At 66.3% G+C, this 55,646-nt stretch carries 56 protein-coding genes (1 of these 56 running past the window's edge); 28 read left to right on the forward strand and 28 right to left on the reverse strand.

What is annotated here, in order from left to right:
• The 7 genes from AC3A35_RS09505 to AC3A35_RS09535 all read right to left on the reverse strand — a co-directional run.
• The coding region (locus AC3A35_RS09505) for a TRAP transporter large permease subunit (RefSeq protein ID WP_487435810.1) at positions 1–515 on the reverse strand (515 nt) is incomplete at its 3' end.
• Positions 512–1,036, reverse strand: a complete 525-nt coding sequence (locus tag AC3A35_RS09510; RefSeq protein ID WP_487435811.1) for a TRAP transporter small permease — start codon at positions 1,034–1,036, stop codon at positions 512–514. The genes AC3A35_RS09510 and AC3A35_RS09505, both read right to left, overlap by 4 nt.
• Before the next feature lie 75 nt (positions 1,037–1,111).
• Positions 1,112–2,131 (reverse strand): TRAP transporter substrate-binding protein, encoded by a 1,020-nt coding sequence (locus AC3A35_RS09515; protein ID WP_487435812.1) that lies wholly within the window; start codon positions 2,129–2,131, stop codon positions 1,112–1,114.
• A 53-nt stretch (positions 2,132–2,184) separates the two neighbouring features.
• A complete protein-coding gene (maiA, locus tag AC3A35_RS09520) occupies positions 2,185–2,835 on the reverse strand; it encodes a maleylacetoacetate isomerase (protein WP_487435813.1) in 651 nt (216 codons plus the stop codon).
• Positions 2,836–2,847: 12 nt separating this feature from the next.
• A complete protein-coding gene (locus AC3A35_RS09525) occupies positions 2,848–4,041 on the reverse strand; it encodes a 3-hydroxybenzoate 6-monooxygenase (protein ID WP_487435814.1) in 1,194 nt (397 codons plus the stop codon).
• A gap of 143 nt (positions 4,042–4,184) precedes the next feature.
• The gene (locus AC3A35_RS09530) at positions 4,185–4,892 is read right to left on the reverse strand and encodes a fumarylacetoacetate hydrolase family protein (RefSeq protein ID WP_487435815.1); all 708 of its coding nucleotides are present in this window, start codon (positions 4,890–4,892) and stop codon (positions 4,185–4,187) included.
• A 55-nt stretch (positions 4,893–4,947) separates the two neighbouring features.
• Positions 4,948–5,988, reverse strand: coding sequence for a cupin domain-containing protein (locus AC3A35_RS09535; protein WP_487435816.1), 1,041 nt, complete (start codon positions 5,986–5,988; stop codon positions 4,948–4,950).
• A gap of 173 nt (positions 5,989–6,161) precedes the next feature.
• On the opposite strand from AC3A35_RS09535, the gene AC3A35_RS09540 reads away from it, so the two are divergent.
• From AC3A35_RS09540 to AC3A35_RS09555, 4 genes are all read left to right on the forward strand, one after another.
• Complete coding sequence (locus tag AC3A35_RS09540; RefSeq protein ID WP_487435817.1) at positions 6,162–7,082, forward strand: LysR family transcriptional regulator; 921 nt, start codon at positions 6,162–6,164, stop codon at positions 7,080–7,082.
• Positions 7,083–7,136: 54 nt separating this feature from the next.
• Positions 7,137–7,775, forward strand: coding sequence for a glutathione S-transferase (locus tag AC3A35_RS09545; RefSeq protein ID WP_487435818.1), 639 nt, complete (start codon positions 7,137–7,139; stop codon positions 7,773–7,775).
• Positions 7,776–7,908: 133 nt separating this feature from the next.
• Positions 7,909–8,868, forward strand: coding sequence for a DUF808 domain-containing protein (locus AC3A35_RS09550; RefSeq protein WP_487435819.1), 960 nt, complete (start codon positions 7,909–7,911; stop codon positions 8,866–8,868).
• A 307-nt stretch (positions 8,869–9,175) separates the two neighbouring features.
• Positions 9,176–10,357, forward strand: coding sequence for an HPP family protein (locus tag AC3A35_RS09555; protein ID WP_487435820.1), 1,182 nt, complete (start codon positions 9,176–9,178; stop codon positions 10,355–10,357).
• A 19-nt stretch (positions 10,358–10,376) separates the two neighbouring features.
• Here AC3A35_RS09555 and AC3A35_RS09560 read toward each other — a convergent pair whose 3' ends face one another.
• Positions 10,377–10,853: an RrF2 family transcriptional regulator gene (locus AC3A35_RS09560; protein ID WP_487435821.1), complete on the reverse strand. Its 477-nt coding sequence runs from the start codon at positions 10,851–10,853 to the stop codon at positions 10,377–10,379.
• Between the two features lie 130 nt (positions 10,854–10,983).
• Here AC3A35_RS09560 and ccoG point away from each other — a divergent pair, with 130 nt between their 5' ends.
• The 6 genes from ccoG to speE all read left to right on the forward strand — a co-directional run bounded on the left by ccoG (position 10,984) and on the right by speE (position 15,846).
• Positions 10,984–12,390, forward strand: a complete 1,407-nt coding sequence (gene ccoG / locus AC3A35_RS09565; RefSeq protein ID WP_487435822.1) for a cytochrome c oxidase accessory protein CcoG — start codon at positions 10,984–10,986, stop codon at positions 12,388–12,390.
• A 78-nt stretch (positions 12,391–12,468) separates the two neighbouring features.
• Complete coding sequence (locus tag AC3A35_RS09570) at positions 12,469–13,107, forward strand: DUF2238 domain-containing protein (protein WP_487435823.1); 639 nt, start codon at positions 12,469–12,471, stop codon at positions 13,105–13,107.
• 22 nt (positions 13,108–13,129) lie between these two features.
• On the forward strand, positions 13,130–13,753 hold the full coding sequence (locus AC3A35_RS09575; protein WP_487435824.1) for an acyl carrier protein phosphodiesterase: 624 nt from the start codon (positions 13,130–13,132) through the stop codon (positions 13,751–13,753).
• Between the two features lie 58 nt (positions 13,754–13,811).
• Positions 13,812–14,192, forward strand: coding sequence for an antitoxin Xre/MbcA/ParS toxin-binding domain-containing protein (locus AC3A35_RS09580; protein WP_487435825.1), 381 nt, complete (start codon positions 13,812–13,814; stop codon positions 14,190–14,192).
• On the forward strand, positions 14,152–14,865 hold the full coding sequence (locus AC3A35_RS09585; protein WP_487435826.1) for an RES family NAD+ phosphorylase: 714 nt from the start codon (positions 14,152–14,154) through the stop codon (positions 14,863–14,865). Before AC3A35_RS09580 ends, AC3A35_RS09585 begins: the two co-directional genes overlap by 41 nt.
• A gap of 96 nt (positions 14,866–14,961) precedes the next feature.
• Positions 14,962–15,846, forward strand: a complete 885-nt coding sequence (gene speE / locus AC3A35_RS09590; protein WP_487435827.1) for a polyamine aminopropyltransferase — start codon at positions 14,962–14,964, stop codon at positions 15,844–15,846.
• A gap of 8 nt (positions 15,847–15,854) precedes the next feature.
• Here the strand turns inward: speE and AC3A35_RS09595 are convergent, their stop codons facing one another.
• Entirely contained in the window at positions 15,855–16,973 is a 1,119-nt protein-coding gene (locus tag AC3A35_RS09595; protein ID WP_487435828.1) for an NAD(P)/FAD-dependent oxidoreductase, read from the reverse strand.
• Positions 16,974–17,312: 339 nt separating this feature from the next.
• Here AC3A35_RS09595 and AC3A35_RS09600 point away from each other — a divergent pair, with 339 nt between their 5' ends.
• The 6 genes from AC3A35_RS09600 (at position 17,313) to AC3A35_RS09625 (ending at position 26,435) form a co-directional block, all read left to right on the forward strand.
• The gene (locus tag AC3A35_RS09600) at positions 17,313–18,260 is read left to right on the forward strand and encodes a TAXI family TRAP transporter solute-binding subunit (RefSeq protein WP_487435829.1); all 948 of its coding nucleotides are present in this window, start codon (positions 17,313–17,315) and stop codon (positions 18,258–18,260) included.
• 103 nt (positions 18,261–18,363) lie between these two features.
• Positions 18,364–20,400 (forward strand): TRAP transporter permease, encoded by a 2,037-nt coding sequence (locus tag AC3A35_RS09605; RefSeq protein ID WP_487435830.1) that lies wholly within the window; start codon positions 18,364–18,366, stop codon positions 20,398–20,400.
• On the forward strand, positions 20,400–20,780 hold the full coding sequence (locus AC3A35_RS09610; RefSeq protein WP_487435831.1) for a DUF1850 domain-containing protein: 381 nt from the start codon (positions 20,400–20,402) through the stop codon (positions 20,778–20,780). The genes AC3A35_RS09605 and AC3A35_RS09610 overlap by 1 nt, the downstream gene beginning before the upstream one ends.
• 3 nt (positions 20,781–20,783) lie before the next feature.
• Complete coding sequence (locus tag AC3A35_RS09615; RefSeq protein WP_487435832.1) at positions 20,784–22,604, forward strand: sensor histidine kinase; 1,821 nt, start codon at positions 20,784–20,786, stop codon at positions 22,602–22,604.
• Positions 22,601–23,938, forward strand: a complete 1,338-nt coding sequence (locus tag AC3A35_RS09620; RefSeq protein WP_487435833.1) for a sigma-54-dependent transcriptional regulator — start codon at positions 22,601–22,603, stop codon at positions 23,936–23,938. The genes AC3A35_RS09615 and AC3A35_RS09620 overlap by 4 nt, the downstream gene beginning before the upstream one ends.
• Positions 23,939–24,188: 250 nt before the next feature.
• A complete protein-coding gene (locus AC3A35_RS09625) occupies positions 24,189–26,435 on the forward strand; it encodes a TonB-dependent receptor plug domain-containing protein (protein WP_487435834.1) in 2,247 nt (748 codons plus the stop codon).
• 37 nt (positions 26,436–26,472) lie between these two features.
• On the opposite strand, the gene AC3A35_RS09630 is transcribed toward AC3A35_RS09625, so the two are convergent.
• Positions 26,473–28,170, reverse strand: coding sequence for a hypothetical protein (locus tag AC3A35_RS09630; protein WP_487435835.1), 1,698 nt, complete (start codon positions 28,168–28,170; stop codon positions 26,473–26,475).
• A gap of 221 nt (positions 28,171–28,391) precedes the next feature.
• Here AC3A35_RS09630 and AC3A35_RS09635 point away from each other — a divergent pair, with 221 nt between their 5' ends.
• Positions 28,392–29,201, forward strand: a complete 810-nt coding sequence (locus AC3A35_RS09635) for a peptidoglycan-binding protein (protein ID WP_487435836.1) — start codon at positions 28,392–28,394, stop codon at positions 29,199–29,201.
• A 165-nt stretch (positions 29,202–29,366) separates the two neighbouring features.
• On the forward strand, positions 29,367–31,643 hold the full coding sequence (locus AC3A35_RS09640; protein ID WP_487435837.1) for a TonB-dependent receptor plug domain-containing protein: 2,277 nt from the start codon (positions 29,367–29,369) through the stop codon (positions 31,641–31,643).
• Positions 31,644–31,699: 56 nt separating this feature from the next.
• Here AC3A35_RS09640 and AC3A35_RS09645 read toward each other — a convergent pair whose 3' ends face one another.
• The gene (locus tag AC3A35_RS09645; RefSeq protein WP_487435838.1) at positions 31,700–33,304 is read right to left on the reverse strand and encodes an NAD(P)/FAD-dependent oxidoreductase; all 1,605 of its coding nucleotides are present in this window, start codon (positions 33,302–33,304) and stop codon (positions 31,700–31,702) included.
• A gap of 365 nt (positions 33,305–33,669) precedes the next feature.
• Between AC3A35_RS09645 and AC3A35_RS09650 the strand changes: the two genes are divergently transcribed.
• The 4 genes from AC3A35_RS09650 to AC3A35_RS09665 all read left to right on the forward strand — a co-directional run bounded on the left by AC3A35_RS09650 (position 33,670) and on the right by AC3A35_RS09665 (position 36,975).
• On the forward strand, positions 33,670–34,515 hold the full coding sequence (locus AC3A35_RS09650) for a 23S rRNA (adenine(2030)-N(6))-methyltransferase RlmJ (protein ID WP_487435839.1): 846 nt from the start codon (positions 33,670–33,672) through the stop codon (positions 34,513–34,515).
• On the forward strand, positions 34,512–34,865 hold the full coding sequence (locus tag AC3A35_RS09655) for a nucleotide pyrophosphohydrolase (protein ID WP_487435840.1): 354 nt from the start codon (positions 34,512–34,514) through the stop codon (positions 34,863–34,865). The genes AC3A35_RS09650 and AC3A35_RS09655 overlap by 4 nt, the downstream gene beginning before the upstream one ends.
• Before the next feature lie 146 nt (positions 34,866–35,011).
• Entirely contained in the window at positions 35,012–36,595 is a 1,584-nt protein-coding gene (locus AC3A35_RS09660) for an inorganic phosphate transporter (RefSeq protein ID WP_487435841.1), read from the forward strand.
• A gap of 50 nt (positions 36,596–36,645) precedes the next feature.
• A complete protein-coding gene (locus tag AC3A35_RS09665) occupies positions 36,646–36,975 on the forward strand; it encodes a DUF3301 domain-containing protein (protein WP_487435842.1) in 330 nt (109 codons plus the stop codon).
• A gap of 3 nt (positions 36,976–36,978) precedes the next feature.
• Here AC3A35_RS09665 and folE read toward each other — a convergent pair whose 3' ends face one another.
• The 3 genes from folE to fabI form a co-directional block, all read right to left on the reverse strand.
• Positions 36,979–37,614 (reverse strand): GTP cyclohydrolase I FolE, encoded by a 636-nt coding sequence (gene folE, locus AC3A35_RS09670; protein ID WP_487435843.1) that lies wholly within the window; start codon positions 37,612–37,614, stop codon positions 36,979–36,981.
• A gap of 66 nt (positions 37,615–37,680) precedes the next feature.
• On the reverse strand, positions 37,681–38,277 hold the full coding sequence (locus tag AC3A35_RS09675; RefSeq protein ID WP_487435844.1) for a hypothetical protein: 597 nt from the start codon (positions 38,275–38,277) through the stop codon (positions 37,681–37,683).
• Between the two features lie 14 nt (positions 38,278–38,291).
• Entirely contained in the window at positions 38,292–39,071 is a 780-nt protein-coding gene (fabI, locus tag AC3A35_RS09680; protein WP_487435845.1) for an enoyl-ACP reductase FabI, read from the reverse strand.
• A 206-nt stretch (positions 39,072–39,277) separates the two neighbouring features.
• Here fabI and AC3A35_RS09685 point away from each other — a divergent pair, with 206 nt between their 5' ends.
• The 3 genes from AC3A35_RS09685 (at position 39,278) to AC3A35_RS09695 (ending at position 41,222) form a co-directional block, all read left to right on the forward strand.
• A complete protein-coding gene (locus AC3A35_RS09685) occupies positions 39,278–39,778 on the forward strand; it encodes an HAD domain-containing protein (protein ID WP_487435846.1) in 501 nt (166 codons plus the stop codon).
• A gap of 100 nt (positions 39,779–39,878) precedes the next feature.
• Positions 39,879–40,658, forward strand: a complete 780-nt coding sequence (locus AC3A35_RS09690) for a hypothetical protein (protein WP_487435847.1) — start codon at positions 39,879–39,881, stop codon at positions 40,656–40,658.
• Between the two features lie 15 nt (positions 40,659–40,673).
• Positions 40,674–41,222 carry a YaeQ family protein gene (locus AC3A35_RS09695; protein WP_487435848.1) on the forward strand — a complete coding sequence of 183 codons (549 nt, stop codon included), beginning with the start codon at positions 40,674–40,676 and terminating at the stop codon, positions 41,220–41,222.
• Between the two features lie 19 nt (positions 41,223–41,241).
• On the opposite strand, the gene AC3A35_RS09700 is transcribed toward AC3A35_RS09695, so the two are convergent.
• From AC3A35_RS09700 to cspE, 4 genes are all read right to left on the reverse strand, one after another.
• A complete protein-coding gene (locus tag AC3A35_RS09700; RefSeq protein ID WP_487435849.1) occupies positions 41,242–42,162 on the reverse strand; it encodes an alpha/beta fold hydrolase in 921 nt (306 codons plus the stop codon).
• Between the two features lie 317 nt (positions 42,163–42,479).
• On the reverse strand, positions 42,480–43,484 hold the full coding sequence (locus tag AC3A35_RS09705) for a serine/threonine protein kinase (protein ID WP_487435850.1): 1,005 nt from the start codon (positions 43,482–43,484) through the stop codon (positions 42,480–42,482).
• Positions 43,485–45,554 carry a DEAD/DEAH box helicase gene (locus AC3A35_RS09710; protein WP_487435851.1) on the reverse strand — a complete coding sequence of 690 codons (2,070 nt, stop codon included), beginning with the start codon at positions 45,552–45,554 and terminating at the stop codon, positions 43,485–43,487. It abuts the gene before it with no gap.
• 143 nt (positions 45,555–45,697) lie between these two features.
• The gene (cspE, locus tag AC3A35_RS09715) at positions 45,698–45,907 is read right to left on the reverse strand and encodes a transcription antiterminator/RNA stability regulator CspE (RefSeq protein ID WP_108948709.1); all 210 of its coding nucleotides are present in this window, start codon (positions 45,905–45,907) and stop codon (positions 45,698–45,700) included.
• A 314-nt stretch (positions 45,908–46,221) separates the two neighbouring features.
• Here cspE and ylqF point away from each other — a divergent pair, with 314 nt between their 5' ends.
• Positions 46,222–47,151, forward strand: a complete 930-nt coding sequence (gene ylqF, locus AC3A35_RS09720; protein ID WP_487436208.1) for a ribosome biogenesis GTPase YlqF — start codon at positions 46,222–46,224, stop codon at positions 47,149–47,151.
• 7 nt (positions 47,152–47,158) lie between these two features.
• Here ylqF and AC3A35_RS09725 read toward each other — a convergent pair whose 3' ends face one another.
• From AC3A35_RS09725 to AC3A35_RS09735, 3 genes are all read right to left on the reverse strand, one after another.
• Positions 47,159–47,380, reverse strand: a complete 222-nt coding sequence (locus tag AC3A35_RS09725; RefSeq protein ID WP_487435852.1) for a hypothetical protein — start codon at positions 47,378–47,380, stop codon at positions 47,159–47,161.
• A gap of 3 nt (positions 47,381–47,383) precedes the next feature.
• The gene (locus tag AC3A35_RS09730; RefSeq protein WP_487435853.1) at positions 47,384–48,040 is read right to left on the reverse strand and encodes a YitT family protein; all 657 of its coding nucleotides are present in this window, start codon (positions 48,038–48,040) and stop codon (positions 47,384–47,386) included.
• 100 nt (positions 48,041–48,140) lie between these two features.
• A complete protein-coding gene (locus tag AC3A35_RS09735) occupies positions 48,141–48,437 on the reverse strand; it encodes a DUF6156 family protein (protein ID WP_487435854.1) in 297 nt (98 codons plus the stop codon).
• A 124-nt stretch (positions 48,438–48,561) separates the two neighbouring features.
• Between AC3A35_RS09735 and AC3A35_RS09740 the strand changes: the two genes are divergently transcribed.
• A complete protein-coding gene (locus tag AC3A35_RS09740; RefSeq protein ID WP_487435855.1) occupies positions 48,562–48,762 on the forward strand; it encodes a SlyX family protein in 201 nt (66 codons plus the stop codon).
• Between the two features lie 54 nt (positions 48,763–48,816).
• Here AC3A35_RS09740 and AC3A35_RS09745 read toward each other — a convergent pair whose 3' ends face one another.
• From AC3A35_RS09745 to AC3A35_RS09765, 5 genes are all read right to left on the reverse strand, one after another.
• On the reverse strand, positions 48,817–50,793 hold the full coding sequence (locus AC3A35_RS09745; protein ID WP_487435856.1) for a peptidase U32 family protein: 1,977 nt from the start codon (positions 50,791–50,793) through the stop codon (positions 48,817–48,819).
• Positions 50,794–50,852: 59 nt separating this feature from the next.
• The gene (locus tag AC3A35_RS09750; RefSeq protein ID WP_487435857.1) at positions 50,853–51,224 is read right to left on the reverse strand and encodes a VanZ family protein; all 372 of its coding nucleotides are present in this window, start codon (positions 51,222–51,224) and stop codon (positions 50,853–50,855) included.
• Between the two features lie 102 nt (positions 51,225–51,326).
• Positions 51,327–52,613, reverse strand: a complete 1,287-nt coding sequence (locus AC3A35_RS09755) for a hypothetical protein (RefSeq protein ID WP_487435858.1) — start codon at positions 52,611–52,613, stop codon at positions 51,327–51,329.
• The gene (locus AC3A35_RS09760; protein ID WP_487435859.1) at positions 52,610–52,831 is read right to left on the reverse strand and encodes a DUF2249 domain-containing protein; all 222 of its coding nucleotides are present in this window, start codon (positions 52,829–52,831) and stop codon (positions 52,610–52,612) included. The genes AC3A35_RS09755 and AC3A35_RS09760 overlap by 4 nt, the downstream gene beginning before the upstream one ends.
• The gene (locus AC3A35_RS09765; RefSeq protein ID WP_487435860.1) at positions 52,828–53,295 is read right to left on the reverse strand and encodes a hemerythrin domain-containing protein; all 468 of its coding nucleotides are present in this window, start codon (positions 53,293–53,295) and stop codon (positions 52,828–52,830) included. Before AC3A35_RS09765 ends, AC3A35_RS09760 begins: the two co-directional genes overlap by 4 nt.
• A 151-nt stretch (positions 53,296–53,446) precedes the next feature.
• Here AC3A35_RS09765 and AC3A35_RS09770 point away from each other — a divergent pair, with 151 nt between their 5' ends.
• A complete protein-coding gene (locus AC3A35_RS09770) occupies positions 53,447–54,664 on the forward strand; it encodes an MFS transporter (RefSeq protein WP_487435861.1) in 1,218 nt (405 codons plus the stop codon).
• A gap of 7 nt (positions 54,665–54,671) precedes the next feature.
• On the opposite strand, the gene AC3A35_RS09775 is transcribed toward AC3A35_RS09770, so the two are convergent.
• Both AC3A35_RS09775 and AC3A35_RS09780 read right to left on the reverse strand, forming a co-directional pair.
• A complete protein-coding gene (locus AC3A35_RS09775; protein ID WP_487435862.1) occupies positions 54,672–55,484 on the reverse strand; it encodes a UDP-2,3-diacylglucosamine diphosphatase in 813 nt (270 codons plus the stop codon).
• Between the two features lie 93 nt (positions 55,485–55,577).
• Positions 55,578–55,646: the 3' end of a BaiN/RdsA family NAD(P)/FAD-dependent oxidoreductase gene (locus AC3A35_RS09780; protein WP_487435863.1), read on the reverse strand. 1,140 nt of this gene lie beyond the right edge of the window; 69 of the gene's 1,209 nt are visible here — the last part of the coding sequence; the start codon falls outside the window, past its right edge — the gene reads right to left on this strand; it ends in the stop codon at positions 55,578–55,580.

The following is a 55,646-nucleotide window of genomic DNA, read 5'->3' on the forward strand; positions in this document are numbered from 1 at the left end:
TTCTGCTCGGCCAGGATGGCGTAGATCACCAGCGGCACCGAGGGCGGGATCAGGATCCCCAGGGTGCCGCCGGCGGCCAGTGACCCGGTGGCGAGGCCGGGCTTGTACTGGTGGCGCTTCAATTCCGGCAGCACCACATGGCTCATCGTCGCCGCGGTGGCGAGCGAGGAGCCGCAGATCGCCCCGAACCCGGCGCACGAGGCCACCCCCGCCATCGCCATGCCGCCACGCCAGTGACCGATGAAGGCATTGCCGGCCTTGAACAGGGCCTTGGACAAGCCGCCATGGGTGGCGAACTGGCCCATCAGCAGGAAGAGCGGCACCACCGACAGGTCGTACAGCGAGAAGCGGCCATAGGGCGCGTTCTTCAGGTAGGCCATCAGCGGGTCCCAGCCCGAAATCCAGATGTAGCCGATGGAGCCGGTGAGGAACATGGCCACGCCGATCTGCACCCGCAGCGCGAGCATGGCCATCATGATGCCGCCCATCAGGAGGCCGATCGTGGTTCCGCTCATGCCGACACCTTCCCGCTCAGTTCGTCAAAGACCGTCAGCAGGGCCGTCATGCCCAGCAGCACAAAGGACGGCGCGACCGGGATGTAGCCCCACCACACCGGCAGCGCGATCACCATCGAGGTCTCGCCGTACTCGCGCATCTCGAGCATGCCGTCCCAGATCCGCCACGCGAGCAGAAAGGACGCGCCCGCGAGCAGCAGCGAGGCGATCGCGTCGAGCACGCGCTTGAGCGCGGGCGGTGCCCACAGGGTGAAGAAGTCGACGAACACGTGGCCGCGTTTGAGCTGGCAATAGGGCAGGCACATCGCGATCCCCATCGCCGACAGCATCTGCACCAGCTCGTAGTCGCCCGGCACCGGCAGGTTGAACAGCGCGCGGCCGATCACGCTGGTCACCGACATCAGCGCTTCGGCGAGGAAAAACACGCCGCCGAGGATGGCCAGCACGCTGCAGGCCCGTTCTATGCTGCGCCCGAAGTGTCCCTCTGCGGGGACGTAGGGGCGCTCGATTGCTTCCGCCATTTCGATTTTCTCTCTGTCTTGATGGAACAACGCCCCACCCCATAAGGGGGCAGGGCGCTGCCGGGGCAGGACCGCTCAGGGTGCTGCGGAGTACTTCTTGACCAGGGCGACGGCGTCGTCGTAGCGCTTCTGGCCGTCCGCGGTGTCCTTGATCCACTCTTCGGTGACCGGCCTGGCTGCGGCTTCCCAGCGCGCCATCTCGTCGGCCGGGATCGAGTAGATGGTGTTGCCGTTCTTCACCGTGGCCTCGCGCCCGACCGCGTCGGCGGCGACGTGCTGGGCGGCGACCCAGGCCGAGAATTCACGACCGCTGTTGTTGTCGATGACCTTCTTCAGCTCGGCCGGCAGGCTGTCGTACTTCTTCTGGTTCATCACGTAGATCATGGTCGCGGTGGTCATCGCGCGGGCGCTGCCAGATTCCGCGTGGAATTTGGTCAGCTCCTGGGTCTTGGTCGCGGGCACCACTTCCCACGGAATCAGCGCACCGTCGATGACGCCCTTGGACAGGCTCTCGGCCATCTGCGGCACCGGCATGCCGACCGCGGTGGCGCCGAGCGTGGTCAACAGCTTGTTGCCCAGGCGCGACGGGGCGCGCACCTTCATGCCCTTGATGTCTTCCAGCGTCCTGACCTGCTTGTCGCGGAAGTGGAGCACGTTCGGGCCATTGACCCAGGTGGCGAGCGGCTTGATGCCGGTGAATTCCTTGCTTGCGTGGGCCTGGACGTAATCCCACATCGCCCGTGCCGAGGCTTCGTGGGTGGTGGTCACGAAGGGCAGTTCGAACACTTCGGAAGCCGGGAAGCGGCCCGGGGTGTAGCCGGGCAGGGTCCACACCACGTCGGCGACGCCGTCACGCACCTGGTTGAGCAGTTGCGGCGGGGTGCCGCCCAGCTGCATCGCCGGGTAGATCTGGCACTTCAGCTTACCCTGCGATTCGGCGGTGATCTTGTCGCACCAGGGCACGATCACCTTGGCGTGCATCGGGGCGACCGGGGGCAGGAAGTGGGCGACCTTGATCACCACTTCCTGCGCGAAGGCGGCGGACGGAAGCAGCAGGGCGGCGGTCAGGGCGAGGGTGATTTTACGGATGTTCATGAGTGTCTCCTCTCGTGGATGGGGGTGTTTCTTCTAGGATTCGGGCTGCGGATTCAGCGCGCGGCGCCGGGAGCGTCGGGCTGGACCCCGGGCGCGGCACGGCGGAAGGCGTCGAGTTCGGCACAGGCACGGTCGATCGCGACGATGTTGGGCCAGCGCGCGAGGTCGATGTTGAAACGGCGTGCGCTCTCGACCTGCGGGATCAGATACACCTCGGCCAGACCGGGCGCGTTGCCGAAGCAGAAGGCGCCGCGCCGGGTGTCGGCGGCTAGCAGTGCCTCGAGGGCGTCGAAGCCGGCCTCGATCCAGGTCGCGCACCAGGCCAGCACCGCGTCCTCGTCCTGCCCCAGTTGCTTCCTGAGGTATTCGAGGATGCGGCGGTTGTTGATCGGATGGATGTCGCAGCCGACGATGGCCGCCATTGCCCGCACCCGGGCGCGGTCGTCGGGGTCGGACGGCAGCAGCGGCGGAGCGGGGTGGCGCTCCTCGAGCCACTCGATGATCGCCGGCGACTGGATCAGGGTCAGGTCGCCGTCGACCAGCGCCGGCACCAGCTGCTGCGGATTGAGCGCCTTGAAGGCCGCACCGAGGTGCTCCTCGGTGCGCAGGTCGACCGCGACGTAGTCGTAGTCGATGCCCTTCAGGTTGAGCGCGATCCGTAGCCGGTGCGAGGTGCCGCTGCGAAAGAAGTTGTAGAGCTGCATCGTCGGCGCGCCTCAGCCGCGGGCGAGGCAGTTGTCGACGTTCCAGCCGTACAGCCATTCCATCGCGTCGTAGAAGCGCTCGGCGCTGCGGCCCTTCCACAGCTCGTTGCGCACCAGGCGCTCGACGCCCTTGGCGTGGTAGATGCGGCCCATCTCGCGCGAGGACAGCACGATGCGCGCGGTGCGGGCGACGCGCGAGCGCTGGTAGAGGTCGAATGCCCTGGCGAAGTCGTTGTTGTTCACGCGCAGCGCTTCGCCCAGCGTGACCGCGTCTTCCAGCGCCATGCAGGCGCCCTGGGCCATGTACTGGGTGGTCGGGTGGGCGGCGTCGCCGAGCAGGGTGACGCGGCCGAAACTCCACTGCCCGATGGGTTCGCGATCGGCCGTGGCCCAGCGCTTCCAGCTCTTGGGCAGGTCGATCAGCTGGCGCGCCTTGGGGCAGATGCCCTGGAAGTAGCTCTGCACCTCTTCCGGGCTGCCCTCGGTGACGCCCCATTCCTCCTTGTTGCGGCTGTGGAAGGTCACCACCACGTTGTACTGCTCGCCGCCGCGCAGCGGGTAGTGCACCAGGTGGCAGTTGGGGCCGACCCAGATGCTGGCGGCGTTCCACTGCAGGTCTTCGGGGAAGTCCTTCTTGTCGATCACGGCGCGGTACACCACATGTCCGGTGACGCGCGGCGGGTCATTGACGAATTGCTGGCGCACCACCGACTTCACCCCGTCGGCGCCGATCAGCGCGAGGCCGCGGTGGGCGTTGCCGTGCTGGTCGTAGACGGTGACCCCGGCTTCGTCCTGCTCGATGCGCTCGACCCGGGTCGAGGTCAGGAACTCGACGCGGCCGGTCTCCTGCGCGCCTTCGAGCAGCGACAGGTGCACGTCCACGCGGTGGATCACCGCATAGGGGTTGCCGAAGCGCTTGATGAAGGCCTCGCCGGTCGGGATCTTGCCGACCTGGTATTCGTCGAGCGCGTCGTGCATCACCATGTCGTCGGTGTACACCGCGCGGGCGCGCGCCTTGTCGCCGACCCCGAGGGCGTCGAAGGCGTGAAAGGCGTTGGGGCCGAGCTGGATGCCGGCGCCGATCTCGCCGATCTCGGGCGCCTGTTCGAGCACCTTGACGGCGAATCCCTGGCGTACCATCGCCAGTGCTGCGGCGAGGCCGCCGATGCCGCCGCCGGCGACGATGATGGGAAGGTTCTGGGTCATGTCTGTCTCCTCGTATTGAGTGTGTTCTGGTGTGCCAGGGGCAAATCAGCGGGCAAAAAGCTGCCCGTCGCACCGGCGCGGGGCAGGTGCGCTGCAATCGTGGTCAGGGTATGCCCGCGCTCCCGTGGGGGCGGGGCGGCTGCTTACTCGGGCTGGCCGATGGTCAGGGCGATGTCACCCACGCCATCCACATGGCCGGTGATGCGGTCGCCCGGCTTCACCGCGCCGACGCCCTCGGGGGTGCCGGTGTAGATCAGGTCGCCGGGCAGGAGGTGGTAGAACTTCGACAGGTCGGCGATGATCTCGCGCACGTTCCAGATCAGCATCGACAGGTCGGAGGTCTGTTTGGTCTCGCCATTGACCTGGAGCTTGATCGCGCCCTGGTCGAGCACCTCCGATCCGGCGGGCACGATCTCGGTGCACACTGCGGACTTCTCGAAGTTCTTGCCCAGATCCCACGGCCGGCCCTGCTCGCGGGCAACCAGTTGCAGGTCGCGGCGGGTCATGTCGAGGCCGGCGGCGTAGCCGTAGATCAGTTCATGGGCGTCGGCTTCGGCGACGCGGAAACCGGGTTTGCCGATCGCGACCACCAGCTCCATCTCGAAGTGGTAATTGGAGGTGCCGGTCGGATAGGGCACGGTGGCACCGGATTCGACCAGGGTGGAGGCGTCCTTGAGGAAGTAGAACGGGCTCATCGTCGATTTGTCGACCGGGCGGCCCATCTCCACCGCGTGGGCGTGGTAGTTGCGGCCGACGCAGAAGATGCGCCGCACCGGCAGGCGCGCGGCGCTGCCGCGCACCGGCAGCGAATAGGTCGGGGCCGGGTTCCACAGATAGTTGGCTTGGGTCATTTCGTATCTCTCTGAAAGTGGGGGTGTGTTTGTCGTTGTCGCGGACGAGCCGGGTTCAGGCGCGCACTTCATAGACGCCGAGCTTCTTGTGCAGCGGGCTTTCGTCGGCGATGAAGACGAAGGCCGGCTCGCTCGCCGAGCCGTTCTTCAGCGTGACCGGGGTGTAGCCCGGGGCGCAGCAGGTGTCGGCCGCGCCGAGCCTGAACGCGGTGCCGTCGATGTCGACCTCGGCGCGACCTTCGATCAGGTGGAACACCATCGCCGGCGAGCGCACCGGCAGGCGCAGGGCTTCGCCCGGGCGCAGCATCAGGGCCGAGTAGCCGAGAATGTTCTGGCAGTCGGCACCGGTCTCCGGATTGACATAGGCGACCTGCACCGCTTCGGTCTGCGGCTGCGCTTCGGCCAGCGCCACCAGGGCGGCACGGGCTTCGGCCCACGGGTAACGCAGCATCGGGTAGTGGCGATCGCCGCCGCGGGCGAACATCGGCGAGGGCACCACCCCGCCGCGGGCATAGCTGCGCTCACCCCGGGTCGCGGTGACCTCCTGCTCCCTGCCTTCGGTGTGATAGGACGTCTCGGTGTAATACACCAGCGGCAGGTCGAGCACGTCGAGCCACACCACCGGCGCGCTGCCGTCGTGGCCGTGCTCGTGCCACAGCCCGGTCGGGGTCAGGATCAGGTCGCCGCGGCTCATCGGGCATTTCTCCCCGTCGACCGTGGTGTAGGCGCCTTCGCCTTCGACGATCATGCGCACCGCGTTGGGGGTGTGCTTGTGCGCCGGCGCCCATTCGCCCGGCAGCAGCAACTGCATGCCGAGGTAGATCGACGAGCTGGCCTGCATCTTTTCCAGACCGTGGCCGGGGTTGGCGAGCACCAGCACGCGGCGCTCGGCCTTCTCGATCGGGGTCAGTTCGCCCGCCTGCAGCAGCAGCGGGCGCACGGTTTCATATGCCCAGAAGGTGGGTCGGGTGCGCAGCGCCGGCTTGCCCGGCGGCAGCACCGCGCGCAGGCTGGGCCACAGCGGCACCAGGTTGTGGGCGGTGAGGGCCGCGCGATACTCCGCGGGCAGGTCTTCCATGCGACCGAGTTCCAGCATGTCTCGTACTCCTCCGTCATCGAACCGCCGCCTTCGGGAAAGTCCGGAAAATTTGATCCGGATCAGAGCGGTGGTTCTCGTGTTGTGATGGGACCACTGTATCGAGACCTCGACATTCGGTCCATGCAATGCTATCAATCCATTGCATTCAATATTCGAATAGAGGTGCCGGCATGAATACGCTGGATGTCCGTCTGCTGGCGGTGTTCGACGAGATCTACAAGACCCGCAGCGTGACCCGCGCGGCCGACGGGCTCGGGTTGGGGCAGCCGGCGGTGAGCATTGCGCTGGCGAAGCTGCGCGAGCATTTTGTCGATCCGCTGTTCGTGCGCACCTCGCAGGGCATGGAGCCGACTCCGCTCGCCGAGGGTCTGCTCCATCCGGTGCGCGAGGCGCTCGATGCGCTCGAGCGGGTGAGCGGACATCGCAACGTGTTCGATCCTGCGGCGTCCGATCGCACCTTCCGCATCTGCATGACCGACATCAGTCAGCTGGTGCTGCTGCCCGGCCTGTGGGAGCGGCTGCGGGTGGCGGCGCCGGGTATCCGTATCGAGATCGCGCCACTGTCGGCCGATACCGGGCGCATGCTGGAGGCGGGCGACGCCGATCTGGCGCTGGGCTTCATGCCGCAGCTCGAGGCCGGCTTCTACCAGCAGGCGCTGTTCCGCCAGAGCTATGTGTGCATGCTCAGTGCGGGGCATCCGCGGATCGGCGAGTCGATCACGCTGGCCCAGTTCGAGGCCGAGGACCATGCGGTGGTCAGTTCGTCGGGCACCGGCCACCTGATCGTGGATCGCGAGATCGCCCGCCAGGGCATCGCCCGGCGGATCGCATTGCGCATTCCGAACTTCCTCGGCGTGGCCTTCGTGATCGAGCACACCGACCTGCTGGTGACCATTCCTCGCCGGCTGGGCGAAGTGCTCGAGGGGCGGGGACATTTCCGTGTGCTGCCGGTGCCGTTTACCTTGCCTGCCTACGCGGTCAAGCAGCACTGGCACGAGCGCTATCACCACGATCCGGGCAATCGCTGGCTGCGCAGCGTGATCTCCGAGCTGCTGTCGGATGCCGGCGGCGCGTCGGCGGAGCTGCCGTGATCGATGCGAAGACGATACACTTCCGGGGTCACGGATGAACCCGGGAGAGAGGCTGTGCAGTTGATCGGAATGCTCGATTCGCCCTATGTACGCCGCGTTGCGGTGTCGCTCCAGCTGCTCGGCCTGCCGTTCGAGCATCGACCGCTGTCGGTGTTCCGCCACTTCGACGCCTTCCGCGCGATCAACCCGGTGGTGAAGGCGCCGTCGCTGGTGTGCGACGACGGCACGGTGTTGATGGATTCGACGCTGATCCTCGACTATGCCGAATGCCTGGCCGCGAGCAGCAGGTCGTTGATGCCGCATGCGCCCGGCGAGCGTATGCGGGCCCTGCACATGATCGGGCTTGCGCTGGCGGCATGCGAGAAGAGCGTGCAGCTGGTGTATGAAAAGGAGCTGCGCCCGGCCGACAAGCGCCACATGCCCTGGGTCGACCGGGTGGCCGGACAGTTGACGGCCGCTTTCGAGGCGCTGGAGGCTGCGCTAGGTGCGCGGTCGCTGCAGGTCGACAATGCGACGATCGATCAGGCCGGCATCACCACCGCGGTCGCGTGGTACTTTGCCCGCGCGATGGTGCCCGAGAACGTCGATGTCGCGGCCTTCCCGGCCTTGAACCGATTGTCGGAGCGGGCGGAGCAGCTTGCCGCGTTCCGGGCGGCGCCGCATGGACCGGGCAGCTGCCGGTTCGCCGCCTGACCTTGCCCGTTGCGAACGACCGCGGTGCGACCCGTTTTCCTTCCGCGTGAGTGTCCGGCGCCTGCGCCGCGGCTTCGCGCTTCACCGATACTCCGCTGCCGCCTCCGGCAGCCCTGACCCGAACGGATACCCAATGGCTGGAGCCAGTCTGCTTGCCCTGCTCGATGACATCGCGACCATCCTCGATGATGTCGCAGTGATGACCAAGGTCGCCGCCAAGAAGACCGCTGGGGTGCTCGGCGATGATCTTGCCCTGAACGCACAGCAGGTGTCGGGCGTGCGTGCGGAGCGCGAGCTGCCGGTGGTGTGGGCGGTCGCGGTGGGCTCGCTGAAGAACAAGTTGATCCTGGTGCCGGCGGCGCTGGCGATCAGCGCCTTCATCCCGTGGGCGGTGACGCCCTTGCTGATGCTGGGCGGGCTCTACCTGTGCTACGAGGGGGTCGAGAAACTGGCGCACCGGTTCCTGCATCCTGCCGGGGAGGACGCCGCGCATCATGCCGAGCAACTCGCCGCGGTGGCCGACGAAAGTATCGATCTCGCGGTGTTCGAGGCCGACAAGATCAAGGGCGCAATCCGCACCGACTTCGTGCTCTCTGCCGAGATCATCGTGATCGCACTCGGCACCGTTGCCGACAAGGCCTTCGGCACCCAGCTGGCGGTGCTGTCGGCGATCGGACTGGTGATGACGGTCGGGGTCTATGGCCTGGTGGCCGGCATCGTCAAGATGGACGACGTGGGGCAGCACCTGCTGGACAAGGCGAATGCCTTCGGCCGTGCGATCGGGCGCGGCCTGTTGCTGACCGCGCCACGCCTGATGAAGGCGCTGACCGTGATCGGCACCGCGGCCATGTTCATGGTCGGCGGCGGCATCCTGACCCACGGCATTCCGGTGGTGCACCACGGCATCGAGCAGGTGGCCGGCGTGGCCGGAGCGGTGGCGGGGGTCGGGGGCGTGTTCGGCGTGCTGACCCCGTTGGTGCTCGACGTGGTGGTCGGCATCATCGGCGGGGCCCTGACCCTGCTGGCGGTGACGCTGTTCGGCCGGGTGCGCTCGATGTTCGGCCGGACGCAGAAGGCGTCGGGGAAGGCTTGAACGGTCCGACCAAGTGCCGATGGGACGAAGCGGCTTCCGGCTACCGGGCACAAGCCGCCACCTGCGGGGCGGTGGCAGCGGCACGACCGCTGCGGCTTGACCGCGGTCATTCCGTCCTGCCCCGTCCTCGAGTCCAATCACGGACGTTCGTCCCTTGCCGGCGTCGGCGACGGTACGGCCCGGATGGACGAATCGGAATACATTTCCATGTGAGGATGCTGCTCGCCATGCATGTTTGTTGCGTCGTTCGCGGTTGCCCTTCGCCGGCGGGGGAATCGTTGCCCGCCCGCCGGGGCGCATTGCCGTGATGGAGGGGCTGCGAAGCCGGATTTCATGGCTGCGGAAGGGGCTGAGCGCTTATCTCCCGGATCAGCACCATGTCAGTGGCAGCGAGCGCGTGCGGGCGGCATTCGGCGCCTTGCTCGGCATCCTCGTCACCGCCATGCTGGGACGGCTTCTTGTAGACGATGCCGTGTTGCCCTGGGTCATTGCGCCGATGGGCGCCTCCGCGGTGCTGCTGTTCGCGGTACCGGCGAGTCCGCTCGCCCAGCCGTGGGCCATGCTCGGTGGGAACCTGGTGGCGGCGGTGATCGGTGTGACCTGCGCGCGCGGGTTTCCGGACCCGATGATGGCCGCGGCGGTGGCGGTCTCGGCTGCGATCGGCCTGATGTTCCTGCTGCGCTGCATTCACCCGCCAGCCGGGGCGGTGGCGCTGACCGCGGTGGTCGGCGGGCCGGCGATCGAGGGCCTGGGCTACGGTTTCGTGATCTATCCGGTGCTGGTGAACTCGGCCTGCCTGCTGGTGCTGGCGGTGATCTACAACCGTGCCACCGGACGCCCGTACCCGCATCGGAAAGCGGTGATTGCCGCCGCAGAGCCGGCCGGTATCACGCCGCCGGCGATCAGCGGGCTGGCCGCAGAGGATCTGGACGCCGTGCTCGACGAGTACAACCAGGTGCTCGATATCAGTCGCGAGGATCTGCGTGACCTTTTCCTGCGTGCCGAGGCCCACGCCTACCGGCGCCGTTTCGGCACCGTGCGCTGCGACGAGGTGATGACGCGCGGGGTGGTTGCGGTCGAGTTCGGGACCTTGCTCGAAGAGGCCTGGGCCCTGATGCGCCGACACCAGATCAAGGCCTTGCCGGTGGTGGATCGGGCGCGGCGGGTGGTGGGCATCCTGACCCGTGCCGACTTCATGCGCCGTGCCGATCTCGACGGCTATCGCGGGTTCGACGTGCAGCTGCGCCGCTTCATCCGGCGCAGCGGGAGCACCCACAGCGACAAGGCAGAAGTCGTCGGCCAGATCATGAGCACGCCGGCGCAAACGGCGACCGAATCCACCCCGGTCGTTGAACTGATCGCCCTGCTCGGCGGCGCGGGCCACAGCCATATTCCGATCGTGGACGAGGAGGGGAGGTTGAGCGGAATCGTCACCCCGCGCGACCTGATCGCCGAGCTTTATCAGGGGCAACTGGCAGCACTGGCGTGAGCCGCGCGCTGGCGGCCGATCAGGCCTCGCCGGCGACCGGCGGGGGAGCATGCCGGACGCCGGCCCTGACCATTTCGACGAACGCGACGCCGTCGCCTGCCGGACTCAGAATGTCGGCCAGGGTGTAGCTGTCGAGCACGCGGAACATGGCGCCCAGGGCCTCGCCGAGGATGGGCTTGAGCCGGCATTCGGGCTCGATGTGGCAGCCCGAGCCATGAACGAAACACTCCACCAGCAGGAAGTCGGTTTCGGTCTGGCGCAGGACCTCGCCCAGCGAGATCTGGCCGGGCTCGCGTGCCAGGCGCATGCCGCCGCCCTTGCCCCTCAGGGTGGTGATATAGCCGGCCCGGCCGAGTTGATGCACGACCTTGGTCAGGTGGTTCTCCGAGATGCCGTGCAGGCGGGCGATCTCGCCGATTGTGGTGACGCGGTCGGCGTGGGCGCCGACGTGCATCAGGACGCGGAGTGAATAGTCGGAGAAGGCACTGAGGCGCATGGCATGGTCATAAGGTGTAGCGACGATGTTGATTATGGACCGTGACGCTGTTAGGCTGAAGAGGTATCGAAAATATATCTTAAACCGGCCAACGAGACCGGTCTCCGCCACCCCCATCGGCCACCCCGCAATGCACGAACCGCGCAGCTCCCAACGGATCATCCCGATCCAGCCCCTGTTTGCCTCCGATCCCAAGGTCTATCCCCGTTCGGTCAGCGGCCTGTTCCAGCGCTGGCGCTGGGTGTTCGCCTGGCTGACCCAGATCGTGTTCTACGGCCTGTGCTGGCTGCCGTGGAACGGGCGGCAGGCGGTGCTGTTCGATCTCGACGCGCGCCGCTTCTATGTCTTCGATTTCGTGCTGTGGCCGCAGGACATCATCTATCTGGCGGTCCTGCTGGTGCTGTCGGCGCTGGCCCTGTTCCTCATCACCACCGTGGTCGGCCGGGTGTGGTGTGGCTACACCTGTCCGCAGACGGTCTATACCGAACTCTTCCTGTGGATCGAGCAACGCATCGAGGGCGACCGTCCGCGGCGGATCAAGCTCGATGCCGCGCCGTGGTCCGCACGCAAGCTCGGGTTGAAGACCGCCAAGCACGCGGCGTGGCTGGTCGTGGCGCTGTGGACCGGGTTCACCTTCGTCGGCTATTTCACCCCGATCCGGGAGCTGGCTGCCGCCACCATGAGCCTGTCGCTCAGTGGCTGGGAAACCTTCTGGGTGCTGTTCTATGGTGCGGCCACCTACGGCAACGCCGGCTTCATGCGCGAGCAGATGTGCAAGTACATCTGCCCCTACGCGCAGTTCCAGTTCGTGATGTTCGACCCGGATACGCTGATCGTGGCCTACGATGAGGCGCGCGGCGAGGCGCGCGGCGGCCGCTCGAAGAAGGCGGTACCCGCCGAACAGGGTCTGGGTGACTGCATCGACTGCAGCATCTGCGTGCAGGTCTGTCCCACCGGCATCGACATCCGCGACGGCCTGCAGCTCGAGTGCATCGGCTGTGCAGCCTGTATCGATGCGTGCGATCAGGTCATGGACAAGATGGACTATCCGCGCGGCTTGATTCGCTATTCGACCGAGAATGCGTTGAAGAACAAGTCATCGCGGTCGACGATCATCAGCCGCGCCCTGCGTCCGCGGGTGCTGATCTACTCGGCGGTGTTCTTCGCGATGCTCGTGGCCACGGTGTGGTCGCTCGCCATCCGGGTGCCGCTCAAGGTGGATATCGAGCGTGATCGTGCCGCGCTCGCAACCGAGACCAGCGAAGGGTCGATCGAGAATGCGTTCCGGCTGCAGCTGATCAATGCCAGCGAGCAGCCGCGCACCTTCGTCGTCACCGTGGATGGCGTGGACGGCATCCACCTGGCCGAGCCCCTCGTGCTCGCAGTGCCGGCGGCTGCGTCCGCTTCCGCGACCGCACAGGTTCGGGTGGAGCCGGGCGCGCTGCGTGGCGGTTCGCACCCGATCCGGTTCACGGTGGCCGATAGCGTCGATCCGCAAGTCGCGGTGACCGAAGAGGCTAGGTTCTGGATGCCCTGATTTGGCATCATGTCGCCTTGGCGAAGGCCGCCAGCCACGACGGCGGACCGGCTTACCGTTCAGTAGCGAGGCGAATCGATGGAGTGGATGGAAAAGGGGCGCTGGCCCCGCGAGCCGATCCTGCTGGGGGCGGTGGGACTGACCGTGGTGCTGCTGGCGCTGTCCGGCATCCAGCCTTACGACCGTGCGACCTGGCTGATGGAGGTTGCACCGGTGCTGATCGCCTTGCCGGTGCTGATGCTCACCTATCGCCGCCATCCGCTCACCTCGCTGATTTACGGCCTGATCCTGGTGCATGCCGTGATCCTGATCGCAGGCGGGACCTATACCTATGCACGGGTGCCGGTCGGCTTCTGGCTGCAGGAGGTGCTCGCGACCGAGCGCAATCCCTACGACAAGATCGGTCACTTCGCGCAGGGACTGGTGCCGGCGCTGCTCGCACGCGAGATCCTGCTCGGCGATGCGTACGTGACCGGGCGGCGGATGGCGGGCTTTCTGTCGATCTGCGTGGCGATGGCGATCAGCGCGTGGTACGAGCTGATCGAATGGTGGGCGGCATTGGTGATGGGGCAGGGGGCCGACGAATTCCTCGGCACCCAGGGCGACGAGTGGGATACCCAGTCGGACATGTTTCTGGCCTTTCTCGGTGCGCTGGTGGCGGTAATGCTGCTGTCGCGGGTGCACGATCGACAGCTCGCGCGACTCCGGTCGAAGTGATCGAGCCACCGTTCGCGCGCCGATGAACTACCTCGCCCATCTGCAGTTGGCCCAGGTCAGCGCGACCTCTCCGGCCGGCAACCTGCTCGGCGATTTCGTCAAGGGCGCGGTACCCGATGACCTTGCTCCGGAACTGGCCGTCGGCATCCGCCTCCATCGGCGTGTCGATGCCTACACCGATGCGCATCCCGAGCATCGCGCCGCGGTGGCCAGTTTCGAGCCGCCATGGCGGCGCTTCGGCGGCATTCTCGCCGACATGCTGTACGACCATTTTCTGAGCGTGCACTGGTCGCGTTTCAGCGCCCAGCCACTGCCGGCCTTTCTCGATCACAGCTACGCGGCCGTGCTCGACAGCCGGGTCGAGCATCCGGTGCTGCTGCCCGACGGCTTGCCCCGGCCCTTGCGCCGGATGGCGGAACAGGACTGGTTGTCGGCCTATGCCAGCGTCGACGGACTACGCCAGGCGCTCGACGGCATCGGCCGCCGTCTGCGCCAGCCGGTCGCCCTCGGCGACGGACTGGATACGCTCGATGTCCGGCAATGGCGCGCCATCGAGGCGGGATTCCTGCGCTTTTACCCGCAACTGATGGCGTTTGCGCGGGACGAGGCGCTTGCGATCGGCGCGCCACACCTGCAGGGCAAATGAGAATTTGTTTCCATGGAAATAATGATCTACTATTGTTTCTATGGAAAGGAGGTGTGCGATGCCTGCAATCGCCCGGCAACCTGCCGGCAAACCTGAAGCGGCCTCGGTACTGAGCAAGGCGGTGGCGCGTGCCGCGGAGCGTCTGGATGTCTCGCGTGCGCTGTTGGCAAGGGTGCTCGGGGTCAGTCCGGCAACGGTGACCCGGCTTTACAGCGGCAGCTACCAGCTCGACCAGGGGCGCAAGGAGTGGGAGTTTGCCTTGCTGTTCGTGCGTGCCTTTCGTGCGCTCGACTCCATCGTCGGCGACGGGCCCGGCGCGCGCAAATGGCTCAACAGTGAAAACCGCGCGCTCAACGGCCGTCCGATCGACCTCATCCGCAGCACCGAAGGGCTGGTACGTGTCGTCCACTATCTGGACGCCTCCCGCGGTCTCGTCTGAGGCGCGCGCCTGGCGCGGCCCGGTGTGGCGCATCGTGGAAGCGCAGCATGTCGCGTCCACGATGAAGATCGTCGACAGCACGGACGAGCAGGACGTGCTCGAGGCCCTGCTCGAGGGCAGCAAGCCGGCGCCTGCTGCTGCCACCGACAAGCTCGATTACCTGCTCGCGTCACCGTTCCGCTATTTACCCCGACGTGGTGGTTCGCGCTTTCGCGCGGTCACCGATCCGGGCGTTTTCTACGGGGCGGGGGCGGTGCGAACCGCCTGTGCCGAGCTCGGCTACTGGCGCTGGAAATTCCTGATGGATGCGGTCGATCTCGAGCGCATCGAACCGGTCGCGCATACCGCCTTCCGTGCCGAAATTGCCACCGCCGTGGTGGATCTGCGCGAGCCGCCGTTCAATGACAGTACCGGGGTGTGGATGCACCCGCACGACTATGCGGCGACCCAGGCGTTTGCCGGGCTGGTGCGCGAGGCCGGCCTGGGCGGCATTCTCTATCGCTCGGTGCGCGACCCTCTTCCGGGTTGGTGTCTTGCACTGCTGACGCCGGACGGATTTGCCCGCAGGGGCCCGTATCCGGGGGCGCAGACGTGGTGGCTCGCGGTGGGTCGCGACGGCGTCGTGTGGCGGCGCGAGCGCGAGTCGTTCACCTTTGCAGCCGTCGCCTGGTAGGGGGCGCCGACATGCGCATGAACGTCAACCCGAGTCGCCGCCACAGCGCGCCGCGGCCATCGCCGAGGACGGGCATGCGCAACGGGGGGCCGGGCAATGGATGACCGCAATCCGCGTGACGGGAATGAGCTGATCTTCGAATGGCTCAACGATGACGCCGGATATTTTTTCCGTGCCGGACGCCTGATCGAGCGTGGGCGCTCGACGTGGCAGGATTATGAGGTGTGGGACACGCCGCAGCTCGGTCGCCTGTATCGGCTCGACGGCTGCTTCATGAGTTCCGAGCGCGACGAGTTCCACTATCACGAGAACATCATCCATGTGCCGGCGATCGCGCACCCCGGCCCGCGCACGGCGCTGATCATCGGCGGTGGCGATGGCGGCTCGGCGGACGAGTTGTTCAAGTATCCGACCATGGAGCGCGTGGTGCTGGTCGAACTCGACCAGAAGGTCATCGACATTGCTCGTGCGCACCTGCAGACAGTGCACAACGGGGCCCTCGACGATCCGCGACTCGATATCCGGATCGGCGACGGCCTGCATTACGTGATGGAGGACGGACCGGCTGCCGGCGACCGCTACGATCTGATCGTGCTCGACCTGACCGATCCGGTCGGGCCCGCCGCGGCGCTGTACGCCGAAGATTTCTTCCGTGCCTGCGGCGCGTTGCTCGCGCCCGGTGGCGCCCTTGCGCTGCACCTCGGGGCGCCGGCGTTCCAGCCCGCGCGCGTGCGCGAACTGGTGCAGCGCCTGCGCGCGGTGTTTGCGCTGGTGCGACCGTATTTTCTCTACATTCCGCTGTACGGTAGCCTGTGGGGCCTGGCCACCGCATCGGCAACGCTGGATCCGCGCACCATCGCGGCGGCCGAGGTCGACCGGCGCATCGTCGAGCGCGGTATCGGCGCGCTGCAGCATTACAACGGCGAGGTCCATCGCGCGCAGTTCGCGCTGCCCAACCATCTGCGCTCGCTGCTGGGCTGAAGCACCGATCAGGGCGTGGGTGTTTTGGCCAGTGCTGCGACGTGGTCGCCGATGGCGATGGCCGCGGTGAGGCCGGGCGATTCGATGCCGAACAGCTGGATCAGGCCGGGAATGCCGTGCCGTGCGGGGCCGTCGATGCGGAAATCGGCGTCCGCTTCGCCGGGGCCGACGATCTTGGGGCGGACCCCGGCGTAGCCCGGTTCGAGGCGGTCGGCCTCGAGCGCGGGCCACCAGCTGCGGATGGCCCGGGCGAAGCGCTCGGCGCGGGCCGGGTCGACGGTGTAGTCGGGGTGCTCGATCCACTCGACGTCGGGGCCGAATTTGGCCTGGCCCCCAAGATCGAGGGTGAGGTGCACGCCGAGTCCGCCGGGCTCGGGAATCGGGTAGATGAGGCGGGAGAAGGGCGCGCGGCCGCGATAGCTGAAATACACCCCGCGTGCGTAGCGCGCCTGCGGTAGCGCGGCCGCCGGCACGCCTTCGATCCGACCGGCGAGAGTGACCGCGTCGAGCCCGGCGGCGTTGACCACGCAGCGGGCGCGCAATTCGGTCTGCCCGCTCGCTGCATCGCCTACCTGCAGAACAATGCCTTTGTCATCGATCCTGCCGCCGTGCACCGGGCTGGCGAGCGCGAGCATGGCGCCGTGGTTCTCGGCCTCGCCCAGCAGCGCTAGCATCAGGCCGTGGCTGTCGACGATGCCGGTCGAGGGCGAGAGCAGGGCGGCGTGGGCATCGAGCGCGGGTTCGCAGGACTTCACACCCTTGCGGTCGAGCCAGACCAGATCGGTCACGCCGTTGTGAACGGCACGGTCGTGGATCGCCTGCAGCGCTGGGACCTGTTCGGGATGGGGGGCGACGAGCAGTTTGCCGCAGCGCGCATGGCCGATGCCGCGTTGCGCGCAGTAGGCGTAGAGCAGGTCGCGGCCGGCCACGCACAGCCGGGCCTTGAGCGAACCCGGGGCGTAGTAGAGCCCGGCATGGATGACTTCGCTGTTGCGCGCGCTGATGCCGGTGCCGAAGGCCGTTTCGCGCTCGAGGATGATCACCTCGCGTCCGGCCAGCGCCAGCGCGCGTGCGCAGGCCAGGCCCACCACGCCGGCACCGATCACCACGCAGTCGATCGTCTCCATGTCGTCTCCTTCATTGTCTGCTTGCCCGCCATGGCGGATGCGGGTCCGTTCGGGCAACGATTTTTACCAGAACCGGGCCGGCGCCGATATGCGTGATCGCCGGTGGAGCGCGCGTTCGGGCAGGTGGGGTTCCGGAACTCCGGACACGCTGCGCGGGCGAATTCCGAAGTTCCGGAACGAGGCCGTCCCCAGTTTTCGGAGCGTCTAAAAAATACGTTAATAAACAATGTCTTGATGACCATCTTTGCGCTCATCTTCCTGGCACGGCGATTGCGTTTAGGTTCGTGCTCGCAGAAGTGATGAGCGAATACATAAAACTTATATTTCAGGAGACGTTCGATGAAGATCCTAGCGCGCAACTGTCTGCTCGGTGCCCTGATTGCGGTGGCCACCCAGGCCGCCTCCGCGGCGACTTTTGTCAATGTGCTGACCGGTGGCACCAGCGGGGTGTACTACCCGCTCGGCGTCACGCTGTCGCAGATCTACGGTGAAAAGATTCCCGACTCCAAGGTCCAGGTGCAGGCCACCAAGGCGTCGGCCGAAAACCTGAATCTGCTGCAGAGCGGTCGTGGCGAAATCGGTTTCTCGCTGGCCGATACGGTGTCGGATGCGTGGAAGGGCGAGTCCGATGTCAGCCTCAAACCGATGGACCGGCTGCGCGCGGTGGCCTCGGTCTATCCGAACTACATCCAGATCGTCGCCCTCGGCGATGCCAACATCAAGTCGCTCGCCGATCTCAAGGGCAAACGCATTTCGGTCGGAGCGCCGCGTTCGGGCACCGAGATCAACGCACGGGCGATCCTGAAAGCGGCCGGCCTGAGTTACAGCGACTTTGCCAAGGTGGAGTACCTGCCCTTCGGCGAATCGGTCGAGCTGATGAAGAACCGCCAGATCGATGTCACCCTGCAGTCGGCCGGCCTGGGCGTGGCCGCGCTGCGCGACCTGTCCACCGCGGTGAAGGTCAACTTCGTGCCGGTGCCGGCCGAGGTCGTGGCCAAGGTCGGCGATGCGGCCTATCGCTCGGCGGCGATTCCCGCCGGAACCTATGACGGGCAGAGCACCGAGATCGCGACCGTGGCGATCAACAACCTGCTGATCACCCACGAAAAGGTGTCGACCGAGGTGGTGTACGAGATGACCCGCGGCATCTTCGAGAACCTCGACCGGCTCGGCACCTCGCATGCCGCCGCCCGCCAGATCCGGCTCGAGAACGCGCTCCAGGGGCTGCCGGTGCCACTGCACCCGGGTGCGGAGAAGTACTACCGCGAGAAGGGCCTGATCAAGTAAGCCCGCCCGATCCGGGCGCCGCCGCACCGGCACTGCCGTGTTCAGTCGCGGGTGCGGCGGCGCCCGTCCGTCTTGTCCTGTCGATTTCCAGACCGGAGTTCCCATGAGCCACACTGCATCCACGCCGGCCGCCGAGGCGGGCCACGGGATGATGCGCATCGTCTTTTACTGCGCCATCCTGTTCTCGATTTTCCAGATCATCACCGCGGCCTTCAGCCCGATATCCAGTTCGGTCGTGCGCGCGATGCACGTCGGTTTCCTGCTGCTGCTGACCTTCCTGATCTACCCGTGGCGCGGCGGCAGCACCTCGCGCACCAGCCTGCTGACCAAGGCGGTCGGCTTCGGCGCGCTCGCGCTCGGCGCCTACCACTGGGTGTTCGAGGCCGAACTGGTGCAGCGTGCCGGCGAGCTGACCGATGCCGACATGGTGGTGGGCATCGTCACCCTGGTATTGGTGTTCGAGGCCGCGCGCCGGATCATGGGCTTTGCGCTGCCGCTGATCTGTCTCGGCTTTCTCGGCTATGCGCTGTTCGGCGAATACCTGCCGGGCGTGCTCGGTCACCGCGGCTACGGGCTCGACCAAGTGGTGGGCCAACTCGCCTTCGGCACCGAGGGCGTGTTCGGCACGCCGACCTATGTGTCGTCGAGCTACATCTTCCTGTTCATCCTGTTCGGCGCCTTCCTCGAGCAGGCCGGGATGATCCACCTGTTCAACGACTTCGCGCTCGGCACCGTGGGTCACACCAAGGGCGGGCCGGCCAAGGTCTCGGTGGTGTCGTCCGGGCTGATGGGCACGATCAACGGCTCGGGGGTGGCCAACGTGGTCACCACCGGCCAGTTCACCATCCCGCTGATGAAGAAGTTCGGCTATCGCGCTGACTTTGCCGGTGCGGTCGAGGCAACGAGTTCGATGGGTGGGCAGATCATGCCGCCGGTGATGGGGGCGGTCGCCTTCATCATGGCCGAAACGATCAACGTGCCCTATATCGAGATCTGCAAGGCGGCCTCGATTCCGGCGGTGCTGTACTTCTTCACCGTGTTCTGGATGGTGCACCTGGAGGCGGGCAGGGCAGGGCTCGAGGGCCTGCCCAAGTCCGAATGCCCGGACCCGTGGATGGCCATCCGCAAGCGCTGGTACCTGCTCGCGCCGCTGCTTGCGCTGGTGTATCTGCTGTTCTCCGGATTCACGCCGCTGTTCGCCGGCATGGTCGGGCTGGCGCTGACCGTGGTGCTGATCTTCGGGGCCTCGTTTACCAGCCGGCTCAACGGCTTGTCGCTGCGCCTGCTGTTCTGGATCGTGCTCGGCCTGGCGTGCTCGGCGTTCGCATCGGTCGGCATCGTCGCGGTGATGGCGGTGATCGCGGTGCTGGCGGTGCTGCTCGCGCGCCACAAGGATGGCCGGTCGACGCTGAAGCTGGCGGTGCAGTCGCTCGCCGATGGCGCCCTGCACGCGATGCCGGTCGGGGTGGCGTGCGCGCTGGTGGGGGTGATCATCGGTTCGCTGACCCTGACCGGCGCGGCAACCGCCTTTGCCGGGTATATCATCATGCTCGGCGAGCACAGCCTGTTCCTGTCGCTGGTGCTGACGATGCTGACCTGCCTGGTGCTGGGGATGGGCATTCCGACCATCCCCAACTACATCATCACCAGTTCCATCGCCGCGCCCGCGCTGCTCGAACTCGGTGTGCCGCTGGTGGTGTCGCACATGTTCGTCTTCTACTTCGGGATCATGGCCGACCTGACTCCGCCGGTGGCGCTGGCGGCGTTCGCGGCAGCGCCGATCGCCAAGGAGTCGGGGCTGAAGATCGGGGTGCGCTCACTGCAGATCGCGGTGGCCGGCTTCATCGTGCCCTACATGGCGGTGTATGCGCCGGAACTGATGCTGCAGGGTGACAAGGGGCTGGACGCCACCGTGTATGTGTTCTTCAAGGCCTTGCTGGCCGTAACCTTGTGGGGCGTTGCCGTGGTGGGATATTTCCGTACGCCGATGAGTGTGATCGAACGCGTGCTCGCCTTCGTCGCCGCGTCGATGCTGGTGGTGGCGATGCCGATGACCGACGAACTCGGTTTCAGTCTCGCTTCGGTGGTGTTCGGATGGCATCTGTGGCGGGCACGGCAGCTGGCGCCGATGACTTCGTGATGGCGGTCTGCCTCGCAACTGCCGTGGCGGCGGTCAGCCTCGCCGCCAATGCTTTCACCCTGGCGTGGACCCACTCGATCGAGAAAGTGCGCTGGGAGGAGGACTGGAGGGTGGAGGGCGCGGAACTGGTGCTCGATGCGGTGCGGGTGCGGGGCCATGGTGCCGGCATGGAGCCGGCGCCCGAAGCGGTGTTGCGCGACGGGGTGTGGGAGTGGCATCCGCGCACGGCGCATGCGCTGCTGCGTCTCACCCGTTCAGGTTTTACGCCGGATTACGAGTGGTGCACGGCGACGACGTGCGTGCCGCTCGCGACCTTGCTGCCCGCCGATGGCGGCGTGACCGAGGTGCACGCCTGTGCCCCGGCGAACGCGGAGCGCTGATTCGTGCGCCCCCGGCTGCCGACCCTGAAAACACCCGGATTCCGGGTGTTCGTGCTGCTCCTGGTCGTGGTTCCGCTGCTGGTCGCGGTGTATCAGCTGCGCTTCCGGGCCGGTATCGACGAGCTCGACGCCAGTGCCGGCCAGCGCCTCGCCTTGCTGTCGGCCAGCCTCGATGCCGAGTTGCTGCGTTATGAGAGCCTGCCGGTGGTGCTGGCGCAGCACCCCGGCCTGCGCGAACTGCTTGCCCATGCGGACGATCCGCAACGCGTGGATGCGGCCAACCGCCTGCTGGAGCGGGTGAATGAACGGACCGGCGCCGGCATGCTGTACCTGATCGATCCGGCCGGTCTCACCCTGGCGGCGAGCAACTGGCAGCGGCCGGACAGCTTCATCGGCGAGAACTACGCGTTCCGGCCATACTTCCAGGATGCCCTGCGCGGCGAGTCCGGCATGTTTTTCGCGGTTGGCGCCACGACGCGGGTGCCCGGCTTCTTCATTGCCCATCCGGTGATCGACGATGGCCGCGTGGTGGGCGTGCTGGCGGTCAAGGTCGAACTCACCCTGCTCGAGCAGACCTGGAGCGAGAGCGGCGAAACCCTGCTGGTGGTGGACCGCGATGGCGTGGTTGCGCTGTCGTCGCGCAGCGAATGGAAGTTCGGCACGCTGGCACCGCTGTCCGCGGCCTCGCGCCAGACGCTGGCAGCGACGCGACAATACTTTACCGAGCGCCTGGAGCCGTTGCCGCTGCTCCGCCTCGATGCACGGCGGGTGCGCCTGAGCGGACAGGAGTTCGTGCTCCGGGCGCAGGATCTCGGCTGGGTCGACTGGCGCATGCTGATGCTGGTCGATACCACCCCGGCCGTGCAGGCCGCCCGTGCGCAAACGCTGGTGGCGACCCTTGCACTGATGGTGCTCGGGGTGGCTGGCCTGTACTGGGCGCAGCGCGCCCGCCGCCTGCGCGAGCGGCTGGCGGCGCAGGGCGTGCTCGAACGCACCGTTGCCGAGCGCACCGCGGATCTGGCCGCGACCAATGCGCAACTGGTGCGCGAGATCGGTGAACGAACCGCAGCCGAGCACAAGCTGCGCAGTGCGCAACAGGCCCTGATCGAGGCCAACCGGCTGTCGGCACTGGGTCAGGTCGCGGCCGGTGTGGCCCATGAATTGAACCAGCCGCTGGCCGCCATGCGCACCTTTGCCGGCAACAGCCTCACCTTCATCGAGCGGGGTCTTCATGCCCCGCTGGCGGATAACCTGAAGCAGATGATCGGGCTGGTGGAACGGATGGCCCGCCTCACCGCACAGCTCAAGGTGTTCGCATCGCGCCAGCAGACCGTGCACGGTCGGGCGCCGGCGGCACCGACCCTGAACACGGTGACCGGCTGGCTGGCGCAGCGCATCGAGGCCGCGCAGGTCACGCTGCGGGTGCGCACCGAGGACATCGAGTTGCCGCTGCAGGCACAGGCGCTCGAACAGGTGCTGGCGAATCTGATCGGCAATGCGCTCGATGCACTCGCGGGGCAGGCCGACGGCGAGATCGAGGTCAGCATGACCCGCGACAACGCCGAACTGGTGCTGGAAGTGGCCGACAATGGACCGGGGATCGATCCGTCCCTGAACGAAAAGGTCACCCAGCCATTCTTCTCCACCAAGCCGCTGGGGCAGGGCCTCGGCCTGGGACTGGCGATCGTCAGCGATCTGGTCGGCGCCTCCGGCGGGCGGATCGGCTTCCACCAGCGTCCGCAGGGGGGGGCACTGGTGCGCGTATGCTGGCCGGTACAGGATGCCGCGGCGGCAGAGGGGCGTACCGTGGAGCGAATGGAATGAGCGGATCGAACATGAAGGTGCTCTACGTCGAGGATGACGATGCGGTGCGGGCCGCCGGCTGCCAGACCTTTGCCCTGGCAGAGATCGCGGTGGAAGGCCATGACCGTGCGGAAGCGGTCGTGGCAAGACTGGGAACCGCCAGCCCGGTCGTGCTGGTGACCGACGTGCGCCTGCCGGGCATGGACGGGCTGGCCCTGCTGCAGCGGGTGGTGGCGATCGACCCCGACCTGCCGGTGATCCTGGTGACCGGGCATGGCGATGTATCGATGGCGGTGGAGGCAATGCGCGCCGGCGCTTACGACTTCATCGAGAAGCCGTTTGCGCCCGAGCGCCTGCTCGACATCGTTCGCCGGGCGTTGGAGAAGCGTCGTCTGGTGCTGGAGAACCGCGCCCTGCGCCGCCAGCTCGAGCAGACCACCGGCGTGGACGGCCTGCTCGGCAACAGCCCGGGCATGAGCCGGGTGCGCGAACTGGTCGCCGAACTGGCCGATACCGACGTCGACGTGCTCGTGCATGGTGAGACCGGCACCGGCAAGGAGCGCGTCGCCCGCGGCCTGCACGAGTCGGGCCGGCGGCGGCAGGGCAATTTTGTTGCGATCAACTGCGCCGCGCTGCCCGAGAGCGTGTTCGAGAGCGAGATGTTCGGGGTGGAGCCGGGCGCCTACACCGGCGCGACGCGCAGCCGTGCCGGCAAGATCGAACATGCTCATGGCGGCACCCTGTTCCTCGACGAGATCGAGGGCATGCCGCTCGCGCTGCAGGCCAAGCTGCTGCGGGTGCTGCAGGAACGGGTGGTCGAGCGCCTCGGCTCGAACCGGCTGATTCAGGTGGACTGCCGCATCGTCGCCGCGACCAAGGTCGACCTTGCCGCCGAGAGCCGGGCCGGGCGCTTCCGGGCCGACCTCTACTACCGCCTCAACGTGGTCACGCTGAGCCTGCCGCCCTTGCGCGAGCGGCGCGAGGACATCCCCCTGCTGTTCCATGCCTTTTGCCTGCAGGCCGCCGAGCGCTACCGCAGACCGCCTCCGCAGGTGACGCCGCAGGTGACCGACTGGCTGCTGAGCGGCGACTGGAGCGGCAACGTGCGCGAGCTGCAGCACGCTGCCGAGCGTTTCGTGCTCGGGCTCGGGCAGCCCGAGCTCGTCGCCGCCACCGGCCGGAGCCTGCCGCAGCGCGTCGGCGCTTTCGAACAATGCCTGATCGAGAGTGCGCTGGCGAACAGCCGCGGGGATGTGGCCGCCGCCGCCGATGCACTCGGCGTGCCGCGCAAGACGCTCTACGACAAGCTGGCCAAGCTCGGCATCGACAGCGCGGGCTATCGCACCGGAAGCTGACCCGACGTTGTCGGGTTTTTGCAAAAAAACCACGCAAGCGCGAGCCGCCACCAATGCGCCCAAGGTGGGGTCGAAGTGGCTGTTTTTCCCTGATCCGCTGCGCCCGGAAGCGCCGCCGGTCCCGCTCTGGCGGGCGCGCGAGCGTGTTTCGGCGATTGACGCCGCTTGCTTTGGCCACGGATACTCCGGTCGCGGACCGGCCGCTACGGCTTTACCTTACTTAAGTAATAAGAACAAGCAGGAACTCCCCATGCAGTCAGCAGCAGAAATCCGGATTTGCCCGATTCCGGCGGCAGCGGCGCAGGCGCGCGTGCGCTGGTCGATTTCGTCCGTGCCCCAGCTCCGGCGGAGGGGCGCGCCGTTGTACGCGGGATTGCTGGTGGCCGCACTCGGTTCGGTGCCGTCGGAAGCGCTCGCCGTAGTCGGCGAGGACCTTTTTTTCAGCGAACTGCCGATCGTCGCATCGGTCAGCCGTCTGCCGCAACGCCTGGCGGATGCGTCCGCATCGGTCACGGTGATCGACCGCGACATGATCAAGGCCAGCGGTGCCCGCGATCTCAACGACGTCTTCCGCCTGGTGCCGGGCTTCCAGACCTATCCGAACAACACCGACGCGGCGCGGGTGACCTACCATGGCCTCACCGACGAGGACTTTTCGCCGCGGGTTCAGGTGCTGATCGACGGCCGCTCGCAATATTCGCCGCTGTTTCGCAACGGGGTGAACTGGGCGACGCTGCCGGTGGCGCTGGAGGACATCGAACGGATCGAGGTCGTGCGCGGCTCGAACGCCGTGTCGTACGGCTCGAATGCCTTTCTCGGCGTGATCAACATCATCACCGTCGACCCGGCGCTGGTGCGCGGGGTGTCGGTCGGGGTCAATCACGGCAACCAGGGCGTGCGCGACACCACGCTGCGCGCCGGCGGGCGGTTGAGCGAGGCGGGTGACTTCCGCTTCACTTATCAGGGCAAGGACGACGACGGCTTCGAGGACCAGTTCGACTGGCGGGATTCGTTCCGGTCGCGGCTGTTCAATCTGCGTGCCGACTTCTGGCTGAACCAGCGTGATCAACTGCAACTCAGTGTCGGGCATGTCGACGCCACCACGAGGCAGGGCCGTCTCGCGAAGTCCGACGACGACGTGTTGACCGGGGGCGATGATCCGGGCAACCCGATGCGCGACTTCAAGCAGTCCAATACCTACCTGCAGGCGCTCTGGCTGCGCTCGCTCGGCGCGAATTCGGACCTGCAGTTGCGTTACTCCTACATCGAGGACCGGGGCTCGGAGACGCACGTCGAGCGCCTGGACGACCTGGAGTGGAACGGTAACGACGACTTGCTGTACCGGATCGATCAGTTCGGCGATTTCGGGACGCGACACGAACTCGAGGGGCAGCATGCCTTTGCACCTGCGACGACCATGCGCGTGGTGTGGGGGGCGGGCTACCGTCTGGACAGCCTGCGCTCGGAAACCTATCTGCATGATCAGCGCACCGTGTATCGTCGGGTCGGGCGCGTGTTCGGCAACCTCGAGTGGACGCCGAGCACCTGGTTTACCGGCAACCTCGGTGCGGCGTCCGAATACGACTCGCTGGCCGGCAGGAATTTTTCACCGCGGATGGGTGCCAACTTTCACCTCAGCCCCGAGCATACGGTGCGCTTCGGTGCATCCAGAGCCCATCGCACCGGGAGCACGGTGGACTATCGTGGCGACCGCAGGCTGAGCCCCTTCGCCACCGCGGACGGGACCCCGATCCCCGCCGGACAGGTCTATGAGCGCGACTTCTACGGCAATCCGCGGATGGAGCAGGAGAAGATCACCACGGTCGAGATCGGCTACCTCGGTGAGTGGAAGCGCATCAACAGCAGCCTCGACGTGCGTCTGTTTCGCGAGCGCATCCCCAACCGGATGCTCGGCGTAAACCGTTGGCTCAACGACCCCGCGCTCTGCGATGTGCCGGTCTTTCCGGGGCCCTGCGTCGATGCGCGGGCCGATTTCTTTACGCCCATCCAGCGGGTGAAGATCGAGGGCGTCGAATACCAGTGGCGCTGGCAACCGTTTGCCGCCACCCGGTTGATGCTGGGCCAGGCGTTTGTCCGCATCAATGCTTCCTATCTGCCGGAAGTCCTTCCCGGCTCGGGGGTGGTGACGCTCGAGACCGAGCGGAATCGGGACCGGATCATGCAACAGACCGAGCGCTCTGCGCCGCAGCGCTCCACCTCGCTGCTGATCATGCAGAAGCTGCCCGGCGGCATCGACGTGTCGGTCGCAGGCTACTGGGTCGACAACATGAAATGGACCCGAAACAGCGCGGTGGACTTCTACCGGCGTTTCGATCTTCGCCTGGGCTACCCCTTCAATGTCGGCGGGCTGCGGGGCGAAGTCGCCTACACCGCCCAGTCGATCAACGGCGAGCACGGCGAGTTCAAGGCCAGCGGCGATCCTGCCGACCGCGTCGTCGATACCCGGCAGTGGGTGTCGCTGCGCCTGGATCTGTAGCAACTTCCCGGTTCACCACGGCGCAGCCGTGGCGCAGTCAGGCATTCCGGACGACCCCGGCCAGCTCCCGCGCGGGGGTGTCGGCGAGCCTCGTCAGCAGCGGGGTCAGTACGTTCTCCAGGCGGCCGTCGGCCTGAATCATCTCCAGCTGCGGGGAGCCGGGTGCCTGATTCGGCGAAGCGGGGCTCACCGTTCGCCACAAACGCTGGAGCGTGCCGTCGAGGAATGCGCGGTCGGTGGTGGCGTCGATCAGGATCAGCACCCGTTGCAGGGGCACGATGTCGAGCAGTTGCTGCAACTCGTACTGGCAGCCCTGATTGGTGGCGGAGAAACTGCGCAGATCCATCAGCACCACGTCGGCCGAAGCGGCGAGACGGCGCATTGCGCGTCGCCAGGTATTCGCGTGGCAGAAGAACTCGTTCACGCGGTAGCGCCCGTCCGGGTCTGGGCCGAGGGCGCGGGCGGCGAAGCGGCACTCGAGGTCATCGCCGTCGCGTACGAACTGACGCGACAGCCGACCGCCGACGAAATCGAGGAATTCGTGCGGTTCGACCGTTGTGGTGGCCAGGTCCGGTCCGGCGATCAGGCTGATGTCGCCATGGCGCAGCCAGCGCTTTGCGAGCGCATCGAACAAAGTCCCGCTGCGCGCACCGAGTGCGAACACCCGCAGCAGGAGCAAGGAGGGCGAGTGTGCCGGCGCCTGGCCGAGACCGCTCAGCCCCAGGCCGATGCGGGTCACCGCCTTGTAGACGGCAAAGGCCGCGAGGCCGGTGAAGACCCAGATCCACCCTTCGAAGGCAAAGCCGATCGACTGCACCACGCCGAACAGCAGCCACATCGCATCGAGGGTCAGGGCCTGGTCGCTGGTGCGGCGCGCGAGATGCCGGTGGCCGAGCCACTTGAGCCAGAACCATCCTGCCACCGCTGCGATCAGCGCACCGAGCGCCATGGTCGCGAAGAAGGTGGCGGTGCCGCCGAGCCCGAACAGGCTGCCCGCATCCACTGCCGCCCGCATGCCGGCATCGCTGCTGCCGACCAGCGACAGGGCGACTTGCGAGCCGGTGACCGCCACCACCATGAACGCCAGCACCAGCGGCCCCACCGCCCGTACCCGGCGGTGCAGGAAGGCGAGCAACAACACGGTGGCGGGCGCGTTGGTCAGCAGCCAGAACGTAGCGAGCTGCCCGAATGACAGCTCCGCGTTGCGCGCCAGACCATAGATCGCCACCGCGAACAGCATTGCGAAGTAGGCACCGGCCACCGCAAGGCGCTGGCGGCGGCTGATGGCGACGAGCAGGCCTATCCCGAGCGCGGTCGGCCACGCGTAGCATGACAGCAGCCACAGGAAGCGCGACAGCACGAAACCGTCACTGCGGGTGAAGAACAGCCATGCGCCGCCGAGCACCAGCGCATAGGACAGACCGGCCGCGGTGTAGACCAGGGTGATGGTGAGCAGCGAGCGCTGGATCGTGGCACGCGCGGGGGTGTCGGGCTGCGCGGCGGGGTCGATCAGGCGCAGCTGCAGCGCCTCCAACGGTTGCTGCGTGGCGGGGTGGATGACTGCTTCGGCAGCGCTGTCTCCGGCGCCGCCGACCGTCGCCATCGAGCGCAGCACCGCGCGCCGATAGAGCGCCAGCAGCGCGATCGACACCGGGGCGGTGAGGGCAGCGCTCGCCAGCAGCAGGAAAGGCAGCATTCCGGTCGTGATCAGCGTGGCCTGTGAGCTGGCGTACATCGAGGCTCCTCCGGCGAAGTGGGTGACCGGACCGCGACGACCGCGTGGCCTGCCCGGTCGCCGGATTCGCCGGGGGCGTCTTTCCCCCGCAATTGGGAACCGATGGCGGGACCGGATCCGCGTCCGAAATCACCCTGAATGCAGTATAGATGGGCGCACAAAGTCTGCCGCTGCGATCCGGGTGTCCTATATTGGAATCGTTGTGCATACGGGGGACGGCCATGGCATTGCTCAGACGAGGAATGAAGGGCGCTGCGGTGACGCGCCTGCAGCGTGAGCTCAAGTTGCGCGGCTTCGACCCGGGCCTGATCGACGGCGAATTCGGTGGTGGCACCGAGGCGGCACTGATGGCCTTTCAATGGAGCGAGCACCTGGTGCCCGACGGCATTGCGGGGCCACGCTCGCTTGCCGCGCTGGAGCTCTCCAGACCGGCCGACGTGTTGCCCGACGTGCTGCCGGGGGTGACCGTGCAGGCGGTGTCGGAAATGTTTCCGTCCACCCCGGTCGGCAATATCCGCGAGAACCTGCCGCCGGTGAGCACTGCGCTGTCGGAATTCGGTCTGACCGACAAACCCATGGTGCTGATGGCGCTGGCGACGATTCGGGCCGAAACCGAGAGCTTCAAGCCGGTTGCAGAGGGTTTGTCGCGCTTCAACACCTCGCCGCGCGGGCATGCGTTCGACCTCTACGACAGTCGCCGCGACCTGGGAAATCAGGGTGCGCCCGACGGCGAGCGTTTCCGCGGACGCGGCTACATCCAGCTCACCGGACGTTTCAACTACACGCGCTATGGCGAGCAACTCGACCTGGGGGATCGGCTGGTCCGCGAGCCCGAACTTGCCTCCGATCCGTTGATTGCCGGCCGCTTGCTGGCCTCCTTCCTGAAGGACAAGGAGATCCGGATCAAGCGTGCCCTGCTCGAGGGCGACCTGCGCCATGCGCGCCGACTGGTGAATGGCGGCAGCCACGGTCTGGACCGCTTTTCCGACGCCTATCGACGCGGAGAGCAGGCAATCGTCGACGTGGTTTGAGGCGTCCGGACGGGACCGGGACGGTCAGCGGGAAGCCTGATCCGGGACGGGGTACAAGGGCTTTACTTTCTCGGGTCGGCCTTGTACTTTGTCGTGGGCGTAGAGGAGGAAACCCTCCAGGGACCATTCGGCTTCCTGTCTGCGCGGGAATGATCCGGACACGGCATGGTCGGCGGCCGGGTAACGGTGAAAAGAAGAACAGGAATTTCCAGAATGCCGTCAGTGGCCCGAGAACACCTTTGCCCGATGTCGCGCGCGCGGGGGCGCAAGGGCGTATCGGCACCGATGCGGTTGCGATCCCGGTCCGGCCGGGGCGGCGGCACGGTGTCTGCGTGTTTGATGATGATCGCACTCGGCGTGTCGCCATCGATGGCGCTCGCCACGTCCGGCGAGGATCTCTATTTCAGCGAACTACCGATCGTCGCATCGGTCAGCCGTCTGCCGCAGCGCCTGGCGGATGCGTCCGCGTCGGTCACGGTGATCGACCGCGACATGATCAAGGCCAGCGGCGCCCGCGAGCTCAGCGACGTGTTCCGCCTGGTGCCGGGCTTCCAGACCTATCCGAACAACACCGATGTCGCGCGGGTGGCCTACCATGGCCTCACCGACGAGGACTTTTCGCCGCGGGTTCAGGTGCTGATCGACGGCCGCTCGCAATATTCGCCGCTGTTTCGCAACGGGGTGAACTGGGCGACGCTGCCGGTGGCGCTGGAGGACATCGAACGGATTGAGGTCGTGCGCGGCTCGAACGCCGTGTCGTACGGCTCGAATGCCTTTCTCGGCGTGATCAACATCATCACCGTCGACCCGGCGCTGGTGCGCGGGGTGTCGGTCGGGGTCAATCACGGCAACCAGGGCGTGCGCGACACCACGCTGCGCGCCGGCGGGCGGCTGAGCGAGGCGGGCGATTTCCGCTTCACCTATCAGGGCAAGGACGATGACGGACTGGATGATCGGTTCGATTGGCAGGATTCGTTCCGGTCGCGGCTGTTCAATCTGCGTGCGGACTTCTGGTTGACGCACCGCGATGAGTTGCAGTTCAGTTTCGGCCACGTCGATGCCGTTACCCGGCGAGGTCGACTCGCCTCGGAAACCGTCATGATCGACGGGCATGAAGCGGATGTGCTGACCGGCGGCGAAGATCCCAACGACCCCCTGCGCGATTTCACCCAATCGAACACCCACATGCAGATCGCCTGGCGTCGCGCGCTCAGCGATAGTTCCGACTTCCAGCTCCGTTACGCTTACACCGAGGATCGCGGTTCCGAGGCGCATACCGTGCGTTTCTTCAACCTGCTGATCGACATCGACGCGGTCGGTGATCTGGGAACCCGGCACGAGATCGAGGGACAGCACACGCTGGCCCCGTCGGATACCACGCGTCTGGTCTGGGGGGCGGGATATCGACGGGACAGTGTGCGCTCCGAATCGACGCTGTATGAACAGGGAACGGTCTTCCGGAGGGTTGGCCGGGTTTTCGGAAACCTCGAATGGCAGCCGTCGCCCTGGCTCACCGGCAATGTGGGCGCCGCGACCGAATACGATTCGCTTGCCGGCAGAAACTTCGCGCCGCGGGTCAGCGCCAGCGTCCACCTGAGTCCGGAGAATACGCTGCGGGTAGGGGCGTCCCGCGCCTATCGAACGGGCAGCACCGTGGATTATCGCGGCGACTACAAGCTCGAACCATTTGCCACCACCGATGGAACGCCGGTACCGCCGGTTCACCGCCGGGATTTTTACGGCAACGCCAATCTGGATCCGGAGGAGATCAAGACCCTGGAGCTGGCTTACCTCGGCGAGTTCAAGGCCATCAGGAGCAGCCTCGACGTGCGCTGGTTCCGGGAACGGATTCCGAATCGCAACTACGAGGTCAGACATCTGCTGACGGATCCCGCCCTCTGCGACGTTCCGGCCACCGCGGGCTGCGCCGAGCCGTACGTGTCGACGCCGATCCAGCGGGTGAAGATAACGGGCATCGAGTACCAATGGCGGTGGCAGCCGCTGGACCACACGAGGTTGATGATCGGCCAGGCGTTTGTGCGCATCGATTCGTCCTACCTGCCGGAGGTCCTTTCCGGCTCGACGGTCACGACCTTCGACAATGTTCGCAATGTCGATCGGATCGAGCAGCACACCAACCGTTCCGCACCACGGCGCTCGACGTCGCTGCTGCTCATGCAGAAACTGCCCGGCGGCGTGGATCTGTCGGTGGCCGGTTACTGGATGGACAGCATGAAATGGACGCGCAATACGGCGGTGGACTTCTACCGGCGCTTCGATCTCCGTCTGGGCTACCCTTTCACCATCGGCGGACAACGTGGTGAAATCGCCTACACCGCCCAGTCGATAAACGGGGCGCACGGGGAATTCAAATCCGAAGGCGAACCGGACGATCGGGTGGTCCATACCCGCCAGTGGGTGTCACTGCGTCTGGATTTCTAGCCCGGCGAGGGGGCGCGGACGAAGGCTGCGTCCCGCCGCGGTGAAGTCCCGCGGGCTCACCGCTTTTCCATCATTGCCTGCGCCACCGCCTCGGCCACGCGGATGCCGTCCACGCCGGCCGAAAGAATGCCTCCGGCATAGCCCGCCCCCTCGCCGGCCGGATACAGACCCTTCACGTTGAGACTCTGGCAGTCCTCGCCGCGGGTCACCCGCACCGGCGACGACGTGCGGGTTTCGACCCCGGTCAGCACCGCGTCGTGCATCGCAAAGCCGCGGATCTGACGCTCGAACGCGGGCAGGGCCTCGCGCATGGCGTCGATCGCATAGGCCGGCAACGCGGTCGACAGGTCGCCGATCTTCACCCCCGGTTTGTACGAGGGTTCGACGGTGCCGAGCGCAGTCGACGGACGTCCGGCGACGAAATCGCCGACGAGTTGCGCCGGCGCCTCGTAGTTGCAGCCGCCGAGTTCGAAGGCGCGGGACTCGAGCGCGCGCTGGAAGGCGATGCCGGCCAGCGGGCCGCCCGGATAGTCCTCGGGGGTGATGCCGACGACGATGCCGGCATTGGCATTGCGCTCGTTGCGCGAATACTGGCTCATGCCGTTGGTGACGACGCGGTTGAGCTCCGAAGTGGCCGCAACCACGGTGCCGCCGGGACACATGCAGAAGCTGTACACCGCGCGGCCGTTCTTCGCGTGGTGCACCAGTTTGTAGTCGGCGGCGCCGAGCAGCGGGTGGCCGGCGTGCTTGCCGAGCCGCGCGCGGTCGATCAGCGATTGAGGGTGCTCGATGCGAAAACCGATCGAGAAGGGCTTGGCCTCGATGAATACGCCACGCTCGTGGAGCATCTCGACCGTGTCGCGGGCACTGTGGCCGAGGGCGAGGATGACGTGGTCGCTGCGGATCTGCTCTCCGCTCGCCAGCATCACGCCGCGCAGATGACCGTCCTCGATCAGCACATCGGTGACGCGCTGCTGGAAACGGATCTCGCCGCCGAGCGCCTCGATCCCGGCGCGCATGTTCTCGACCATGCCGACCAGGCGGAAGGTGCCGATGTGCGGCTTGCTCACGTACAGGATCTCTTCCGGTGCGCCGGCCTTGACGAACTCGGTCAGCACCTTGCGCCCGTAATGCTTCGGATCCTTGATCTGGCTGTAGAGCTTGCCGTCGGAGAAGGTGCCGGCGCCGCCCTCGCCGAACTGCACGTTGGACTCCGGGTCGAGTACGTTCTTGCGCCACAGGCCCCAGGTGTCCTTGGTCCGCTCGCGCACCGCCTTGCCGCGCTCGAGCACGATCGGGCGGTAACCCATCTGCGCCAGGATCAGCGCGGCGAAAATGCCGCACGGACCGAAGCCCACCACCACCGGCCGGTGCGCCGGCGCGGCCAGAGCCTGGCCGATGAAATGGTAGGTGGTATCGGGTGCCGGGCCGACATGGCGGTCGTCCGCGAAGCGCTCGAGCACCGCTGCCTCGTTCTTCACCTCAAGGTCGATGGTATAGATGAAGCTCAACGCGACCGACTTGCGCGCATCGTAGCTACGCTTGAACACGGTGAATTCGATCAACTCGCCGGCGTCGATGCCGAGACGCGCGACGATGGCGTCCCTGAGCGCCTCGGGGGCATGTTCGAGAGGCAGTCTGAGTTCGGTGATGCGCAGCATGGAAATTCCGTTGTTCGAGAATGGGCGATCGACTCGCCAGAGGGGCGAATTCTAATCGGTATCGGACCCATGGTCCCCTACAGGTGCAGGGCAAGCACAGGGAGTGCGCCGGGACGTCCGTGGGGCGGGCTGTCGAGAGCGCCGGCAGGAACAGCCGCAGCGGGGAAACAAGGCGATGCATGTCCGAGCCCGAAGGGCGAGTTTGCATCGCCGCCCCGATGCGGTTGTTCCTGCCGGGAAGCCGAAGGCCGCGAACGTCTGCCCGCCCCACGGATGCCCCGGATCGAGCACTCCGTGTGCTTGCCCGGCGGTCGACAGCACCCAGCGGTGGTAGCATTCCACGCCTTCGCCTTCCATCCCTGCCCATGCTCAGCTACCGCCACGCGTTCCATGCCGGCAACCATGCCGACGTCCTCAAGCATATCGTGCTGATCGAGCTGCTCGACTACTACAACCGCAAGGACAAACCCTGGACCTATATCGACACCCATGCCGGTGCGGGTTGCTACGCGCTCGACAGCGAACATGCGGAGAAGACCGCCGAGTCGGTCGGCGGCATCGGCCGGCTGTGGGAGCGTGAAGACGTGCCGGAGCAACTCGCGGCCTACATGAAAGCCGTGCGCCAGTTCAATCCGCACGGACGCCTGCTGTTCTATCCCGGCTCGCCCGCGCTGGCGATGACCCAGGCCCGTGCGCAGGACCGCCTGCGCCTGTTCGAGCTGCATCCCACCGACTACCTGTCGCTGCAGCAGACCTTCTCCACCGAAGGCGAACGGGTGCAGGTGCGCAAGGCCGACGGCTTTGCCGGCCTGCGCTCGCTGCTGCCGCCGCCCTCGCGCCGTGCGGTGGTGCTGATCGATCCGCCCTACGAGGTCAAGGACGACTATCGCCACGCCGTCGACACCCTGCGCGATGCGATCCGACGCTTTCCCAACGGCACTTACGCCTTGTGGTATCCGCTGCTGGCACGGCCCGAGGCCAGGCTGTTGCCCGAACGGCTGGCGGCACTCGGTGCCGACAGCTGGCTCGATGTGCGGCTGGCGGTGAAGGGCGCGCCGCGGGACGGATTCGGCATGTTCGGCAGCGGCCTGTTCGTGATCAATCCACCCTGGGTGCTGCCCCAACGGCTGGAGGCGATCATGCCCTGGCTCGCCGACGTGCTGGCCGAGGATGGAGAGGCCGGCTTCGACCTGGAGCATCATATCGAATGAGCACGGATACCCTGCACGAATTGCGCGACAGCCTGCGCGCGTTTGCCGACGCGCGGGACTGGGGTCAATTCCACACTCCGAAGAATCTGGCGATGGCGCTGGCCGGCGAAGCGGGCGAGGTGATCGAACACTTCCAGTGGCTGAGCGCCGAGGAGTCGGCGGCCCTGGCGGACGATACCCGCGATGCGGTGGCGCTGGAACTGGCCGATGTGCTGCTCTACCTGGTCCGGCTGGCCGATGTGCTCGGTGTCGACCTGGCCGATGCCGCCCGGCGCAAGCTGAGCATCAACGCCGAACGTTATCCGGTGGACAAGGCGCGCGGTCGGGCGGACAAGTACGACTCACTGTGAGTGCCGATCGCCGTGCGCTACCACTTCCGTAGTGTGGTACCGAAGCTGCGCCGGGCGGCGTTCGCAGGGTTTTCTTGATCGTTGAGGTTGGGTGGCTGTCGTTTTTCTGAAACAATGCGCCCTTTGCCTCTATCGGAAAACCCCGCGTGGAACTGCAACACATCAGTGACATCGAGCGCGCCACCGAGCGTGGCCGTACCGAATTGTTCCGCTTTGGCGTCGGCCTGATCTTCATCGTCGGCGTGATGTTGTATGCGGCGATGCGCGGCCAGGGCGAAAGCAGCCTGGTACTGGTAATTGCGGCCATGATCGGTGGCTACATGGCGATGAACATCGGCGCCAACGATGTCGCCAACAACGTCGGGCCGGCAGTCGGGTCGCGCGCACTGACCCTGGGCGGCGCGCTTGTGCTCGCCGCGATCTTCGAGGCCGCCGGGGCCTTGATCGCCGGCGGCGAGGTGGTCGGTACCATCCGCAGCGGCATCATCGATCCCGATCAGCTCAGGGATTCGGCCGAGACCTTTGTCTGGGTCATGCTCGCGGCCCTGCTTGCCGGCGCCTTGTGGCTGAATTTCGCGACCGCGGTCGGAGCCCCGGTGTCCACCACCCATTCCATCGTCGGTGCCGTCCTCGGGGCGGGGGTCGCGGCCAAGGGCTTCGGTATCGTCAACTGGAGCTCGATGGGTGCGATTGCTTCGAGCTGGGTGATCTCTCCGGTAATGGGCGGGCTGGTCGCCGCCGGTTTCCTGTATCTGATCAAGCGCAGCATCACCTATCAGGCCGACATGGCCGAAGCGGCGCGCAAAATGGTGCCGGTGCTGGTTGCGGTGATGGCGTGGACGTTCTCCACCTATCTGATCCTCAAGGGTCTCAACAAGGTCTGGAAGGTCGGCTTCGTCGCGGCCATCCTGTACGGTCTCGGGTTCGCGTGGCTGGTGTTCTTTGTGGTCAAACGTCACCTCGCTCGCAACACGAGCTTCATTGCGAACACCAAGAATGGGGTGAACCGGCTGTTTACCGTCCCGCTGATCTTTGCCGCGGCGCTCCTCAGTTTTGCCCATGGCTCCAATGACGTGGCCAATGCAGTGGGGCCACTGGCGGCCATCGTCGATGTCGTGACCAGCGGCGGCGAGATCAACGACAAGGCGGTGATTCCGGTCTGGGTGATGATGATCGGTGCCGTCGGCATCGCGCTGGGTTTGGCGCTGTTCGGGCCGAAAGTCATTCGCACGGTGGGGTCGGAGATCACCGAACTCGATCAGATGCGCGCCTATTGCATCGCGATGGCGGCCACGATCACGGTGATCATCGCCAGCCAGTTCGGGCTGCCGGTCAGTTCGACCCATATCGCGGTGGGCGGGGTGTTCGGGGTCGGCTTCCTGCGCGAATATCTCAAGAGCAACTACGACCGCATGGTGGCCGAGATCAAGGCCCATCACCCCGAGGGTGATCAGGCGGCAATCGATGCGTTCATGGTGCGCTTTGACGATGCGTCGATCGAAGCGAAGGGCGACATGCTGCGCGATCTCAAGCAACGCTCCAAGAAGAGTGAAGATCCCGCCCACTTCTCGAAGGTCGAGCGCAAGGGGCTGCGCAAGGTGTACAAGCGCGAGCTGGTGAAGCGCTCGCAGCTGCTGCGGATTGCAGCGGCGTGGATCATCACGGTGCCGGCGTCGGCGTTGATGGCGGCGCTACTCTTCTTCATGATGCGTGGCATGATGATCGGCTGATCGGTCGCGTGCTGGCGCGACTCCGGATGACGACCCGCTGACAGGACGACATGCCTCTTGCCGAACTCGCTGCCCTCCTGCTGATCTGTTTGATCGCCTGGTTCTGGTTCGACAGCCTGAAGGCGCGCGAGGCAGGTGTCGCCGCTGCCCGCGTCGCCTGCGAGCGTGAAGGCGTGCAGCTGCTCGACGATACCGTCGCCAGCCGTTCATTGCGCCTCGGGCGTGATGACAATGGCCGGATGGCCATCCGGCGTGCCTACGATTTCGAGTACTCGGATTCGGGTTTCGACCGTTACCGTGGATCGGTGGTGTTGCTCGGCCGCGAGGTGGTGATGCTGGATCTGGCCGCCCATGTCAGCAATGTGCGCAAGCTGTTCTGACGCTCAAACCATCCGGCGGTCGATCGCACGCAGGAACTCATTGCGCAACTGAGGCGAGGTATCGAACTCGCCGGCAAATGCCTGGGTGACCACGCGCTCGTCGCCGCGGCGATCCTCGCCCAGCAGCAGGCATAGCTGTTCGGCCTCGATTACGCAGGCTGCACCTGCGGCATGGCCGTGTTTCATCAGCGCGTCGGCGATGTCGCGCGTCATCCATTCCTGGTAGGTGAAGCGGTGGCCGATGGCGTCCACCAGGCGGGCAATGCGACCGAAGCCATGCAGACGTCCCCCGGGCCTATAGGCGACATGGGCAAGACCGCGGAACGGGACGAGGTGGTGTGGGCATACCCCATGGACCGCAATGCCGCGGATCACCACCATGTCGCGGCGCTCGTCGGCAAAACCGTCGCCGAGTGCTTCGGCAGGGTCGAGTTCGTAGCCGCCCAGCAGCCGGCGTTGCCACAGTTCGCGGACGCGTTGGGCACTGCGGCCGGTATGGGGAGATTCGGGGCTGATGCCGCAGGCGCGCAGCAGATCCGTGATGGCCTGCTCGAAGGCCGGTGCATCGAAATGGCCGCTGCGCGGAATGCCGATTCCGTCGGGGCGCGGAGCGTCGTGATGATCGTGATCGTAACTCATGGTCTTCTTCCGTTGCCGGGTAGCCGATGATACGCCCCGTGCGGGTCGCGAGTGCGTCCTGGAATGTCAGGCGATGAACACCGGATCGGAGAACACCAGGGTGCCGTCCTGGCGCATCATCAGGTTGTTTGCATTCAGGATGTCGGGCAGGACATGGTACTCCTCGACGAAGTCGGACAGCGCCTTGATGGCCTTCTGCAGGCTGTCGCACAACCCGAGCGGAGTGACCGCCAGGTGATAAAGCGCGATCCGCCCCATGTCCGTTCCCAGCCGGCTCCACTGCTGACAGGCCGACCAGTAGAACTCGATCAGGCGGATCGCGAGTTCGGCCGCCGGCGTGTCGGCCTTGAGCGGATAGAGCCGCTCCATCTCGAGCAGGTGGAACGGGTAACCGGAGCGCGCCCGGCCGATGACCCCGTGGTCGGCGAACACGACCGGGAAATGCTCTCCGCGCGGTCTGTCCTCGGCCGTGTACAGAAAGTAATCCGCTGGCGAACTGACGACCTTATAGACCCGCTCGCCATCCTCCTTGTCGATCACGATCGAATACTCGCCGCGCCCGAGCTCCGGCTTGCCGTCGAGCAGGGGGTGGGCCGGAACCGGATCCGGCAGGGTCACCGCCTCACGGCCCAGTTGCGCGCGTGCTTCAGCCAGATCGATCAAGAAGGAGCCCCGTGTCAACCCATGATGTTGTAGCCGGCGTCCACGAAGTGTACGCCGCCGCTGATCAGGCGGCCAGCGTCGGACACCAGGAAGGCGGTGAGGGCGCCGATGTCTTCCGGGGTGACTAGGCTGTGCATCGGCGAACGCTCGACTGCCGCAGCCATCAGACCGTCGAATCCCGCAATCCCCGACGCGGCACGGGTCATCAGCGGGCCCGGAGACACCGCGTTGACGCGAATGTTCTTCTCGCCGAGTTCCGCGGCCAGGTAGCGGGTGGCCGCCTCGAGCGCCGCCTTGCACAAACCCATCACGCCATAGTTGGAGATGACCTTCTCCGAGCCGAGATAGGTCATGGTGACGAGCGAGCCGCCGCCGGCCTTGACCATCAGCGGTTCGACCATCTTCGCCAGGCGCACGAAAGAGTGGGTGGACACGTCCATTGCCAGTGCGAAGCCATCCGGCGAGGTATCGACCACTCGGCCGTGGAGGTCGTCACGCTTTGCAAAGGCCATGCTGTGCAAGGCGAAATCGAGTTTGCCGTAGCGGGCGTCGATCTCGGCAAACACTTCGGCCATGGTCTCGGGTTTGGTGACGTCGAGCAGGTATGCGTCCGCCACGCCAAGACGGCCGAGGATCGGCTCGATGAAAGCGCGTGTTTTTTCGTTCTGATAGGTGATGATCAGCGTTGCACCGGCCTGAGCGCAGGCTTCGGCGACACCGGTGGAGATCGATTTCTCGTTGGCGATCCCGGTAATGAGGCCGACTTTGCCTTGCAGATTGATGATCGGGGTCATGATGTGCTCCGTATCGGTAAAGCGTGAAGTAATTGGTTGCAGTGCACTATTCCAGCAGCCGAAGATGAAACCTATGGCCCAACGCTGGAAAGAAAGGCGAGTGTGTGACGCACAAATTCCTGTTTCCAGTATATATTGCATTGCAACATCAATGAACCTGCTGCCATGTAGCGTATTCATGGCGGTGCCGCACAAGAGCGTGATCAATGAACCGGACTGCCTATATTTTCATGGATTTCGACGGGGTCACCCACCCCTGGGGCGAGGTGGAGGATTTCCGCTGCCTGCCGTTGATCGAATCCGTGATCCGCGAGTTCGAAGAGGCGAAGATCGTCATTTCGTCGGACTGGCGCATGCTGTTTTCCCTGCAAAAGCTGGTCGGCCGCTTTTCGGACGATATCCGGCCACGGGTGGCCGGGCTCACGCCGCACATGCTGCCCAAGCAAGGAGCCGAGCTTCACGGTCTGCGCGAGCGCGAGTCGATGCTCTGGCTTACCCAGCACGAGGCCGACATGGCCACCGCTGCGTGGTGTGCGATCGACGACGCCCCGGGCAACTGGCTGAGCCGCTCGCGACTGGTGCTGACCGACTTCAAGCGCGGCTTCACCGAGGAAGATGCCGGTGCGCTGCGCCGCATGCTGCAGGGCTTCCGTTCGGGCGTGCCGGCGCTCGAGAAGCCGCGTTCCGGGTTCCGCTGGGCGTCCTGATCGTCGCTTTTCCGGGGCGGGCGTCATGTTCGGTTCTGCTGCGCGTTGCCCGATCGTGTTGCGGTCGGCACAATGTGCGCCCGCCTAACGGATGATTCCCATGCCTCCTGCCACGCCTGCCGATTCCGTACTCCCCGCTGACGCCTTGAGCACGCTCGCCGTGGCCGACGTGCAGCGCCAGGCCGCGCGCATGGCGCAGGATGCGTTTGGCCGCGTGTTCCGGCTGACCCTCGAGGCCACCGACGAGGCGCGTCGCAGCGGCGTGGCGACCCTCGCGGTGGCGATGCGCAACTGGGCGCAGGCGGGCGACGGCGACGAAGCCCGCGCGTTGCGGCTGGCGATGCTGTTGTCCGGCCTCGATCAGTGGGGGCTGGCGTGGACCCAAGCATTCGATCTGGCCGCCATTCCCGGTCTGAGCGAACTGGTGGGTGAATTGCGCACTTCAATGGATGCACGGTCGGAGGCGCGCTTCCTGCAGCAGTTCGAGGCACTGACGGCGGCGGAGGGCAATGCGATCGACTTCAAGGTCGAACTTCGCCGCGGCATTCATCTTGCGCTGTGGCACGCTTCGATTGCCAGCGAAGACCGCGACGAGGCGCTACGCCTGGCAGGCCAGCTCGGCAGCCTGCTGCTGGCGCTGGCGCGGGAAATGCCGGTGCTGGGCTGGCGTCTGGTGGCCGATGCACTGGCCTACATCCAGATCCGCTGCCTGGCCGACGGGCTCGCAGCGGAGGGGGTGGCGCAGGAGGCCACCCAGGCCCTGTTTGCGGCGCTTTCGCGTGAGCTGCCGGGCAGCCACCGTGACGTGGTAATGGCACATGCGGCGCAGGCGGTGGTCGCCTGGCAGCGTTCGAACCGGCCCTCGGGCACGGTGCACTGAGCAGAGGCGGAACGAATGGCCATCAAGGCAACGATATACAAGGCCGAACTACAGATCGCGGACATGGACCGCAGCTACTATGGCGATCATGGCATGACCCTGGCGCGCCATCCGTCGGAGACCGACGAGCGCATGATGGTGCGGCTGGTCGCTTTCGCGCTGTACGCCGATCCGGCATTGAGCTTCGGCAAGGGCTTGTGTGTCGACGATGAGCCCGACCTGTGGCAGCGCGATCTCACCGGTTCGATCGAGCGCTGGATCGACGTCGGGCAGCCCGACGAGAAGTGGATCCGCAAGGCATGCGGTCGGGCCGACCGGGTCGTGGTGGTCAGCTACGGGCGTGCCGCGGCGATCTGGTGGGCGGGCGTACGCGACAAGCTGGCACGCCAGAGCAACCTGACCGTGATCAATCTGCCTCCGGAAGTTGCGCCGGAACTCGTCCGCCTGACCGACCGGGGAATGCGTCTGCAATTCACGCTGCAGGATGGCCACGTGTGGGTGACCAACGGTCAGGAAACGGTCGAATTCGAGCCCGAACTGCTGTTCGGGCCGGCACGTTACTGATACGGCATGGAGGGCGGGATCACCCGGCCTCCACGCTGACCGGCAAGGATTCGTTCGCCGGTGGCGCCTCGAGCAGGAAGCGGCGGATCGCCTCGGCACTGGTGGCGGGATCCTCCTGCATGAAGCAGTGCCCGCCCTTCATGACCTGCTGGCTGACGTTCGGATTGCTTGCGCACCAGCGTGCAATGCCCTTGGCGGCAAACGGATAGGTGTCTTCGCCGCGCAGCACGAGGGTCGGGGTGCGGACTTTTTCCAGCGAGGTCCACAGGCGGCGCGGGTAGGAGCTGAAGATCTCGGCTTCGCGCGCGGGCCGGCACTTGAGCTCGACCCCGCCGTCCTCGGTGTCGCGCAGGGCATGATTCACATAGGCCCATAGCGCTTCTTCCTTCCAGCCCTTGAACATGCCGCGTTCGTGCAGGGCGCGGAATGCCGTCTGGCGGTCGTCCCAGTGGCTGCGGCGCAGTCGGGTGCGGCTGGCCAGGGTGTTGCGCGAGTACAGTCCGACCACGTCCGACAGCGCCATCAGGCCGATCATCGCCGGCGGGAACAGCACCGGGTCGAGCAGCACCGCGCGCGAGAACAGGGTGGGTGCGCGGGCCAGCATCAGGCCGCTGATGACGCCGCCGAAGCTGTGGCCGACTGCGCACACCGGGACCTTGCCGAAGATCTTGCCGCGCGCGCGCCAAGCCTCGAGGCACAGTTCGGCGGTGCGGTTCCAGCCGTGGAAACGACCACCGCCGTCACTGTCGCCGTGGCCCTGGATGTCGGACAGGAAGAGGTCGAAGTGCGGGGTGAGCCGGACCAGCATCGGTTCGTAGGTGCGCCCGCAATAGCCGTTGCCGTGGAGGAAGTGGAGTACCGGCTTGCCCGAGGGTAGCGAGTGTTCACCGCGCAGGGTGTAACCGGCGGAGCAGGAGTGGTACCAGGCTTGGAGTTGCATACTCGATCGTCGTGAGGGGGCTTTCCGTCAGGGGCTGAGTGTAGCGCCGAGCCGGCGCGAGTTGTGCACTGCGGTGCAGTGCCTCGGTGTGCTTGCATGAAGCGCTCGTTCCGGCGAGTCCCGGCAGCGGGCAGACGTTCGCGGCCTTCGGCTTCCCCGCTGAAAAGGCATCATCGGGGCGGCGATGCAAACTCGGTCGCTGCGCTCCCTCAGACATGCATCGCCTTGTCTCCCCGATGACACCTTTTCAGCGGGCGCTCTCGACAGCCCGCTGCCGGGACTCGCCGGCGCGCTTCATGCAAGCACCCCGAGCGCGGTCACGACGGCCACAGGGGCGGTTCGTCCATCAGCGCGATCTGCTCGCGCAGCTCGAGGATGCGGTCCTGCCAGTAGCGCTGGGTGTTGAACCACGGAAAGGCGGCGGGGAAGGCCGGGTCGTCCCAGCGGCGGGCGATCCAGGCCGAGTAGTGGATCAGACGGAGGGTGCGCAGCGCCTCGACCAGATGCAGCTCGCGCGGCGAGAACGCCATGAAGTCTTCGTAGCCGGCGAGGATGTCGGCGAGCTGCGCGCTTTGCTCCTCGCGTTCGCCCGACAGCAGCATCCACAGGTCCTGCACCGCGGGGCCGCTGCGCGCGTCATCGAAGTCGATGAACTGCGGCCCGCCGCCGTCGCCCTGCTGCCACAGCACGTTACCCATGTGGCAGTCGCCGTGCAGGCGCAGTTTCCTGAACGGGCCGGCGCGTTCGAAACAGCGTCGTACGCCGTCGAGCGCCTGTGCCGATGTGGATTTCCAGGCCGGCAGCAGGTCGGGCGGGATGAAGTCGTGGGCCAGCAGCCAGGTGCGCGGTTCGTCGCCGAAGCTGGCGATATCGAGCGCCGGGCGCGCCTTGAACGGCTTGATCGCGCCCACCGCGTGAATCCGTCCGATGAAACGGCCCAGCCATTCGAGCGTGGCCGGGTCGGAGAGCTCCGGTGCGCGGCCGGAGAGGCGCGGGAACAGTGCAAAGCGCATCTCCCGATGGCAGTGCAGGGTGCGCCCCTCGATCGCGATCGGCCGTGCCACCGGAATTTCGCGCTCGGCGAGTTCCGCGGTGTAGTCGTGCTCCTCCTGAATGGCCTGGTCGCTCCAGCGCGCGGGGCGATAGAACTTGACCACCTGCATCGGCCCGTCTTCGATGCCGATCTGATAGACGCGGTTTTCGTAGCTGTTGAGCGCCAGCAGGCGCCCGTCCGGGTGCAGGCCGACGCTCTCGAGCGCATCGAGCACGAAGTCGGGGGTCAGCCCGGAAAAAGGCGCCTTGCCGGCGGGTGCGTCCCGCACTCAGTCTTCCTTGCGTTTCTTCGGTTTCCCGGCGGAGAAGGGGGACGAGCCCGGGCCCGAACGCGGCGGCGCGCGATCGTCGCGGCGCGGCGCGCCCTGATCCCATGGCTTCTTGCCCGGCGCCCCCGGCTTGCCGTAGCTGCCCGCAGGCTTGTTGCCCCAGGCCGGTTTGCCTTCCTTGCCGGCGGGGCGCGAAGCGCGCTCCGGTGGGTTGGCAGGAGCCCCTTCGGTACGCCGCGGGCCATATTCGCGCCGTGGCGCATCGTCGCGATACGGACTGTGTTCCTTGCGCGGGGCCTCGTCGCGGCGAGGCGCATCTTCACGCGGCGGCCGGCGGCTTGCCGGCACCGTGGCCGCTTCCTCGTCGGTCAGCGGACGGATGTTGAGTGCGCACTGACGGACGCGGGTGCGTTTGAGCAGGCCGATGAGGTCGTCCGGCAGATTGGCCGGCAGTTCGACCGTGGAGAAATCGTTGAACAGGTGGATCTGGCCGATGAAGCGGCCGTCGATGCCGCCTTCGTTGGCGATGGCGCCGACGATTTCCTTCGGGCTCGCGCCCTGGTCGCGGCCGACCTCGATGCGGTAGCGTACCAGCGCGCCCTCGGCGAAGGAGCGGCGGCGGGCGAGGATCTCGTCGCGGTTCGGGCGCGGCGCGCGCTCGCGGCTGGCGCCGGTGGTGAACAGTTCCTCGCGCGGCGGACGGCCGCCGGCGTTGGATGGTGCGGTGGCCAGGTCCCAGCCGCGTCCGGCTTCTTCGATTTGCAGCGGGCGTTCGCGCTGGGCAAGATAGGCCAGTGCCGCGGCGATTTCGTGGGCATCGAGCGCATTCTCTTCGGCGAGGCCATTGACCACGTCCATGAAGAATCCGAGCTCCTGTTCGCCGAGGGTATCGAGCACGAGTTGCTTGAACTGGTTTACCCGCAGGCTGGAGACTTCCTCGCGACTGGGCAGGGCGATCGGTTCGATCGGCTGGCGGGTGGCGCGCTCGATGACCTTGAGCATGCGCGTCTCGCGCGGGGCGACGAACAGGATCGCCGAGCCCTCGCGACCGGCGCGGCCGGTACGGCCGATACGGTGCACGTAGGCTTCGGTATCGTAGGGGATGTCGTAGTTGATGACGTGGCTCACGCGCGGCACATCGATGCCGCGGGCGGCGACGTCGGTGGCGACCACGATGTCGAGCGCGCCGTTCTTGAGCTGCTCGATCACCCGTTCGCGCAGGCCCTGGGTCATGTCGCCGTTGAGCGCCGCGGCCGCATAGCCGCGCGCGGCGAGCTTGTCGGCGAGTTCTTCGGTAGAGATCTTGGTACGGACGAAAACGAGTGCGGCGTCGAAGGTCTCCTCGGCGTCGAGGATGCGGGTAAGCGCGTCGAGCTTGTCCACGCCGCGCACCAGCCAGTAGCGCTGGCGGATCTTGGCGACGGTGGAGGTGGCCGAGCGGATCTTGATCTCTTCCGGTTCGCGCAGGTGGCGGCGGGCGACGTCGCGGATTGCGCTCGGCATCGTGGCCGAGAACAGCGCGGTCTGCCGCGTCGCGGGGATGTGCTCGAGGATCCACTCGACGTCGTCGATGAAGCCCATGCGCAGCATCTCGTCGCCCTCGTCCAGCACCAGGGTCTTGAGCGCATCGAGCTTGAGGCTGCCGCGCTCGAGGTGGTCCATGACCCGCCCCGGGGTACCGACGATGACCTGGGCGCCGCGCGACAGCTGGCGCAACTGCACGACCATGCTCTGGCCGCCGTAGATCGGCAGCACATGGAAGTTCTTCAGGTGATGGGCATACTTGGCAAAGGCTTCGGCCACCTGGATCGCGAGTTCGCGGGTCGGGGTGAGCACCAGGACCTGAGGCCGGGTGTCGGCGAGATCGAGCTTGGCCAGCAGGGGAAGCGCAAAGGCGGCGGTCTTGCCGGTGCCGGTCTGGGCTTCGCCGAGCAGGTCGCGACCGGCCAGCAGCAGCGGAATGCAGGCGGACTGGATGGGAGACGGGGTTTCGTAGCCGACTTCGGCGAGCGCCGAGAGCAGATTGTCGGGCAGGCCCAGCTGGGCAAAGGTTTCGATCGGTTCGGTCATGGCAGGGGGTCTGGCGTAGTGTGGCCGGGGCGGGAGGGCGCGGTGATCTGCAGCCCGGACAATGTCCAAGTATGGCCGATCCGGCGCCACAAAAACAAAAACGCGGCCCGGAGGCCGCGTTCTGCGTGATCAGCGAGCGCCGATCAGAGCGGGCGGATGTTAGCCGCTTGCAGGCCCTTGGGGCCGTTCTTGACTTCGAATTCGACGCGCTGGTTCTCGGCCAGGCTCTTGAAGCCCTTGCCTTGAATTTCGCTGAAGTGGGCGAACAGGTCGTCACCGCCTTGTTCCGGGGTGATGAAGCCGAAGCCCTTGGCGTCGTTGAACCACTTGACGGTACCGGTTTGAGTGCTCATTTTGCGTTCCTTAAAAACAGGTAAAGAGGGCATATGCCCGGAGTGCAGGAACGATCAAGAAACGTATTGAGGGAATCAAACCGTAAAGTTCGCGGAACGAACACGCGGAAACGACACCACAACGACAACTGCTTGAATCGACTGCGACGCCACAATACACGTTTTTGCTGGGGTGTGGTTTTTTTTTTCATGCAATGTGCCTTGCCGCGCTGATGCCTCGGGACGGCACCGGGGTCAAATTGCGCGGGTGGCGGAGTCAGCGGCGGTCACAAGATGGGATAATGCGCCTCTTCAATATCCAGCCCGGACTTCCGATGCCCATCCAGTGGTTCCCAGGTCACATGAACTCGGCGCGCAAGAAGGCGGCCGAAACCTTGGCCGCGATCGATGTCGTCATCGAGGTGACCGACGCTCGCCTGCCCGAGGCCAGCAGCAACCCGATGATCGCGGAGTTGCGCCAGTTCCGGAATCGTCCCTGCCTCAAGCTGTTGAACAAGGTCGATCTGGCCGATCCCGAAGCCACCCGGGCGTGGATGGATTTCTACAACCGTCAGCCGGGCGTGAAGGCGGTGGCGATCTCGGCCAAGAAGCCGGCCGATGTGAACCGCATTCCTGCACTGTGCCGTCAGCTGGCTCCGCATCGCAACGACGGGACCAAGCCGTTGCGGATGATCCTGATGGGTATTCCCAACGTGGGCAAGTCCACGCTGATGAATGCGCTGATTAAGCGCAAGGTGGCCAAGGTCGGCGACGAGCCGGCGGTCACCAAGGGCCAGCAGACGCTCGATCTCGGTCCCGGCATGACGCTGACCGATACCCCCGGCCTGATGTGGCCGAAGATCAGCCACGATTCCGACGGTTTCATGCTCGCCGCCAGCCATGCGATCGGGCGCAATGCGGTGATCGACGAGGAGGTCGCGACCTTTCTGGGCGAGATCCTGCTCGCCCGCTATCCGGCGCTGCTCGCCGCCCGTTATCGCATCGATCCGGCCGCCTTCGACGGTCCCGGCCTGCTGGAGGAGGTCGGTCGCCGACGCGGGTGCCTGCAAAAGGGCGGCGGACTCGATCTGGAGAAGGCCGCACAAACGCTGCTGCTCGACTATCGCAGCGGCGCACTCGGCCGGATCAGCCTGGAGTCGCCGGACACCCGTGCGGCGATGCTCGCCGAGGCCGCGGCAAACGGGCCCGCTCCGGTGAATCCGGATCTTGCGGTGGATGACGAGCGCGAGGATCCGGAAGAGTAGGTTGCCCTCAGTCGCCCTCGGCGGGTGAGCGCATCGACGTCCACTGCAGCCATTGTCCACAGGCATTTCGCGGCCCGCGCAGCGAGCCATGCCACGGGCCTTCGCAGCACGGACCGCGGTTGTCCTCGGGGTCGAGTTCGACCTGCACGCCGTCGGCACCCAGGGTGCGTTTGCCGCCCCAGCGGTTGCAGGTCGGGCAGCGGCGCAGTTCGGCGAGCTCGATGGCCATCGCTCAGATCCCCATGTAGCGGCCCGGGCGGTGGTTGACCGCGATCACGAAGTTGACCGCCACCGCACCGAGCACCGACAGGCCGACCAGTCGGGCATCGACCACCAGCAAGGCCAGCGCGAGGATCGCGCAATCGGCAGCCATCTGCACCCAGCCTGCCCGCCAGCCCTTGCGCTGCTGCAGGTACAGTGCGAGCACACCGACGCCGCCCAGGCTGGAGCGGTGGCGGATCAGCATCAGCAGGCCGGTGCCGGCGAGCAGCCCGCCCATGACCGCCGCAAAGACCGGGTCGACCCGGGCGACGGCGAGCATCGCGGGTAGCCATTCGGCGCAGGCCGACAGCAGCAGGACGGTGCAGAAGGTCTTGAGGGTGAACTCACGCCCCAGGACGCGCAGGGCGAAGACGTAGAACGGCAGGTTGATGACGAAGAAGACCAGGCCGAAGGGTAGCCCGAAGGCATAGTGGATGACGAACGCCAGGCCGGCAGTGCCGCCGGTGAGCAGGCCCGCGTCGCGGAACAGGGTGATCGACAGTGACAGGAACAGGGTGCCGACGACCAGCCCCTGGACATCGTCCAGCAGGCTGTGGCGCGCGACCTCGGTCACGGCTGCCGGGGCGGCGGGTGCGGATGGCTCGGCAGGAAGGGGCGCGGACGACATGGCGAAGACTCTCGGAGGAATGCGCCGATGATAGCCGCTCGCGGCCTGTCGGGCAGCGGTGGAAAACCACAGTCCGACCCGTCGGCCGCGTGTGCCCCGGTCAGCGCGGCTGACCGCCGTCGTCGAAGTCGAGGGTGGTGGTCTCCTCGTCGGCATCGGTAATCGTGGCCTGCATCAACGCACCATTGTCGCGGTAAACATAGCGGTGGGTGAGCTCGAGTTCGCCATAAACGATCTTGTCGAAGCCGGTCAGGCGGCCTTCGGTGTCGAAATGGCCACGGAAGTAGGTGTTGCGATTGTCGAGTTCGGCTTCGGTGAGTTCATTCACCAGCTTGAACGGGAGTTGGACGCCGCTATAGGTGACGAAGTAGCGGGTGGCAGCAGCGGAGTCGGTCATGGCCATGTTTGTCGAATGGTTAATGTCGGGCCGATGATCGCACACCCATGGTGCCGTGCAAACGCCGGCCCGGGTTAGAATCCGTGCCCCGGAGCCAACTCGCGGCCATCGGGCCGCTGTCGCCATGGAAGACCGCCTGGAAAGACTCGAATCCAAACTGATGTTTGCCGAGGACCTGCTCGACGAGCTCAATCGCACGGTCTACCGCCAGCAGCAACAGATCGATCTGCTACAGCAGCATCTGCGCCTGCTCGCCCAGCAGATGCAGTCGGCGCAGCCTGCTACCCGGCTGCGCCCGGAGGACGAAGTTCCGCCACATTACTGAACGGCCGGCGAAGCGGCCCGCTGCGTTCGCCGCGGCTTGTCCGGCGGGTGCGACCTAGCGGTTGCGGGCAGGGCCGGCACCGGCTTCCGGCCGGGTGGGGAAGAACTTCACCGTTTGCGGCGCGAACTGGGCATGCAGCTTCGCGACATGCGGCTTGAGCTGGCCGACCACATGCATCTCGCAGCGCTTGCAGTCGAAGCGCAAGGTCAGCGTCTCCTTGCCATTGACCAGCGTCATCGGATCCGGCCGGATGCCCTTTACCTCCTTGGGGCAGAGGTTGAAGCTGTAGCGCAGGCAGTGCTTGGTGATCATCAGCGACACGTCCTCGCGTTCCTCGTTGGCCTCGTAGGCCGCCTCGATCAGCTTGACCCCGTGGCGGGCATAGAAGGCCCGCGCCTTGTCGTTGAGCACGTTGGCAAGGTAGCTGAGGGCGTCCTGCGGATAGGGCACCGGGGGCTCGACCGGTTCGGCGCGCGGTGGCCGGGCATAGGCCTCGAGCCGTGCCGCTTCGAGGCGCTCGACGGCGTCGCGGCGCAGCGCATTCAGGCTCGACGCCGGCAGGAAGGGCGCCTCGGCCAGATCGAGGGCGATCTCGCCTGCGCTGAACAGGGTGTTGCCCAGTTTGCCGAGGTGTTCGCGAATCGTGTTCAGGGCGCGCTCGGCGTGCTGCGCCGGCTCATGAGCGGTCGCGATGCGGCTGGTGGCGGCGATGCCGTCCTCGTCGGTCAGCGTCAGTGCGTAGCCGTCGGCGGTGGCAAAGAAGCGTGCACTGACTGCGATGCGGCGGTCGGCAGATTTCTTCTCCAGCGCACGCTCGAATTCATGATCGTGGTTGCGGAACACCGAGGTGCCGGGGACCAGGTCTGCCGGCAGCGATTCGGCCGGGAACAGGCGATCCACGCCTTCGCCACCGCCATCCGGTTCGGCACGGTTGACGCGCAGGCCGGTCAGGTCGCCCTTGGCGTCGTACCAGGTCAGGCCGTCGCCGTTGTGGATGGGTGCCACCCGCTCCACCTCGAAGAACTTGCGCCCCCTGGTGTCGATGCGGATGACGCGGCCGACCGCCTCGCCGACGAATTTCGGCGACTCGAAGGCTTCGATGCCATGCTGGCGCTTGTTGGTGAAATAGTCGGTGTAGCCTCGATTGAAGGTCTTCTCGGCCTGCGGCGCGAACAGAAAGGTGCTGCGCCCGCTCGAGGCGCGGCGATAGGCCGGCCCGTCGGCATCCGGATGTTCGATGACCTCGTCGAGCAGCTGGCGGTAGTGCGCGGTGATGTTCTTGACGTAGGCGAGGTCCTTGTAGCGGCCTTCGATCTTGAACGAGCTGACTCCGGCTGCGGCCAGCGCGCGCAGGTTGGCGCTCTGGTTGTTGTCCTTCATCGACAGCATGTGCTGGTCGCGCGCGATCACCTTGCCGTCCTGGTCGGCGAGGTCGTAGGGCAGACGGCAGGCCTGCGAGCACTCGCCGCGGTTGGCACTGCGCCCGGTGTGCGCATGGCTGATGTAGCACTGGCCGCTGAAGGCGACGCACAGCGCGCCGTGGACGAAGTACTCGAGCTGGCAGGTGGTGGCGGCGGCGACCTTCTTCACCTCGTCGAGGGTCAGCTCGCGCGCGAGCACGATCTGCGAGAAGCCGACGTCCTGCAGGAACCGGGCCTTGGCGGCATCACGGATATCGGTCTGGGTGCTGGCATGGAGCTGGATCGGGGGCAGGTCGAGTTCGAGCAGACCCATGTCCTGCACGATCAAGGCATCGGCACCCGCGTCATACAACTGCCATACCAGCCGGCGGGCCGCATCGAGCTCGTCGTCGCGCAGGATGGTGTTGAGCGCGACGAACACCCGGGCATGAAAACGGTGGGCATGGGCCGCGAGGCGGGCGATGTCGGCGACGGTGTTCTCCGCTGCCGAGCGCGCACCGAAGGACGGTCCGCCGATATAGACGGCATCGGCCCCGTGGTTGACGGCTTCGATGCCGATATCGGCATTCTTCGCCGGCGCGAGGAGTTCGAGGGTGTGGCGGGGCATCATCGCAGGGCGGCGTCAGGCACTTGATCGGGAAGGCCGCAATGATACCGGTTCGCGGCTGTTCAGGCGTGCCTGCTCGACCTTGTTACCGTGCCGCGCAGCGCCAGGTGGCGGGCGGGTAGTGCGGCGACCGCGATCCCCACCGCATCGGCGATCCAGTCCCACATCTCGCCGAAACGATAGCCGGTAAGGGATTGTGCGATTTCCATCGCCGCACCGTAGCCGAGCAGGCCGGCGGCCACCACCGGCAGATGGCTTGGCCAGGCCACCACGCCGAGCGCCATGAGCAGGGCGAACAGCACCGCATGCTCGATCTTGTCCTGCCAGCTGACGAGCTTGACGATGTCCGGTGCGGGCTGCAGGGCAAGCCAGAACACGAGCATGAGGGTGGCAATGAACAGGCAGCGGAAGACGAGGCGGGGGATGCGGGGCATGGGAGCGCGTGCGGAATGCGGAGCCGGTCGGGGTGGAGGCATGATGGTAGCAGGCCTGCACGGTCTGCCAGCGCGGCGGGCCGCTTCGATCGGTATGCCCGGCTATGCCTGGCCGTGCGCGGCGGGTCTGGCACCACGCCACATCTTCACCACATGCAGCAGATTGGCCAGCAGCCAGACTGATTCGATCACCAGCATCAGGCCGGCCAGGGGCGCGAGCAGGGGCAGCATGGCCGCAAGCGCCAGCACCGCGAGGGTTGCCGCGTGCAGGCGCAGCTGCGCGCGGACACGGGGTTCGGGCATCAGCTTCTTCACGTTGGGAGCCTTGATGCCGGCCTGGGTCAGGTTCAACCACGCCAGAAAGGGCACGATCTTGTACAGCATGGCGCTGGTGGCGCCGCCGAGACCGCCATGCAGGACGAGGATGCCGACGAGCACCGGCCAGTGCTCGGCCCCGGAGACGATCGCGATGGCCAGCACGACGATGCTGGCGAGCAGCGCGATCATGGACAGACGGAAGGCACGAAAGGAGGCGTCGGGGTTGCTCCGTCGGGTGCGCGCCTGGAGCCGCAGGGTCGTGCCGACAAAGCCTGCGGCGCACACCAGAAGCATGAGCAGCAGCGTGGTGGCGAGATCGTCGATGCCGGCTGTCACGGCGATCGACCATGCCAGCAGCAGACCCAGCATCGCCGGCGCCCAGAATCGGGTCAGGGTGACGGGATAGGCGGGGGTGATATGGAACATCGGCACCACGACCCAGCTCGTTGCCGCCAGTACGATGCCGGCCCAGCCGAGCAGTGCCCAGCCGGCGTGCAGGTCGACCTGGATCGGAAACGGTAGCGGCAGCGCGAGGCCACGGGTCAAGCCCAACGCAAGGGTCAGCCCGAGTGCAGCGGTGATGGCGAGGCCACCCAGCGCGAGCCGAAGGTCGCGGGGGGTGCGGCTGGCCATGCTGTTGGCCGGTGCGCGGGCCACTGCATACACCGCGCAGACCAGAAAGCCGCCGAGGGTCAGCCCGAGCAGGCCGGCGCCGCCGATCAGGATGTTCGGACGGGCGTAGGCGAAGCCGGTTGCAAGGCCCACGGTGCCGAGGCTGAGTCCGAGGTGCACCAGGCGGGACAGGCGCAGCGGCGACGACAGCGAGGCCCCCGCCACCACCGGCAGGATCTGGATCAGCGCGCCGAGCATGATCTGCAGCAGGAAGCCGACCGCAAACAGGTGCACGACCGCGAGTGCGTCCGGCGTCCACCGCGACGCCAGCACGTCGCTGCCACCGAGCAGCACCGCGCCGGCCGCGATGCCGAACAGCGGCGCGGTGAGAAAGAGCCGCAGCGGTGCCGAAAGGGGCGGGGCTGCGTCGTAGCCGAGGCCGGGGTTGGCGCCACTCATGGCCGTTCGATCAAGACCTCGACTGCGCCGTCCTCACGAATCACCGGCGTGTAGCGATAGCCGTCACGATCGAGGATGCGGAACAGCGGATGCGGCATCCGATCGAGGCGTAGCAGGATGCGCCCGCCCGGAGGGAGGTCGGTGATCGCTTCCATCGCCACTTCAAAGGGGCCAGGCGGCTCGAGGCCGCGTGCATCGATCAGGATCGGCTCGTTCATGCTGCAACTCCTGTACTTCTTTCGGGATGAAGGCTCGCATCCAGTTCGGCTGCGAGGGTTTCGAGCTGCCCGGCGAGCCGTGCTTCGCACATCGGATAGAGGATGTTCTCTTCTTTCATGTTGTGTTGCTGAATCATGATCAGCAGGGTTTCGGCCTCGCCGGCAAACTCGTCGGCGTCGTGCTGCACGATCGCCGTCGTCATCCGCTCGAGGAAGGCGCGCATGTCTGCATGTTCGGCGCGCATGACCGCGGTCGGCCCGCCCACCATGCCGGTGGCCGCCTCGAAGCGCGGAAAGAGCAGTTGTTCCTCGGCGCCGAAATGGGTGTTCAATGCGTGCGCGAAGCCGGCCATCGCCGCCGCCGCGGCAGACCAGTCAGCGTGATCGACGAGGGCTTCGACACGCGCAAAGTCGTGGTCGCAGGCCCGGTGGTCTGCGGTCATCAGGCTGGAAAGTGTGGTCATATGGATTCCTCGGTAGTGGCAACGATTCTCCGCAAAGACCTCGCCGCCACCTTGATGCGGGTCAAAACCGTTGCCCCGTGCCAGCTTTATCCGAAGCCCCGAAATGGTGCAATGCAGGCAGAATGCCGCCTTTGTCGGACGGATTACCGGAATGAATGCTGCACATGCCCCGAGCGCGTGGGGGCGGATCTTCCTGCCCTTTGCGCTGGGTTACTACCTGTCCTACCTGCTGCGTACCGTCAATGCCGTCATCTCCCCGGAGCTGACCCGGGTTCTGGGCCTGACCGCGGCCGATCTCGGGCTGCTGACCAGTACCTACTTTCTGGCCTTCGGTATGGCCCAGATTCCGGTCGGCATCGCACTCGATCGTTTCGGTCCGCGCCGCGTGGAGGGCACGCTGATGGTGTTGACGGCGCTGGGTGCAGCGGCGTTCGCGATCGGCGACTCGCTGCCGACGCTGGGCAGTGCGCGGGCTCTGATCGGCGTGGGCGTGTCGGCCTGCCTGATGGCCGCGCTGAAGGGGTTCGCGATGTGGTACCCGGCGGAGCGGCAGAGCTCGATGACCGGTTTCATCATGGCGGCCGGCGCGCTCGGCGCGCTGACCGCGAGTGCACCGGTCGAGGCGCTGTTGCCCGTGGTCGGATGGCGCGGTGTGTTCTGGATCATCGCGGCACTGGCGCTGGTGATTTCCGGGTGGATCTTCTGGTCGCTGCCGGATGAGGCCAGCCACACCAGCAATGAAACCCTGGGGGACGCGCTGCGCTCGGTGGGCGGGATCTTCGCTGCGCCTGCCTTTCGGCGCTTTGCCGGCTCGTCGATGTTCTTCACCGGCGGGTTCATGGCGATGCAGAGCCTGTGGGCAGTGCCGTGGCTGATGAACGTCAATGGCCTCACCCTGGCGCAGGCCGCTGTTCAACTGGTCGCGCTCAACGTCGGCATGCTGACCGGGCAATTGTCCATCGGCGTGCTCGGCGTCCGTCTCGCCAAGCGCGGGGTGCGGCCGCTGAATCTGATTCAGTGGGGTTTTGCCGGCATGCTGACGGTGCAACTCTGCATCCTGTTCGATGCCGGTCCGTCGATGATGTTGTGGTTTCTGCTCGGGGTGCTGTCGTCGGTCAATTCACAAAGCTATCTGGCAACGTCATCGAATTTTCCGAAGCAGGTATTCGGCCGGGTGTCGACCGCGATCAATCTGATGGCGTTTGCCGGGGCGTTCGTCGTGCAGTGGGGGCTGGGCCTGGCGCTCGACGCCTTGCAAGGGGACGGACGAACGATGGCGGAAGCACTCGCGCTGGCTTTTGGCGGCTTGATCGCGATTCAGATCCTGGTCTACCTGCCGCTGCTGCCGTGGCGGCAGCGTACGCGCTGAGCGGCGCTTACGGGTTCAACGCGACCTCGCGCTCGTCGTGCGGAACGGGCGGCGTGCCGGGGGCGAGTTCCGGGGCGGGCGGAACGCCCCATTTGATCAGTTCCAGACGGCCGTCCAGGTGTTCCACGATGGCCGTGCAGCTGTCTACCCAGTCGCCGCAATTGACGTAGGTGAGGCCGTCGACCTCACGGATCGCGGCCCAGTGGATATGGCCGCAGATCACGCCGTCTACGCCGCGCTCGCGCGCACCGTGCATCACCGAATCCTCGAAATCGAAAATGAAGTTCACCGCGGTCTTGACCTTGCGCTTGGCGTAGCCGGCCAGTGACCAGTAGCCCGACCAGCCCAGTCGGCGGCGGATGCGGGATAGGCCGTTGTTGATCCGGACCAGTCCGTTGTAGGCCACATCGCCGAGCACGGCCACCCAGCGGTGGTGACGGGTGACCTGATCGTACTCGTCGCCATGCAGGAGCAGGAAGCGGCGACCGTCGGCGGTTTCGTGGATCCAGTCGTTTTCCAGGCGGATGTCGCCGAAGGTGGTGCCGATGTATTCGCGCAGCGCCTCGTCGTGATTGCCGGGAATGAAGATCACCCGGGTGCCCTTGCGCGCGCGGCGCAGCACTTTCTGCACCACCGTGTTCTGCGTGCCGGTCCAGTGGATGCCGCGGCTCATGGCCCAGAAATCGACGATGTCGCCGACCAGGTAGAGGTACTCGGAGTCGTGGTGACGCAGGAAGTCGAGCAGGCGATCGGCCTGACATCCGCGCGTACCCAGATGGATGTCGGAGAGAAAGATCGCGCGAACCTGTAGTTCCTTCATGGGTGGCCGGTGGCGATGAAATCGTCGCCTAGCGTGGGCCCGCGGTGTGACACGGTGATGACTGCGCCGGGGGCAGCGCCGTGCTAGTGGCGGTCAGGCATGCTGGCCGGCAGCGTAGCCCGATGACCAGGCCCACTGGAAGTTGTAGCCCCCGAGGTGGCC

The organism is Azoarcus sp. Soil_N_20, from assembly GCF_057656155.1.

Bases quoted from the DNA above. Each gene is read 5' to 3' on its own strand.
- AC3A35_RS09510 (WP_487435811.1), bottom strand. From the start codon at position 1,036: ATGGCGGAAGCAATCGAGCGCCCCTACGTCCCCGCAGAGGGACACTTC.
- AC3A35_RS09515 (WP_487435812.1), bottom strand. From the start codon at position 2,131: ATGAACATCCGTAAAATCACCCTCGCCCTGACCGCCGCCCTGCTGCTT.
- maiA (WP_487435813.1), bottom strand. From the start codon at position 2,835: ATGCAGCTCTACAACTTCTTTCGCAGCGGCACCTCGCACCGGCTACGG.
- AC3A35_RS09525 (WP_487435814.1), bottom strand. From the start codon at position 4,041: ATGACCCAGAACCTTCCCATCATCGTCGCCGGCGGCGGCATCGGCGGC.
- AC3A35_RS09530 (WP_487435815.1), bottom strand. From the start codon at position 4,892: ATGACCCAAGCCAACTATCTGTGGAACCCGGCCCCGACCTATTCGCTG.
- AC3A35_RS09535 (WP_487435816.1), bottom strand. From the start codon at position 5,988: ATGCTGGAACTCGGTCGCATGGAAGACCTGCCCGCGGAGTATCGCGCG.
- AC3A35_RS09540 (WP_487435817.1), top strand. From the start codon at position 6,162: ATGAATACGCTGGATGTCCGTCTGCTGGCGGTGTTCGACGAGATCTAC.
- AC3A35_RS09550 (WP_487435819.1), top strand. From the start codon at position 7,909: ATGGCTGGAGCCAGTCTGCTTGCCCTGCTCGATGACATCGCGACCATC.
- AC3A35_RS09555 (WP_487435820.1), top strand. From the start codon at position 9,176: ATGGAGGGGCTGCGAAGCCGGATTTCATGGCTGCGGAAGGGGCTGAGC.
- AC3A35_RS09560 (WP_487435821.1), bottom strand. From the start codon at position 10,853: ATGCGCCTCAGTGCCTTCTCCGACTATTCACTCCGCGTCCTGATGCAC.
- ccoG (WP_487435822.1), top strand. From the start codon at position 10,984: ATGCACGAACCGCGCAGCTCCCAACGGATCATCCCGATCCAGCCCCTG.
- AC3A35_RS09570 (WP_487435823.1), top strand. From the start codon at position 12,469: ATGGAGTGGATGGAAAAGGGGCGCTGGCCCCGCGAGCCGATCCTGCTG.
- AC3A35_RS09575 (WP_487435824.1), top strand. From the start codon at position 13,130: ATGAACTACCTCGCCCATCTGCAGTTGGCCCAGGTCAGCGCGACCTCT.
- AC3A35_RS09580 (WP_487435825.1), top strand. From the start codon at position 13,812: ATGCCTGCAATCGCCCGGCAACCTGCCGGCAAACCTGAAGCGGCCTCG.
- speE (WP_487435827.1), top strand. From the start codon at position 14,962: ATGGATGACCGCAATCCGCGTGACGGGAATGAGCTGATCTTCGAATGG.
- AC3A35_RS09595 (WP_487435828.1), bottom strand. From the start codon at position 16,973: ATGGAGACGATCGACTGCGTGGTGATCGGTGCCGGCGTGGTGGGCCTG.
- AC3A35_RS09600 (WP_487435829.1), top strand. From the start codon at position 17,313: ATGAAGATCCTAGCGCGCAACTGTCTGCTCGGTGCCCTGATTGCGGTG.
- AC3A35_RS09605 (WP_487435830.1), top strand. From the start codon at position 18,364: ATGAGCCACACTGCATCCACGCCGGCCGCCGAGGCGGGCCACGGGATG.
- AC3A35_RS09610 (WP_487435831.1), top strand. From the start codon at position 20,400: ATGGCGGTCTGCCTCGCAACTGCCGTGGCGGCGGTCAGCCTCGCCGCC.
- AC3A35_RS09620 (WP_487435833.1), top strand. From the start codon at position 22,601: ATGAGCGGATCGAACATGAAGGTGCTCTACGTCGAGGATGACGATGCG.
- AC3A35_RS09625 (WP_487435834.1), top strand. From the start codon at position 24,189: ATGCAGTCAGCAGCAGAAATCCGGATTTGCCCGATTCCGGCGGCAGCG.
- AC3A35_RS09630 (WP_487435835.1), bottom strand. From the start codon at position 28,170: ATGTACGCCAGCTCACAGGCCACGCTGATCACGACCGGAATGCTGCCT.
- AC3A35_RS09635 (WP_487435836.1), top strand. From the start codon at position 28,392: ATGGCATTGCTCAGACGAGGAATGAAGGGCGCTGCGGTGACGCGCCTG.
- AC3A35_RS09640 (WP_487435837.1), top strand. From the start codon at position 29,367: ATGGTCGGCGGCCGGGTAACGGTGAAAAGAAGAACAGGAATTTCCAGA.
- AC3A35_RS09645 (WP_487435838.1), bottom strand. From the start codon at position 33,304: ATGCTGCGCATCACCGAACTCAGACTGCCTCTCGAACATGCCCCCGAG.
- AC3A35_RS09650 (WP_487435839.1), top strand. From the start codon at position 33,670: ATGCTCAGCTACCGCCACGCGTTCCATGCCGGCAACCATGCCGACGTC.
- AC3A35_RS09655 (WP_487435840.1), top strand. From the start codon at position 34,512: ATGAGCACGGATACCCTGCACGAATTGCGCGACAGCCTGCGCGCGTTT.
- AC3A35_RS09665 (WP_487435842.1), top strand. From the start codon at position 36,646: ATGCCTCTTGCCGAACTCGCTGCCCTCCTGCTGATCTGTTTGATCGCC.
- folE (WP_487435843.1), bottom strand. From the start codon at position 37,614: ATGAGTTACGATCACGATCATCACGACGCTCCGCGCCCCGACGGAATC.
- fabI (WP_487435845.1), bottom strand. From the start codon at position 39,071: ATGACCCCGATCATCAATCTGCAAGGCAAAGTCGGCCTCATTACCGGG.
- AC3A35_RS09685 (WP_487435846.1), top strand. From the start codon at position 39,278: ATGAACCGGACTGCCTATATTTTCATGGATTTCGACGGGGTCACCCAC.
- AC3A35_RS09690 (WP_487435847.1), top strand. From the start codon at position 39,879: ATGCCTCCTGCCACGCCTGCCGATTCCGTACTCCCCGCTGACGCCTTG.
- AC3A35_RS09695 (WP_487435848.1), top strand. From the start codon at position 40,674: ATGGCCATCAAGGCAACGATATACAAGGCCGAACTACAGATCGCGGAC.
- AC3A35_RS09700 (WP_487435849.1), bottom strand. From the start codon at position 42,162: ATGCAACTCCAAGCCTGGTACCACTCCTGCTCCGCCGGTTACACCCTG.
- AC3A35_RS09710 (WP_487435851.1), bottom strand. From the start codon at position 45,554: ATGACCGAACCGATCGAAACCTTTGCCCAGCTGGGCCTGCCCGACAAT.
- cspE (WP_108948709.1), bottom strand. From the start codon at position 45,907: ATGAGCACTCAAACCGGTACCGTCAAGTGGTTCAACGACGCCAAGGGC.
- ylqF (WP_487436208.1), top strand. From the start codon at position 46,222: ATGCCCATCCAGTGGTTCCCAGGTCACATGAACTCGGCGCGCAAGAAG.
- AC3A35_RS09725 (WP_487435852.1), bottom strand. From the start codon at position 47,380: ATGGCCATCGAGCTCGCCGAACTGCGCCGCTGCCCGACCTGCAACCGC.
- AC3A35_RS09730 (WP_487435853.1), bottom strand. From the start codon at position 48,040: ATGTCGTCCGCGCCCCTTCCTGCCGAGCCATCCGCACCCGCCGCCCCG.
- AC3A35_RS09735 (WP_487435854.1), bottom strand. From the start codon at position 48,437: ATGACCGACTCCGCTGCTGCCACCCGCTACTTCGTCACCTATAGCGGC.
- AC3A35_RS09740 (WP_487435855.1), top strand. From the start codon at position 48,562: ATGGAAGACCGCCTGGAAAGACTCGAATCCAAACTGATGTTTGCCGAG.
- AC3A35_RS09745 (WP_487435856.1), bottom strand. From the start codon at position 50,793: ATGATGCCCCGCCACACCCTCGAACTCCTCGCGCCGGCGAAGAATGCC.
- AC3A35_RS09750 (WP_487435857.1), bottom strand. From the start codon at position 51,224: ATGCCCCGCATCCCCCGCCTCGTCTTCCGCTGCCTGTTCATTGCCACC.
- AC3A35_RS09755 (WP_487435858.1), bottom strand. From the start codon at position 52,613: ATGAGTGGCGCCAACCCCGGCCTCGGCTACGACGCAGCCCCGCCCCTT.
- AC3A35_RS09760 (WP_487435859.1), bottom strand. From the start codon at position 52,831: ATGAACGAGCCGATCCTGATCGATGCACGCGGCCTCGAGCCGCCTGGC.
- AC3A35_RS09765 (WP_487435860.1), bottom strand. From the start codon at position 53,295: ATGACCACACTTTCCAGCCTGATGACCGCAGACCACCGGGCCTGCGAC.
- AC3A35_RS09770 (WP_487435861.1), top strand. From the start codon at position 53,447: ATGAATGCTGCACATGCCCCGAGCGCGTGGGGGCGGATCTTCCTGCCC.
- AC3A35_RS09775 (WP_487435862.1), bottom strand. From the start codon at position 55,484: ATGAAGGAACTACAGGTTCGCGCGATCTTTCTCTCCGACATCCATCTG.